This window comes from Halorussus halobius (assembly GCF_004765805.1).
Lineage (GTDB): Archaea > Halobacteriota > Halobacteria > Halobacteriales > Haladaptataceae > Halorussus > Halorussus halobius.
Genome location: NZ_SBIU01000007.1, coordinates 1 through 56322 on the forward strand (window position 1 = coordinate 1; position 56322 = coordinate 56322).

Here is a 56322-nt window from a genome sequence, read left to right on the forward strand (position 1 = left end):
AGGGCGCTCGCGAAGGCGCGAGCGAGAGCGCGCAGTCGGTGCTATCGGTCGTCGACGTCGTCGGAAAACCGCGATGTTAGGGGCATCGCGGTGGCGGCGCACGAGCGCCTTCAGTGGTATCTGGAGGATACCAATGTCAAGTAACAACTCGAGTCGCAAGGTCGTTACGGTGGATGAACAGGCATTCGAACGAACCGAAGACGCCGGCGTCGACGAGGACGGCTTCAAGGTCGTCGACGACAAACCGGAGTTCCGAGCGACGGTTCAGCAGGAAAAGCAGGCGAAGGTGGATTCCAACCACCCAGACGGCATCGTCCAGGACTTCTCGCACCTGCCCCTCGCGCAGGAAGAGAAGATTCGCGCCCGGGAGGCCGAACTGGACCACATCAGCGCCCAGGCGGAACTCGGCACCCAAGACGGGCGGGCGAAGCGAACTCGCAAGGTCGTCACCGAACGGCGACAGCGTAAGCGGGCGGAACGCACCCCGGACCGGACGGATCCGCGAGAGCGTCTCTCCCGGATGGAGCTGGCGAAGGTGAACCAGGAAGCAGACCGGATGGCACAGCGGCTTCGCACCGGTCACAGTCGGGCGGCCGTCTCGCGGGCGCTCGCAAAGCGGGTCGCCAAGGGGCAAGACATCACCAAAGCAGTGTTCGACACGATGGATGCACTCAAGGCGGCCCCCGGCGCCATCTGCCCGATCGAGGACGTCCCGGACGTGCAGACGGATGAGGTGAGCATCGAAGGAGAAGTCGTTCAGCTCTGGGATGCTTCCAGCCGGAAGATCGCTCAAGTGGGCTTGGTCGCGGACGACACCGGGAAAATCAAGTTCACCTCGTGGCGAAAATCGGAGCCTGCCTTCGTCCAAGAAGGGGACACCGTCCGAATGCGGGCGGTTAAGAAGAACTGGTACGAGGGACGATGTTCACTCGCCGTGACCTACGACAGTATGATCGTCTTCCCAGAACGCGACCGCCGCTGGTGGGAGGAGTAGGGGCAACGCCCTTTCTTTTTTCGTGAGTGCCGGACCGGCCCAGGCCCCACCGCCCCACCCACCGCTCCGTGCTCGCTCCCGCTGGTCGCTGCGCGCGCAGCCACAACCTCAAGAACCGAGCTGAGATGTATGTCAGAATTCGGGAATTCGCTAACCGCGTGTATCCGTCCGAAATAAAAAGCAACTACCGCCTAGAGAGGTTTTTAGGCTGACTAGAAACATAGAGGGAATATGGTTAAATCGGGAGACGTGGATCAGCGGTGGCAGGATCTATTGCGTAATCCACGAGAAGAGGTCCATCGTGAAATCAAAAGCTGGCTTGATCTGTCTGATAATGTGGACAAGGCAAACGTAGCAAAAGCGATGCTCGCATTAGCGAATTCTGGTGGGGGTCAGATTTTGATTGGATATGAGGAGGTCGGTGAATCATGGGAACCGGATCCATCTCGACCACATCCGATTGACCACTACGATCAAGATACGATTAATGGGATCGTTGAGAAGTTTGCTGAGCCCCAGTTTCACTGTGAAGTATACCATATTGAACATCCAGAATCTGGTGAAGTCTTTCCAATTATCGATGTACCGGGAGACCATCGGGTGCCGATTCGATCAGACAGTGCTGGCCCTGAAGACCAACACGTTACCTACAACACATATTATATTAGGCGGCCAGGGCCAGAAAGTGCAGCACCGAAGACAGGACGTGAGTGGGACGAATTGATTCGGCGGTGTGTCACTGCCTCACGTGATGATCTGTTAGATCGAATGCGAACCGTACTGACGGGGTTCGAAAAAGGAGCAAGTGAAGAAGAGATTGATCCGCTGGATCAGCTTGCTTCGTGGACTGAGGCTATGCGGGAAGACTGGGAAGCCAACGTGATGGACGAGTACGGAAATATGGATAATTCACCCTATCGTCACGGGTACTGGTCATTTGCTTACAGTCTGGATTCTGAGTTTGATCAGCCATCTCTCTCTGAGTTCTTAGATCTACTACGGGAGGTGAAAGGTCATGAAACGGGGTGGCCGGCGTGGCTGATCAGCGAGGATCAGGTACATCCCCGCGATGAGACAATCGAAGGGTGGTATACCGGCGGAACATTCGATGACCCAGCGCACGCAGACTACTGGCGTGCATCCCCAGACGGGATGCTGTTCTTGCTTCGTGGCTATCAGGAAGACAGCAAAGATGAACTTGAGCCAGGTACAGTTTTGGATTATATTCTCCCAATCTGGCGAGTCGGTGAATGCTTGCTACATGCGAAGCGGTTGGGGCGAGAACTCGGTGAGGAAAACACGTCGGTCACCGTGCAAGCCCGATGGACGGGACTAGAGGGACGAACACTGGGCTCAATTGAAAATCGCCGTGGACTTTTCCCTCCGATTGAAAGAGAATCACATCAAGCGACAGTTACGGCCAGTCAACGCTTCACTGTTCAAGATTTTGAAGACGCTCTACCGGAAGTGGTTGAGACCTTGACCCAACCGCTATACCAGATCTTTGATTTCTACGAGCCGCCATCCGATCTAATCCAGAATGAGCTGGACCGGATGCAAAGCCAGTAACAACGCTACTCTAGATGTTCATCCAATTCCCACGCACCTTCATCATCGTAATAGAAACCGGGATGATATCCGAACTGAGAGTTTGATAATGGTCGGAAAAGCGGTGTGAGTTGGTCACGGATACCGTCTTCATCGGACAGACTGAGAGGTGTGAGGCGCGAGGTGCGGTTAGGTTCAGGAAATGCTTCAACCCGGTCAACCTGCCGATGTTGGTCTATTGTCGCGTTCGTGAGATTTGTCCCACTGAGGATTGCATACACCTTCTCGCTGTGTTCATCAGGAAGGACGTCACGATAGAACTGGAGGACGGTGACGAGACTTAATTCAAGATCCTGTGAACTGACTGCATAGTCACAGTCGTATGAATGACCGGTTGGATAGCAGAGCCCGCTCCCCCGGGCCTCATATATGCCAGTATCATACAGAGTTGCCACTGAACTCAGGTCTTTTCGATTCTCGTAGCGAGCGACAATATGGTTCCATGTCGGATCCGCGTGTTCAAACAGTCTATCGGGCCGAAACGATGGTCGACACGTCGCGGGAACAGGCAGTTCCTCAAGTTCTGTGATATCGACAAGACGCGATCCATCAAGAGCACTTTCAGGAACAATATGGAACAAGAGCTGTGGAATTGCATCCTCTGAATTAAGCATATCGAAGCGCTGAAGGTGGTATTCGCGATATAATGTCGACCGATCAACCGCCGGATATTCACGGTTGAGTTCATGGAGACGCCGAAGATGTGAATCACTCATATGCTCCCCCTCTCACCTTAGATAAATATGTATTCGGTCCCCTGTTGTGGCCTTGAGTGCCGCCCCAGTTCCTGCATAGCCAGTTCATTGGTATAAGAATCAGACTCGGTCGCTGTACGCCATCGGTTCCGAGATATCTGAACCGTCTTGTAGAGGTTTATTCCACCCATAATGGGTGAAGGATTCGCTGTACTGGCGAGTTCCTGAACATGGTGAGAACGATGACTACCAGAGACATCTACGAAACTGGCTTCGACGAAGACGTCCAAACAGAGTCGAGCGCTACCCAGTGTCCAGAGTGTGACGGCCGGGTCACTACGAATGCGGTCGAAACGATCTGCGAGGACTGTGGACTTGTTATCGAGGAACAACGTATCGATCACGGGCCGGAGTGGCGGGCGTACGATGCAGACGAGCGCGAGCGAACAGGCGCACCACTCACTACAGCCCGTCACGATCGAGGCATCTCGACCGAGATCGGCCACGGAACCGACGCACACGGGAACGAACTCTCTGGTCAGAAACGCCGGCAGCTGGCCCGGATGCGACGTGAGCAGACCCGTGGTCGCTGGCGGTCCAAAGCGGAACGGAATCTCGCACACGGGTTGGGCGAGGTACGCCGGCTGGCGAGTGCGCTCGAGCTCTCTGAGTCGATTCGTGACCAGGCGTGCCAGCTCTTCCGGAGCGCTCAGAGCGAGGATCTGCTTCGAGGCAGATCCATCGAAGCCATCGGTGCAGCGAGTATCTACGGTACCTGTCGATGTAACCAACACCCGCTTCTCCTCGAGGATGTCGTCGACGCCGCCCGAGTCGAGTCCGCTCGTGTCACCAACGCCTACCGAACACTGAATCGCGAATTAGAGCTCCCAGCACCACCAATGCGCCCGACGTCGTTCATTCCACGCCTGATCTCGGCGCTGGAGTTAGACCACGACATTCGTCGGCGCGCGAACGAACTCGCAGAACGCGCCGAGGGGACAACCCTCACGAACGGCTGTCAGCCATCGGGCGTCGCGGCCGCCTGTGTCTATCTGGCTGCCCAAGAGCAGGGCGCGTTGATTACCCAATCCACCGTCGCGTCGGCAGCAGAGGTGTCAGTCGTGACGCTCCGAAGCCGGCGAGACGAACTCCAAGCGATCTGAGACGCCTCCGGTAGAGGAATACCTACATACAGGCAGAGAGTCTACAAGGGGGTATGGATCTGGACGAGACTGTCGAGTATCTGTCGACAGAACTCGATATCGAGCGGAGTGAGCACGTTCGCGAGGTCGGTCGAGCGGTCGCCGAGCTCCGTGACTGAATCGGTCTCAGGCGGTCAGATTTATCCCGTCGTCGCCGAATCCGTCCCCGCATTTTCTCACCCCTGAGTTTAAATACCAAACCGGGGGAAACGCGGAGCGAATCGATGACTGACCACAACTCAGACCGAGAGGCGTTCCAACCTGTCGGGGAGGGCGCTCTGGTGCCGGACCCAGCGCTGGATCAGCCAGCAGACGGCCAGCCAAGCCGCCAGCGTGAAGCCTCGCATTCGGGTGGGTATCCGGACGGAACAACCGACACAGACCGATCCTGTGTCTCCTGTGGCGCATCGATCCCGGCGTCGCAACGAAAATGCCGGTTCTGTCTCGAACACGAACTTGACGGCGCGTCGGAGTCGGGTGCTGCGAGTTCCGAGCAGACACTGCGTGGTGTGATCCACTTCCTCGTCGAATCGGGGACGTTCTACGGCGCCGTGGCAAGGGGAGCAGCAGCAGCGACACTTCTCTCGTCAGGTCACGACCAGCCCATCGACGACTGTACGCTCATCTACGATCTCGACGACGAGCCCGCACCCCAGCTAACCGAGCGCTGGCCTACGCTCCCCGCTGCTACTGAGGTGACCGCAGCGGCTGGCGACGCGTTACTAACAGCGGCCCGTGAGCGGACAGCGTGGAACGAGAGGAGCGATCGTTCTCAGACGGAGATTCCACGCGTCTATGACGAGCGTGGCCAGGGAATTCGCGATGAGTCGTCCCTCGAGCACACGCTCGACGACAGCGATCAGCTGTGGATCGTCCCAGCAATCGCTGTGGAAACAGTACCCCGCGAAACGAAATCCTCCAGTACCAGAGCTGAAATCCCGACCGTAACAGCCCTCGAGTGCCAGCACTGTACGAAAGAAACAGAACATCGCTTCAGTACACGCGAGTCGCTCCCTGACGAGACCTGGACGGGCCAACCAATCTGGGAGTGCCAAGTGTGTGGCACAGGTCGCTACGGGCCTGCTCCCGAATAGGGCAGTAGGAATCTCACCGTTTAACCAACAGTCTCCGATGGAGATGGCTTCTGTTGGTTAACACGGTGAGTACCCGCAAGTCCGACGTCAGTCATAGCGGGCGTTCATTCGGCAGGTTCGCAGCGGCCTGTCTCTACAAAGCGGGGCGGGAACAGGGGGTGTGGGTAACGCACCGTGACATCGCCAAGTCCGGAAACGTCACGCCGACCACGGCCTGGACGCATCACCAGAGGTTCGATGAACTCGCTGTCTAGACGGGCCAGGTAGGGAGCGAGGGCGCTCCATTCTTCCAGTGGATCGCATCTAGCGCGGGCGGGAACTGCTGTAGTCGGTCATCGAGGACGGCGAGTGGGTGCGCATCGAGAAACGTCGCCTTGTGCCGATCAACCGGCGTGTCTTCGTGATTGAGTTGGATATGACAGGGCCCAAGGTCCGGATGGTCGGCATCTTGGTGGAATCCGAGCATCAGATTTCGGTCCGGTTCGACCCAGTTTATGCGGTAGTATTCGTGGTCGACGCCGGCGGGGTACCAGAAGCGAATCTCCAGTCGTGCTGTCGCCGCGTCGTACGAGTCACTCAGGAACGTCGTCGGATCGACACCCGCGATGACGTACCGGGGTCGGCGTCGAGACGGGCGATAGCGGACCTCTTCACACCCTGGCTGGTTCGTCAATCGGTCGTGAACGTCGCGGAGGAGGGTCCGCTGTGTATAGCGGTCGCGACCGGCAAGAAAGATCATTCTGTGAGAGAGGAGGGTTAGCTCGTGGCGCGGTCAGCCACGTCGGTCATCTGCTCGCGGGCAGCTTCGACGTCGGAGTAGAGTTCCAGTGCGTGCTTGATGAGGCGGCGATCCTCCTCGTTCTCACGCCAGAACGCGATGACGTCGCGGCGGTCCCGGAGCTCCGCACTTGTGAGGTCGCCGTCGGCGAGCGACTGTTCAAGCTCTTCCCACGTCTCGACGTCGTAGGTCGCCTGCCACTCCTCGATCTCCTCGGTAATCGCGGCCAATTCACTCCGCAGCTCCTCGCGGGTATTTTCCTCGATGAGCGTGCGGATCTCCTCGAAGAGCAGTCGCGTGTAGTCCGGTTGGTAGCGCGTCGTCTCGCCGGCCTCGACGCGACGCAACTGGCCCTGGTCGACGAGGTCCTGAAGTTCCTCGTTGGTCGTGCTCCAGGCGGCGTCGGCCTGCTCGCTGATCCAGTTAACTGAGCGGGGTTCGCGAAGTGACTCGGCGACCGCCCGAATGCGGTCGCGGGCGCTCATCGACTCAGTCCACGATTGGACCCCATCTCGCGAGGATTCGGTCATGGTTGGCACCTCTTGGGACAGTGTTCGCGCCCTACTCCCATATATGTTTGTACTGTCTCGCATAATCAAGAATGCCTTGCGGGCGAAGGCGTCCGGACGTTGAAATGCGATACCGACAGAAGGTATGGCCAACCGATGTACGACCGATATTCTGACGTTGAGGAACTACGGCCGACCGGCGAGGCATCCCACAGCCCGGACACAATGTTGGACGACGGGTGTGAGAGTGACCTCCTGGCGGCAACGCGTCGCGACGAGCACTGGTGGCGACCTGATGCGACGACGACAGTCACGTGGAGTGTCTATCCGCGCCGGCGAGTGGTGAGGCGCTACCGATGAATCAGCAAGTCGAACAGGGCTACTGGATGCATCGTGTACTCAGCAATCTCAGCCGCCTCGACGTCGAGCGGTTGGACGACGCGGATCGAGAGCGAGTCGAGACTGCAAGAGACCTCCTGGAAGAAGTGAGCCTACTCACGGGACCAGAGGACGGGAGCGGACCAGACGCCCCAACAGACGACTGATCGTCATCGCCGTCGACGCCAGGGGCACTTCCAGTGTCGGTTTATCGCCCCCCAAGAGGGGTGCGGGGCTTCCCGCGAGTCCAGACATGGCGACACTACAAGCTGCGACGACGTCAACCGGCGCGATCGTATCGGATCCACAGGCTGTCCGCGAACTCTGTGAGAGCTACTGCTTCGGGACGCTCGACTGGGAGGTCACCGACAAGGGCGAACTCACCATCTGGGGGTACGATGACTTCGAAGTGTACGAGGCGCGGGAGAACGGCCTCCCGGACTACGAGGGCGGCATCGTGACCCACGAATTCTTGCGAGAACTTGCCGACCACCTCGAAGCTGACGAGGAACTCGACATCCAGACAGCGGGGTTCACGAAGTGTCGCTTCCCAGTGCTGGCGAAGCGGTACGTCGTTCGCGACGGCGAAGTCCTCTACGCGGATCTCAGTTCCCCCGAACCAATCGAGGAGTAGCGTTGTTCGTCCCCCGAGAGGGGTGCGGGGCGATCCAGTAGCGGTCGCCCCGTGAGGTGATTGCTCGATGGGCCACCGCGCACTCGTTGCGTACGAACGCACAGACGGACAGTACACGCTCCACTACAGCCATTGGGGCGCAGCGAACCTCAAGCTCAAGCACCGAATTTCGGCTGAGTCGCCGTTCGGTGGCGACGACACCAACTCCAAGTGGGCGAAACAGCTGCTGGCTGAACTGGCCGATGGCCTCGAGGCAGATGCGGTCGACGGCTACCTCGCTGACGAGGATCGACCGTCGACGGTCGTCGAGCCGAAGCCCCGCGCCACCGGGCTCACCCTCGACGAGATCATCGCTGACCATCTCGACTACCTCCACCACGAGGCGTTCTACGTGGTGTCACCGACCTTCGAGGTGACCGCCTACCGGACGCTGTGGTTCGGCCTGCAGTACGATTCAGAGACAATCGACAACGGTGAGACGGTCGGGAACGGGGCGCTCGCGACCGTTCGGTGGCACGACGGCGAGCCGGTCGGCGACGGCCATCTGAAGGGGCAGTTCCGGGCGCTGAAGGACGTCGTCGGCGATATGGTCGACAAGGGGGTGTTCACGCCGTCGACGGCGAGGCAGTACCTCAAGCAGAAACTCGGCGAGTGGGTCGGCGAGCGCCAGGAACTGCGCATCCCTGGTGGTGAATCACCGTCGAAAACTGCGTCAGTCGACCGATTATAACGCCAATCCCTTTCTGAGTCCCCACGAACGTCTGGATATGTCAGATCGGGCTGATGACGAGGTGCGAGTATGGCTCGTCGAACGTACCTACTCCGATGATGAACAGAACCTAATCATCCTCACCTACGCGACACCCGACGGCAAACAGTATTATCGGAAAGAGCGGGCACTCACGTCCTTCACCGATATTCGAGATACGACAGCGGCAGTCGATGCGGGGCCCGGCAATCTCGGCACGGTTGATGACCCCGATCTCCAGGACCAATACGCGGCCGAAGCGCAGCGAATGCAGGAGGTCCACGACCCGAACGACGTGATCTGATGCTCACCAGTAGACGTAGTCCCGTGCCATTGGTTATGTCGGAGGAGGCCGTAGACGGGGTATGCGCGAACTCGTCTTCGCCCTCGAATACGAGCCGGGGTGCAATAGGGTGGCGGATGCCCTTGCCGACTACCCCGACGCCCGTGTCCGCTCGCTTTCGTTGCACGCGACTGCCGACCAACTTTGGCGAGTCGACCATGCCACCGGCACTCCGGACGCACTCGACGCCATCGAGGACGCGTTTCGAAACAGCGACTACTACGCCGACTGTCTCGCCACCGAGGACTGCGGCGCCACCCAGACCACCCGCGTCCTTGACCGCACGGACGACACGCTCGTCCTCTACTCCGACTGGGAGCGAACCCCCACCTGCGCCTCGGTTCCCCACATCGCCCGCGACCATCTCGGGGACGGCGTGCTGTTCGAGACCCGTCATGAGGGCCGCCACTACACGTGGCGACTCATCCACTCGGGCGACGGCGACGTGGCGGCATTCTTCGACTCCCTCGAGGTTGCCGTCGAAGAATGCGCTCAGATGGAGATGCTCCGCACCGCGGACACGACGACAGCAGCTGGAGGAAGCGACGAAACACCGAGCGGATTACCCCCGGCGCAGGAAGCCGCCCTCCAAGCCGCCGTCGAACACGGCTACTACGAGTCGCCCCGCGAGGTCGATGTCGGCGAGTTGGCCGAGCATCTCGACGTGCCTCGGTCAACACTTACCTACCGGCTCCGTCGGGCGGAAGAACATTTGGCGAAGCAACACGTCGCCGGCGAGCGGGTAGCGGAAGAACGGCTGGCATCGCACTGACACCGCGGTTGGAATATTCCAACAAAGACATATCGAACTCCCGCTCCTACCGTGAGGTGATGACAGAGAATTCCGATGTGGATACAGCGGGACCACCGAACGGCGGCGGGCAGCGGGAGTTGACTGCCCGTCTCACGGTCCCCGAGATGGACTGTCCGTCGTGTGCGCAAAAAGTCGACAAGAGCCTCCAGCGCGTCGACGGCGTCGTTGAGGCCACGCTCCAGCCGACCACCGGGACAGCTACCATCAAGTACGATCCGGACCGGACTACCAAAGCCGACGTCGTCGCGGCGATCGAAGCCGCCGGCTATGACGTGATCGGCGGAGCAGACGACGAAACCGACGAGTCTGCCGACGGCGTCGATATCGCGCCACCTTCGGAGGTCTGGACGAGTTCTCGCGCGAAGAAGACGTGGCTCGGCGCAGCGTTCGTCATCCTTGGTCTAGTCTTCGAGTTCCTTCTCACCGGCCAGAACGTCGCGATAGCGAGCATCCTCGACTACCCGCTACACATCGCAGATGTCCTGTTCCTCGGTGCCGTCGCGGCCAGTGGCATCCCGGTCGTCCGCAGCGGGTACTACTCCGCGAAGAACCGAAGCCTCGACATCGACCTCCTGATGGGGACAGCGATCATCGCCGCAACCGGCATCGGCTACTTCGTCGAGGCCGCGACGCTGGCCGTCCTGTTCAGCATCGCCGAACTGCTCGAGGACTATGCGATGGACAGGGCACGGGATTCTCTGCGCGAGCTGATGGAACTCTCGCCCGACGAGGCGACCGTCCGTCGCGATGGTGAGGAAGTGACCGTTTCCGTCGAGGAGGTCGACGTTGGCGAGACCGTCGTCGTCCGCCCTGGCGACAAGATTCCGCTCGACGGGACGGTCATCGAAGGCGAGAGTGCAGTCGACCAGTCGCCGATCACGGGCGAGAGCGTCCCCGTCGACAAGACCACCGGCGACGAGGTGTACGCCGGCGCGATCAACGAAGAGGGGTACCTCGAGGTAGAGGTCACCTCGACCGCTGGCGATTCGACGCTCTCGCGTATTATCGAAATGGTACAGGGCGCACAGGCGAAGAAGACCGAGTCTGAGCAGTTCGTCGACAGCTTCTCCGGCTACTACACACCCCTCGTCGTCGTGCTGGCAATCCTGACCGCCGCTATCCCGCCGCTGGTTATCGCTGATCCGGTGGCGGTGGACCTAGCCGGTTACGGGTTCACCTTCGCGGGCGACTGGCAGACGTGGTTCATCCGTGGGCTCACGCTGCTGGTGATCGCCTGCCCGTGTGCGTTCGTCATCTCCACACCCGTCTCGGTGGTGTCGGGCATCACGAGCGCCGCGAAGAACGGCGTCCTGATCAAGGGCGGAAATTACCTGGAAGCGATGGGCGAGGTCGACGCCGTCGCCGTCGACAAGACCGGGACGCTCACCAAGGGCGAACTCGCCGTCACCGACGTCGTTCCGGTGGGTGACACTACGGAGGACGATCTGCTCCGTCGCGCCGCTGGGCTGGAGCAGCGCAGTGAGCATCCCATTGCTACGGCGATTCTCGCCCGTGCTGAGGAGGCGGGCGTGGGCAACCTGCCCGACCCGACGGGTTTCGAGAGCCTCACTGGGAAGGGCATCCGCGGCGAGATCGGCGGCGAGACGTACTATGCGGGCAAGCCCGCGCTCTTCGAGGAACTGGGCTTCGACCTCGCTCGGGCACGCCGCGAGACGGACGGCGGCGTTATGACGGAAGAGGCGACCGAGGGCGAGAACGGGGCGTTCGCCGAGGATGCCCTCTCCGCGCTGGAGCGGGAGGGCAAGACTGTCGTTATCGTCGGGACGGAGTCGAAACTGCTGGGTGCGATCGCCATCGCCGACGAGGTTCGCCCGGCCTCGAAGCGGGCCGTCGAACGCCTGCACGAGCTGGGCGTCGAGCGCGTGGTGATGCTCACCGGCGACAACGAGGGCACCGCCCGCGCAATCGCCGAGCAGGTCGGGGTCGACGAGTATCGCGCAGAACTCCTGCCCGACGAGAAGGTCGACGCTGTCGAGGAGTTACAGGCAGAGTACGGTGATGTCGCGATGGTCGGTGACGGCATCAACGACGCGCCCGCGCTCGCCACCGCGGAGGTCGGCATCGCGATGGGCGCGGCCGGCACCGACACCGCTCTCGAGACGGCCGATATTGCGTTGATGGGCGACGACGTCGGGAAACTCCCGTACCTGTACGACCTGTCGCATACGGCCAACGGGGTGATCCGGCAGAACATCTGGGCGAGTCTCGGCGTGAAGTTCCTGCTCGCGCTGGGCGTGCCACTGGGGCTGGTCAGCGTTGCGTTGGCGGTCGTTGTCGGTGATATGGGGATGAGCCTCGGTGTCACCGGGAACGCGATGCGGTTGTCGCGAATCGAGCCCGATCGGTTCTCCGACACCTGACTCTGCGGCGGGAAGTGCGGGCAGGACGCTCCTCTTTCGCGACTTTCCTGCGCTCTATCGAGACAATTTGCAGTTTGTCTGGGGCAGTAGAGACTGAGCCCCACCGCAGGCTCTGATTTGATGCCCGAGAATCCAGACGACGATCCACTCCACGATTGCGAGTTAAGTCCCGACGCAGTCCTCGGGACGCGCACCTTCCACGATGTCCTGTTCACTGACGATACCGAGACGCCGGTAAACGTGCTCACCGGCGAGACACCCGCACATTCGCAGGCGACCGTCGAGGAAGCGAAGGCGTTCGCTACGAGTATCGATACGGACACACCACAAATCGCGCTCCCGGCCTCTGTCGAGACGCAGATCGAAACCCAGAGCCAACCCTACACGGCGGCCGCGTTCTTCCACTTCAAGGCGACCGGGTCGCTCGAACTGCACCGTGCCTACCACGCCGCCTACGACTCCGACGCGTTCAGCACCGACTTCGAGGCCGACTACGAGTCGGGCGACCTGACGATCACCGTCGAGCAGACTGCCGATTCCTGAACGCGGTCTCCCGAAGCGAGGTTTTTCGAGCGCCGGCGATGGGTGCCGGCGCACCGAGCAGACAGCGCCGAGCGGCGCCCGGTGAGTCGGCACTCCGAGGTGAACCAGATGCATATGGTCATCTACGCGCTGGTGGAAGCACCGACACAGCACGACGCCCTGGTCGAGGGGAAAGCAGTCTTCGACCGTCTCGTCGGCGCGAATCCCCACGGCTGCGCCGTGTTTGATTACTACGTCACGTTCGATGAAGACGACACGACGGTCGCCGGGAAGGCCCGCTGGGGTGACCTGCCGACGGCGGCCCCCATCAACTCAGAGGAGGGCGGTGAACTGCTCGACCGGGCTTGGAAGGCCACGAAAGAGGAGTTTCAGCGGAATCTCGACCGCGTGAAGGAGGCGCTCGACGAGCTCAGCGACGAGGCGATCATGCGCGACGAGGACCTCGCCCGCCACGCGTTCCACCAGGTCGGCGCGTACGAAGGGCCCTCAATCCCGATGTACGACCAGCACGCCCAGGGGATTCGGCATCGAGGCCAGCTCGACCGAGTCCTCGAGGAAGACGAGGACAGCCAGACGCTCTGGATCGTCCCCGCAGACGTTCATTTCTGACCAACGATGCCACGAATCACCAACTGGTCACGAGAGAGTCGCTCACCAACACTCGCGTATCGAAACACCGAGACTGGAGCGCGAGCTGTTCTACACCGGGCGCCGGATTCATACCGGTACAAGTGGCGCGGAGCGATCCTCGTCGACGGCTACCCGATCTGGTCGCGAGGCTTCGAGACGAAGGAGGCGACAACGTTCCGGGATGCGCTTCGGGAGCGGCCAGCGCCCGAACTGAACTGTCCGGAGTGTCCAAACGACGACGTCCTCGTCGGTGAGAAGACAGCTGATGGAGCGACGGTACAGCGCTGGTACGACTGTCCGGACTGTGGGTACGAAGCCCCCTCGCGCATCGTCTACGGCCCTGAACGCTGAGGACGTACACACGCAGGGTGTTTTTCGGCCGGGGCGGAGAGAGTGACCCGGTCGAACCGGGTCGGTCCAACAATGAGTCTCGAAGTACTCGACCGACACAGCGAGGCACTGTTCGAGTTCCTCTGGTGTCCCGTCTGCGGGCAGGAAGTGTTCACCCACATTCCCTTCGAGGGAGTGTTCTGCAAGAACTGTAACACGCAGGTCGTCCTCCAAGAGTCTCGAGAAGACCGTGGCTACGAGGAGGCTGTGCTCGCGTGCTTCGACACCGACTCAACGTGGAACCTTCACGTCGACGAGAAGCTCCGCCGCGACCTGCCTGACGGCTCGGCACGGGCAAAAATCCTCGGTGCACCGGGTGCCTATGAGATCGACTGGTGGAGTCCAGCACCTGGGGAGGATTGGGAGCCGGTCGAGCGTGGTGAATTCGACGACGTGGAGGAACCAGACGAGGTGTCACATCTCGCGTAGCGGATTGCAATCCCGCTACGACTGTGTGGTGTTGTTTCAGCGCCGGCGATGGGTGCCGGCGCACACGCGCCGGCGAGTACCGATGTCGACACGGAGCCAACTCCGATTCGTCCAACGAGTCGAACAGACCGGTGAGACAGATGGCAGCGCCGACCGCGTCGCGCAGGTGTACCGGCATTCGGACGGGTATCCCGGGAGCGTCCTCCGGGATCTCGCACAACTGAAAGAGCTGCTCGATGCGACCCGCGCAGAGCGTGGCCCGGGCTACACGGCGGCGACCTTCGTGTTCCTCGACAAGCTCTCGACGGTCGACCTCTACCTGGATGGCGACCCAGAGCGAACGATCGACGCGGCTCAGCCAGCGGATCTCCTCGAGCCGTCCAATATGGAGCACCTGGACCAGCCGCTGTTCCTGCTGGGCCACGGCGTCGAGAATCCGGCCGACGGCATCCACGGCGACGAGGAGTACCTCTACGTCGTCGAACTCCCGACGGAGAACCCGTTCGACGAGCCGACCGAGTGGACAGTCAAAGTGAGCGGTCACTCCGCGTTCCCCCGCTGGGACGGCCCGACCGACGAGGCCTTCGAGCAGGCGAGCTGGCAGTTCCACGGGTCGCTCGAGGACGCGCTCGCAGAACTGGTCCGGGACGAAGCAGTCGTCAAGTAAAATCCCAAATCGTATTTATACAGTTAGGGTTTAGAAAGACCCAGATGATTTCGAAGGCCGGACTCGCCGTGCTTGACGCGCTGAGTACCGGCCGTGAAGCAACACCGGCGGAACTCGCGGCCGAAACCGGATATTCACGAGACCATCTGTACGACGTACTCAACGAATTGCTCGCAGCGGGATTGCTCACAGAAACCCGTGGGTCCAGCAATCAGCGTCGTGTCCGCATCGCGGAACATCCAGTTACCGAAGCGTATCGAACGCTGCAGTCGGAGTTCAGCCACGTAGACTGGACGGAACTGCTCTCCCCAGCCACACTCCGCGTGTGTTGGTATCTCGATAGACCACGACACATCGCTGATATCGCAGACCGGCTCGGAATCACTCGACAAGGTGTCCACAGCGCGTTATCACCGCTCAAGCACCGAGCACTACTCTCCAGATCTGATTCGAAGTACGCCCTTCATGACGAAGTCTCGCCGCTGTTGGCGTTCGCCCGGGCTACTGTAGAGCACGAACATCGAGCCCGAGTCCGGGAAATCGCTCCCAGTGCCACGATCGCGTGGTGCGATCCGAAGCGAGCACTCGTTCGCCTGCAGACCGACGAGGATACGGACGCACTCCAAGCAGCTCCGGACTGGGAGATGACCGGACTGGGTCGGTTTACAGCGTATGGTCTACAGTTTTTCCTCGCCGGCGAGCCTCCGTTCTGGTATGCTCCGGACGAAGACCTAACGCCTGCTGAAGTCGTATGCCATACGCTCCTTCTGGATAGCGGATCTAGGCGGGTCAGCTATTCGATGCTGCTGATCGAGGCGGAGGATATCGATCAGGAGACACTCGTCGAGACCGCACAGTGGTACGACCTGGAACCCACTGTGAAAGCGTTGTATCGGCCACTTCAGGGCGACTTCGACAGAACAGATGATCTGCCAGTCATCCTCCCAAAAAAGAACGAATATATGGCACTCAAAGACCAGTACGGAGTCGCGTAACACCAACCACGCAGTCTGGCGGAAAATTGCGATGGGTTAGATGATGCCGCCGATCACGAGTAGTCCGACGACGAGCAGCAGCGTCGCAACCACGCTCCCTCCAGCAAGCAGCTTGTTCTCCATCGCCTTCTCGTGGAGGGGCATCTCGGCGTACTCCTTGCGGAACGCGTCGAGGTTCTCCTCGTCGTAGAAGTACTTCCTCTTCAGCGCGAACCGTTCGGTCACCGCACAGCCGGTACAGACCGGCTCCCCTTCGAGCCGTTCGGTCTTGATGTGGGTGTCGCAGGCGATCGCCCCGCAGTTCGGACAGTAGGTGTACGTCTCGTCAACGCCGCTCGTCTCGCAGTGGACGCACCGATGGATGCCGTCCTCCAGAGTGACCCGTGAGGGGCCAGCAGAATAGTATTCGTACGGATACGAGTACTCCAGTATCTCTGTCGTCTGCCGAACCTCAGGTAGATACACCGGCTCAATCGATTGCACTGAGATGTCCGAGAGATTCGGCTCACACGTCTTGTTGTACGTGACGTTATTGTCGCCGGTGTAGGTCACCGTCGTCGTGTGGTAATCCTGGAGGCGGTCAACAGCCCACTCCTTGTACTCCGTTTGGGTCTGGCCGAACCGTCGTTCGTCGACGTCGTCGAATACCTCGGTAAACTGCCCGGTATCGAGGGGAACCGTCGCGTGGAAATTCTCGGTGACCAGCGTCGCGACTTCGTCGTCGGCCACCTTCGGATGGCCGCGCTCAGCGTGGACAACGAACTGTGTGCGGTCGTTGATCCGGTGGATGACACCGACGGAGGTCTCAAAGACAGCGTTCGTGTCGGCGGTGATCGCAACCACCGGTCGGAACGTCACTTGCGAGTGCGGCACCGGCAGATCCGCAGCCTCGATGTTCTCGATGTCGCGGAACGCCTCCTGGACAGGTGCGTCGACATCCGCCGCCGGGTCGTACGGCCGGAGCGTCTCGTCACAGAGGATCTCGATGCGGCCGTTGTAGAGATCGAGACCGATCTCGTCGGCGATCTCCCGGAGGTCCTCGCCGTCGATCAGCTCGATGGGAAAGGGATCATCGTTCCGCTGGAGCCGATCTGCGTACTCCTCGGCAGGGTTCGTAAATCGACCAGTGGTGGCGACCATCCCGCGCTTTGGACCGTCGAAGTCGAAGGTCGCGATGGCGGAATGGAGCTTCTGGACGACCGGCCGGCCGACCGTCCCGGTGTGCTTACACTCGACGATGATCGCACGCCGGGTGCCGTCGACGACCTCCTCCATGATGACGTCCCGTCCCTCGTCGGCCGTCCGCTCGGCCTGGCGGACGTTCTCGTAGCCGAGGTTGCGGAAGACGTCCTCCATCAAGTCCTCGAACTCGAATCCCGAGAGGTCGTCCAGTACAGCCATCCGAATGTAATTGGATAGTATCTTGCTATAACTAAATACGTTGCCGACGGTGGCGACGAAGTCCCGACGACGTGAGCGCTGGTGTTGTTGTTCGTCCCGCAAGGGGCGCGGGACGACACATTCGTCCCGGGTTACCGATGAGTTCTGAGAGCAACAGCGAGATCGCTCCCGACAACTGGTGGTTGCAACGCCGAACAGAAGACGACCATTTCGTGTTCGCCTACGAGTTCTCGAAATCCGTCCTCTGCCACGTCCAGCAATCCTCGGACTGGCTGGTCCGGGTCGATCGAGCCGATGGGACGATCCTCTTCAGCCAGCACGACCTCCGGTCCCGAGAGGCAGCATTCGCGCTCGCCGAGAGCGTCATGGAGCTCTGTACACTGCTCCATCGGGAGGTCGTCACGGAGCGGAGCCAAGCGCGAAAGCCGATGTACGTCGGGTCCCGACCAACCGGGACCGCGAGTGCGAGCAATCAGGAAGCCGGACGCGGTCCAGACACCGCCCGTCGACCGTTGGACTCCCGTCCCCGTCAGCCCCTAGAACGACCACGAGGTATGGGTCACTGGGAGGGTGGGTTTCGATGACCGGCGGCCGAGCGTACCGCGGTGAACGCTGTATGGGTGGACAGCTGGTGTACACGCCCGATGGCGACGTGCTGGACAAGCACCTCCACGTCCTACGCCGCGCCCCTGGCGGGTTCGACTGGGGACCACAGGCTGACGAGGCCCGCATCGATCAACTCGCGATCGCGCTGCTGGCCGATTCAGCGACGAAGAACATCGCGCTCGACCACTACAAGGAATTCGCGCGGTACCTGCGTGAACAGCTCGAGGGCGACGAGTGGCGACTCCCGACCAGCGACATTTCGGCCGATACCTGGTCGCGAGACATCGACGTGGCTGATGAGACGCCCTCACCGGAGGACGTCGACATCACGGCAGTCGATTTCGACGAGATGACCTTCGCGGTCGAGCGAGCGCTCTGCGAGAAACACGACATTAGCATCCACCAGAGCGTCGACGACCGCCGCGAGGAACTGGAAGACGCCCGCCAGGCAGTCCAATCAGAAACTACCGACTCGGAGGAGTCACAGACCGACACCGGCGGGTTCGAGTTCCCCGCAGCTAGCCAGTAGGGACGGTGAGGGCGTTTCCGGCTCTGTTTGTAGAACCCCCGAGAGGGGTGCGGGGGTCACCACTCCCGCAACGTACCGATGAACGGGAACGCCCGACGCACCACGTCGAACGTAGTCCAGACAGAAGCGCTCGCTAACCGTCGCGACGACTCCGTCGAATACGTCGGCTTTCGCATCGACGGCCAGGCCGTCGTTCTGAATCTCTCCGAACACCAGCGTCTCACCCCGGATCGAAGTCTCGATCTGGTCAACCACAGCCCGACAGGCTTCGAGTGGGGATACGCTGGAAGCGGGCCCGCACAGCTCGCCTGTGGGCTCCTCCTCGACTACTACAACGACGCCCAGATCGCGAGAGAACACTACATTGGGTTCCGGAATTGCGTGATCAGCCAGCTCGAGTGTGACGGCCCGGCGGCGTGCTGGCACCTCACCGGCGAAGAAATCGACGCGGCGATGGCGACGATCGCCGACGACGTCGTCGCCCTTCCCGACGGCGGGGGGCCGTCACCGACACTCCCCGAGAACTGGCGAACGGTCACTCGCCCTGACCGGCGAGTCTTCCAGCGGGCTGATCGCGACCACTACATCGTGCTTGGGGAGGGAACCGACGGCTGGCTGGCCGTCCTCTGTAATCAGGGCGATCGCGCCTATCCGGCACCCCTGGCGAGCCGGACGGTTTCGGACGATGCCGATGTCGAGCAGGCCATCCGGGCCCTGGTCGACGAGAGCAACAACCTCATCGAGCCACCGGAGGGGGAGTGCTGATGGAGACAATTCGGCTGTTACGAGCCACCCACCAGCTGCTCGAACGCGGGGTCGAGGCGCTCGAGAAAATCGGTCGCGAACTGGAGCGGTACAACGACTGGCAAGAGCAGACTGACGGCACCGACTCGTGACTCAGACACGTTCTCCCGGCCAGCGGCGGAGTACCGGGTTCCAGTACACGCGCACTCCCGAGGGGTGCTCGTGTCCCATTCATCGCGACGGCCAGCCGGTCACGGCGCCGCTCGGCCTGCGGTTCGCAGAGCGCGTCCATATCGAATCGATCCCACGGCACGTCGCCGGCGCGATCTACGAAGCCCATCATTCCTATATGGACAGTGTCCCGCGGACGAACCTCGTTCATCACGGGCTCTGTTACCAGGACCAGCTACTGGGTGCGATTACGTGGCGCTATCCACTGATTCGCTCGCTGGACTACGACGGCACGCGATACGAGGGTGACGAGATCGTCGAGGCAGCACGGATCTGCATCGGCGTCGACTTCCCGAATCTCGCCTCCGCCGCCCTCGCCCGGTCGATGGAACGATTCGTGCGTCGGCACGGTCGGCGGCGAGGCGTTCGCCTTCTGCTGACGTTCGTGCGAGCTGACTTCGACGGCTCGATGATTAAAGCGCTCAGAGACAAGGGCTGGCACTGCGCCGGGAAAACGGAACCCGGACAGGCAGGTAACCGGCCCGACAAGCAAATCCGAGAGCGGCCGAAGTGGCGGTTCCTCTGTGAAGTTCCTGATGAGTCTGAGCGGGAACAGTCCTCACTCGGACGGTGGGCTCCGTGACTACGAATGCTCGTCTCGATGAGTTTGCAGCAGAGGAAGACTCGGACAACCAGCCGGAGCGCGATCCATCTGTAGTCGAGCGACTGTTGGACCCGATATCACCGGCCCAGGGGCTGCGACTCATCCCCGGCCAAGGTGACCCGGTGTACCTCCAAAACAGGGGAACTGAACGCTACCTGTTCCGGGATGCCCACGAGCGGTGGTTCATCCTCCAGCCCTCGGCCAAGGAGTCGGTCGACGACTTCGTTCGCTGGGTGTATCTCCCCGACGGCAAACCCGCCGAGATTGCCCGGACAGCGATCCGTCAACGGACGGTTCGCGGCTACCGGTACGTTCAGCGAAGCGGAGCTCCCGAGCCGGTTGGGACGACGGTGACAGCGATGTACGTCAGTGAGCCCTGGCCCGACGATGTCTACGAGTGTGGATCCTGCGGAGCCGAGTTCGAGTCGCCCCATGCTCACGCCCTTCACTGCTGGGAGGACCATCCCTGGGTTCCGAACCCGGAGCAGGTTCGGCTACGCCGCTCCAGCACCGAGTAACGACAGTGCGACAGTTTCCCGACGGTGGTTCGATTAACCAACAGACAGCCGCTTCCTAGGTTAGTGTTGGTTAACGTGGTGTTGTTGTTGCGCCCGGCAGAGGGGCGCAGGGCGCGAGACGATGCAGGCAGCCGTCGATGAGCGTTCCTGCGTCGAGGTGACTACGATGAAAGACCCAGAGTCGAGAACCATCTTCGCAGGCGTCGATGGACGTACCGACACCGAACTACCCGAGTGGTATCGTCAGCGTCACGGCGGCAAAGACACCGTGAGCTTCGCTGAGGCGATCCGCGACCTCCCGCAGGCCGTCGAGACGACCGTGGCGTACCAGAATCCGTACACCGACGAGTGGGTCGAGACGGAGCGGTTCAACGCGCTCGTCGAGCCGAGTCGCGCTCGAGAGCAGGCCCGTGAGGAGGACGCCGAAACGGATTCTTTGTTCCATATTCCGACCGACTCGTACTCGATCATCAACCCGGTCGACGTCTACGGCCCTCTGGAGGAGGTCCTTCGGGAGGAGACTATCGACCGAACGCCGCTGGGTGACGTGATGTTCGGCGAGATTCGTCGCTACCGGGGCGGCGGCGAGGTCCATATGGACATCATGTTCGACGGCCTCGAAGTGCGCCTTCCCGGCCGGTCGGACCCGATCACGATGGGCGTCACGTCGGGCTACGACTTCTTCGGTGAGCACGCCGTCTACGTCGAGGGGTTCGCCCAGGACGGGTACTGTTCAAATACGATGCGTTCGCTCACCGACAAGGAGGTCATCAAACACGTCGGCGACGTGCGGAACTTCCGCACCTGGTGGGAGGAGCTTCTCGCACAGGTCGAACTCGTCGCCGACGACCTATTCGAGTTCATCCGGGACGCCCAGGACATCGACCTCGACTTCTCGGAGCTCCCGTTCACCGTCACGGAGTTTTACAGTCTTCTGGGCTTCCCGGACTACCTGGCCGAGCGCGCTGCGAGTGATGCGGAGGCCAACGCGACCTCCCCCGTCGAGATCGATATGTGGACGCTGCATTCCGGCGCCACGTACGCGCTCACCCACTTCTTCCAAGGCAAGGAGGGTGCGTCGCTGGACGGCTACGTTCGCACGGCCAACGACATCCTGTTCAACCCGGAGGGCACCATCGAGCGCGTCGAACGCGCTTACGAGGAGGAGCTGGAGACAGACGGCGATGACGGGTCGCAGGCGTCGCTCGCCGGCGAGCGCGCGCTCGCGAGCATCGAGCGCATCAGCGACGATCTGCAAGAGAAGGTCAACCAGTTCGAGGAGCGCGAGGACGCGCTTCGTGAGCGGTTCCAAGATGCCATGAGCTGATTGTCGGAGCGGCGTTCACTGATACAATCCTAAAATAGCAGTCTACGTTAGAGATTCCGGTTCCTCGTTATATTCGACTACTAATTCGACATCCTCAGGACCGAATTCATCACGTTCCGCTTCAAGCGTATCAAGAGCGTCTTTAACCGGGAAGAAATCCGGCTTCTCGAGTGCATCTTCTGTCGCCCAGGCGTATCGAATCGTTTGCTCGGAATCAATGAGAAACACGGCACGCTGCGGGACGCGCTCGTGGTTCTCCCATTCATCATAACAGATGTCATATGACTCGGCAACCCGCCCGGAACTATCACTAAGTAACGGGAAATTGAGGCCGTATTCCTCGGCGAATGCTCGATGGGCGTAGACGCTGTCACCAGAAATTGCCCAGACATCGAGAGCGGGCGTTAGCTGAAACCACTCTGCATCGCGAATCGCACACAGTTCGTTTGTACAAATAGGACTGAAATCAAACGGGTAAAATACCAGCAACGCAGCCCGATCATTGGCTGTTGACTCATCCAAGCAGTACCCGGTTTGTTCTCCGTCACGGAGACCCGGAAGAGTAAATGACGGTGCAGACGCTCCCTCGTTTATCATACGACATAGTAGCACACGAAGACAGGATAGTCATTGGGTCAGCACTCCGATCTGAATTGCTCACCACTTGATGTGGGATGAAATTCACTAAAGTCCGTACGTCAGGAGTTCGCCGTCGCCCACTCAAGAAGCGGTTCTAATCTCGAACGAATCTCATCACCCTCGTCAGTTAGCGCGTATTCGACGCGTGGTGGAATTTCGTTGTACTGCGTCCGTGAGACGAGTCCTGCCTCCTCGAACTCGTCGAGTCGTTTCGAGATTGTCGAGGTACTCGCCGTCGGGAGGTGCTCCTCAATCTCCGCGAACCGCAGCGAATCGTGTGCGCCGATGATGCTGACGAGTTGCATCGCGTATTTCCGGCTCAACGTGTCGATGACACCCGTGAGCGGACAGTAGCACGTCCCCTCGACATCGCACGCGGGCGCCGATGACGTAGTGTCTGCCATAGCTTCGTGGCCTCCAACCTACTCCATAGCTTCGGACTCTGGAGTACAAGAACTTCCCGTCGTAAAGTATAGGCACAGATGACTCAGACAGCCGACTACGATCTCGTGATTCTCGGTGGCGGCGCCGCAGCCTTCGCCGCAATCACCGAAGCGAGTCGACGCGATCTCTCGACAGCGATGGTGAATACCGGCTTGCCCATCGGCGGGACGTGCGTGAACGTCGGCTGTGTTCCGAGTAAGCATCTCCTTGCCGTCGCCGAGAGCGGAGCTGCAGCGTCGGAGAACCCCTTCGACGCCGTTCGATACCCCGAGGAGCCGACCGTCGATTGGGCCGCCGCCCTCAACGACACCGACGAACTCGTCGAGCGGTTCCGGCAGGAGAACTACGTCGACGTCGCCGAGCACTTCGAGATCGACATCTACGAGGGGTACGGCCAGCTGGTCGACGATACTACCATCGAGGTCGTCGACGGCGCCGACGAGGGCGCACACATTACTGGGAAGAAGGCCCTCGTCGCGACCGGCAGTTCACCGTGGGCGCCGCCCATCGACGGCCTCTACGACGTCGACTACTACACGAGTGAGACCATCCTCGAGGAGCGCGACCTTCCCGAGAGTATCCTAATGCTCGGTGGGGGATACATCGCGCTGGAGTGGGGACAGATCCTGCACCGTGTCGGCATCGACGTGACGGTTCTCCAGCGCTCCGACCGCGTCCTCTCGGACATGGAAGGCCAACTTGGTCGCGAGATGCAGCGTGCATTCGAGGAGGAGGGCATCGAGGTGATCACCGGCAACGACTTCCAGCGCGTCCGCACGCTAGCAGCCGACGGCGGCGCCGAAGCGATTCAGTCAGGCGTCGCCGTCGAAACGACCATCGACGGAGACGAGCGAACGGTCACCGGCGACGCGCTGTTCGTCGCGACCGGCGTCCAGCCGAATAGCGAGGGCATCGGCCTCGAAACGGTTGGGATCGAAACGAACCCCGACGGGACGATTCGTGTCGACGAGTACTTCCAGACGACGAATCCCGACATCTACGCGGCGGGCGACGTGATCGGCGAGCCCGAACTGGAGACCGTCGCCGCCAAGGAGGGCAATCACGCCGTCAAGAACGCGTTCGGCAACGAGGGCGTCAGCATCGACTACGACGCGGTGCCAGCAGTCGTGTTCACCAGCCCGGAAGTCGCCGCAGTCGGGACGACAGAACGCGAGTATATGGACGAGCACGGCACCTGCTCGTGCCGAACCGTCCAGATGGCGGATGTCCCGCGAGCGAAGGCCGTCGAGAACACGGATGGCCTCGTCCAAGTCGTCAAACACCACGAGACTGACGAGATCGTCGGCGTCCACATGGTCGGCCCCCGTGCCGCCGACATAATTATGGAAGCCACGCTTGCGGTGACGTTCGGCCTCACGGTCGACGACATCATCGACACCGTCCACCCGTTCCCGACGTTCTCCGAGGCGTTCAAACAGGCCTGTCAGGCGTTCCGACGGGACATATCGACGATGAGCTGCTGTATCGAGTGAATCTCACTCCGGGTCGGCCGGCGCAGTACTGCGGAGGAGCATCGTCTTCACACGACCAACCCCATCGAAATCACGGAGCCGATACACGAGTTCCCGCACCCGCGCCGCATCGCCATGACAGAAGACGGTCTCTAAACACCACTCGCCCTGGTGGGTATGGCTCATCGTTTCGATGACGTCCTGAAACTGGTGCTGGGCCGAATGGAGATCGTGAATCACCTCGTGGTGCTGGTAATCGAATGCCAGTACAGCGACGACCTCGCCTGAAACCTCCTCGAGTTGTGAATGTCCCTCGATGTATTCCTGCATCGCTTCACGAATCGCCCGCGAGCGGGAGTCCAACCCCTCAGCCTGCCATGTCTCGTCGAACTCCTCGAGAATGTCCTCAGACACGTTCAAGCTCGTGCGCATACTCCCCAATTGATCCCCTACTGTCTTGACCCCTCGATTATTACGGAATTCACGTTTCAGTCTTAACAACCGCTATACAGCGCAGGGATAGAGGAATATATGAATGCTCCACGGCGAGGCGTTTCCACTGTTGGTCGGCGCGATTGCGCTCGGATTCGTGCACGGCATCGAGCCCGGACACGGATGGCCGGTCGCCGCGAGTTATGCACTCGATCAATCCAATAAGTGGCTCTACGGACTCGCCGCCAGCTCGCTGATCGGCATCGGCCACCTCATTAGCAGTCTGGCGATGGTCGGCGTGTTCTTCTACGCGAAATCCTACTTTCAGCTGACCCAAGTGAACGAGCCGATCTCGATTCTTGGCGGCGTTTCCATCGGCGGTCCAGTCAGCATCGTCGCAGGCGTCTTACTCATCGGACTCGGGATTCGAGAGTACACGCACGGCCATTCTCACCAGCACGAGGACAGCCACGGACACGACCACGATGAGCATACGGAGGAGCAGTCGAGCCACCACAGTCACGGCACGCCACCCACGCACGAACACTCCCCGGATGGGCTCCTTACACGGGTGAAAATTCGGCTTGGAAAAATCGGAGGGCACTCCCACGAGCACGGGACCGATCCGGCTCCTGACGCCGACCGCGGACTCCTCGGAATCGCCTGGTTCGCATTCGTCCTCGGGTTCGCTCACGAAGAAGAATTCGAGATTATCGGCCTCTGTGCCGGTTCGACGTACTGTCTGGAGCTGATGACTGCGTATGCGCTGACGGTCATCGTCGGCATTGTCGGGTTAACGATGCTCCTCATCGCCGGCTATCAGGAGTACGAAGAAACAGTCGAGCGGTATACACCGTACCTGCCGCTGTTCTCAGCGACCGTCCTCATCGTCATGGGACTCGGCTTCATCGCCGGCGTCTTCTGAATCACGCCGAACACTCTCCAGCGTCCCATTCTCAGTAAGGTCAATAAGCGCGCGATTTAGCAGTTCACGGAGGACGAACTCCTCGTAATGCTGTGTTGCACAGTACTCGCACGGCTTCATTTCTCGTGCCACCGCTTCGATGTCGTCGCCGTGCTCCCCATAGAGCGTCTCAACGAGCCCTGCTAATTCGGCTGCCGCGGTTTCCTGCGCCCCAGCGAGCGTCTGCTCAGCGTCCTCTGGTAGGTCATACGAAAAAATCCGCGTGTTCGACTTGTAGTACTTCCGCGTCCCCCCACCAGCTTCTTCGAGCCGGGCAATCTCGACCATCCCCGCATCCTTCAGGACGTTCACGTGGTGGCGCACCGTCGTCTCCGCCTTTTCTTCGCCACGACGATGCAGTTCGTCGTGGATCTCCTCGATCGTCATTTCCTCGGTTGCGAGCATGTCGAGGATCTTCACCCGGACATCGTTCTCCAGTGCCTTCGCTTTCTCCGGGTCCGTCGTCACGACTTCGCGGATCGGCACGTCAGATTCGAGGAGCGCCATTCTTGTGACGACATAGACGGACAACGACAGTAAGAGTAACGCCATTCCAACGACAGTGGTAGTATGATATCGAGACCGCTATAACTCTCGTCATAATGGTTATCCGCGTCGCACGATAACCAACAGGTACGATGGGAACGACACACGACCAATTCAACGTCGGGGGGATGTCCTGCTCGTTCTGTGCCGAGAGCATCAAGAAGGCCTACAGTCGAACCGACGGCGTTGAGGACGTCGACGTGAGTCTCGCCCACGAGGAAGTTCTCGTCGAATACGACGACGACCTGCTGAGCGAGGTCGAGGTAAAGGACACGCTCCGAGACCTCGGGTACACCATCCGCGACCCTGACAAAGCGAAGCGGTACGAGCAACAGCAGGCCGAACTCTCCGACGGCAAGCGTCGCCTCCTCATCACCGGTGGCGCATCCATCGTTATCGCTGCCCTGATGGGATGGATGATTTTCGTGATGGGGCGCTTCGAGTCAACATCTCTCGGGATGGATCTGGTGACTCTGGGGCTGGCACTCGGGACGATGTTCGGGCCCGGCCGCTATATCAAAGAGAAAGCCTTCCAGAGCGTGCGCCGGGGTATCTTCAACCAGCACGTCCTCCTGGAAGCGGGCGCGTTCGCCGGACTCGTGGGTGGACTGCTTGGCCTGTTCGTCTTCCCGAGCTTCCCGACCGTTCACTTCTTCGCCGTCTCCGTGTTCATCACCACCTATCACATCCTTTCGGAGTACACCAGCCTCATCGTCCGCACGCGAGCTTCCCGAGCCGTCCAAGGCCTTCTCGACCTCCAGCCCGACACGGCACGCCGCGTCAGTGATGACGGTGATGTCGAGGAGGTCCCTGTCGACGACCTCGACGTTGGCAATCGCGTCCGCGTCAAGCCCGGCGAAAACATCCCCGTCGACGGCACGGTCGTCGAGGGCGAATCGATGGTCGACGAGTCGGTCGCTACCGGCGAGTCCATTCCCGAAGAGAAGGCCGCCGGCGACGCGGTGATCGGTGGCAGCGTCAACGAGACCGGGACGCTGCTCATCGAAGTAACTGCAACCGGGGAGGACGCGTTCCTAAACCAGGTCGCCCGCGAGATCGAGGAGGCGCGGGCGATGAAGCCCGGCATCATCCAGCTCGCCGACCGCGTGCTCAAGTATTTCGTCCCCGGCGTCTTGACGATCGCCGCGCTCTCGTTCCTCTTTTGGGTGGTCGCACCACTCGCGTGGGGGGCAGCCCCCAACGTCCAGCGCGGGGCGTTCGCAGCCTTGGCGGTTCTCGTCCTCGGCTATCCGTGTGCGCTTGGGATGGCGACACCGCTCGCCCTAATTCGGGGTGGCGGGAAGGCGGCGAACCGCGGCATCCTGATGCGCTCCGGTGACGCCTTCCAGATATTTCCCGACGTCGACCACATCGTGTTGGACAAGACCGGCACCATCACCGTCGGCGAACCCGCCGTCAGTGAAGTCGTCGCGTTCGGTGCCGACGAGGTGGATGTACTCACGACTGCGGCTAGCGCGGAGGCCTTCTCTGAACACCCGCTCGCAGATGCGATCCTCGAGTTCGCCGACGAGCAAGATGTCGAGTACGCTGACCCCGATGATTTCGACTCCGTGACCGGCAAGGGCGTCCGGGCAACCGTGGCCAGCGACGACGTGCTGGTCGGGAAACCGGGATGGCTCAGCGACGAGGGGATCGACCTGTCGAAGGGGAGCGACGACATCGAGCGACTTCAGGGCCACGGCCTCACCGTTGCCGGAGTTGTTCGTGACGGTGACCTACTCGGTCTGATCGGTATCGGTGACGAGGTCAAGAGCGACGCCGCTGCGACCATCCAACGGATGCGAGACGCCGGCATCACGCCCGTGATGATCACTGGAGACAACGAGCGCACCGCAGACGCGGTCGCCGAGGAGGTCAGTATCGACCGCGTCATGGCCGACGTGCTGCCCGACGAGAAACGCGAAGAGATCGGTCGCCTGCAGGACGAGGGTCACCGCGTAGCGATGGTCGGCGACGGCATCAACGACGCTCCCGCACTCACGCAGGCCGACATCGGGATCGCCATCGGCGCCGGGACCGACATCGCCATCGAATCGGCGGACATCGTCCTGATGGGCGACCGGCTTGGTGGCGTGATGGACGCCTACGAGATCGGGAACGAGAGCTACCGGAAGACCCGTCAGAACCTCGCGACGGCCTTCGCGTTCAACGGGGTCGGTGTCGCCGCCGCGACCACGGGGCTCGTTCACCCGGTGTTCGCGATGCTCGCGATGGTGCTGTCCGTCTCGGCCGTCCTCGCCAACAGCTTCGCTGGTCAGCTCCTCTCCGGCGAGGGTGTCAACACCGAGTTCGCCCTCGACGACCGCACCGACGGCGAGCGTGGAGACGGCCGAGTGACAGCCGATTAAGCCACTACGTCGTAGCCAGCTTGTTCGATTGCCGCGTTCACGTCGTCGTCTGAGACTCCATCCTCGAGGACCACGTCGACCGTGTCAGCTTCGTGGTCGGCCTCGATCCGATTCACATCATCGAGGTTTCGCAGGGCGGTCTCCACGTTCTGTTCGCACCCGTTGCAGGACATCCCGGTGACTGAGATCGTCTTTCGCTCCATGCGGGCCTGTAAACACTCGCGGGGAATGACCATTACGGTAACCGTTGTATCGGTTTCATCTCTATTAGAGGTGGACATTATCGTCCGGAGAGTTGTTTGTGTCGGCCCCAAAGGGGTGGAGGCTCTTTGAGATGGGAACCACTGACGACGAAGAGAGCGACGAATTCCCTCCAGAGAAGCGTCTGGAAGCACCGAACACGGGCCTGATCAAGGCAGGGATCGCGACGATTCCCGATATGGAAACCTTGCAAGAGTGTGTAGCCTACGAGAACGCCCACCAAAATCGAACGCAGATTCTGCGCCGGCTCAAGTGGAAAGCTGAAGAGTTGCGTGAGGACGAAGGGTAAGCGCTGTCCTTAACCAACACACTCCGCGTGAGTTTCCCTATTGTTGGTTAATATGCTGTGCCGCGGTTTTTCGGGCCCCTGAATGGGCGCGGGGCGACCAACAGCCGCCTCGCGAGTTCCGTTATGTCCCTCGGTTTGAGTCCAGACTCCAGCACGGCTAGCGACATCGCTGTCGCCAGACAAGCGGACCATGTGGCGTTCCTCCATCGAGCCCCATTCGTCGCCGATTCTCTCGCCCTCGGATTTCTCCCCGGGTTTCGGGAAGACTGTGGGTACCAGACGGACCAGTACCTGAACCTCGAGATTCCTGTCGGGATGCTCGACAACGATTTTCGGGATCCCGATCTGGAGCGGTTCGTCGACCGCTTTTTCGAGTACGAACCACGTGTCGGGGTCATCGGGGACGTCGACGAAATCGACGACGTCGACGCCCACGTCGCTGCTGCTCGTGAAATCCAAGCGAGCTACCCCGAAGCTGAGCTCATCGTCGTTCCGAAGTCGCGGGCGGTGATCGACGCGATACCTGAGAACCTCGTCCTCGGGTATTCACGGGGATACGCCGACCGCCTGGCCCACGATTTCTCCGATCCAGCCGATTGGAGAGGGCGGCGCGTCCACATTCTCGGCGGGAGTCCGCCCAAGCAGCTCGACGCTATTCGACAGTTGACCCGACCGACACTCACTGACGAGCCACCGGCCGATATCGTCGGCGTCGACTGGAACGGGCTGCATCGCGGCGCACAGTTCGGTGAGTTCTGGACGGCCGACGGCTGGGACGACAGCGGTCGCGACGCCGACCACGTCACCGTCCGAAAGACGGTGCGCCACAGCCTCGCTCGGGTCCGTGAGTTCTGGAGGGCGCACGGAATCTGGCCCGAAACGACACCGCAAGACGAGGGGCTCAACGTCGAGTACGAGGGACCGAGCCCTGCCGATCTCGAGGACGCCGCCTGTACCGAGTGCGGGACGAACGTCTGGCGAACCCGCCGCGGCCCGTACGTCGCCGAGTACGATACCGGCGCAATCTGTGGATACTGCAGCTACGAGTGCTACTTCAGCCACCGTCATCGGAACAATCTAGAGGAAATCGCCGGCGATCAGAGCGTCTACCTCCCGCCGGCGTGACTTCGCGACCTGTTTTTCGTGCCCCCAGAGAGGGCGAGGGCTCCTTCGAAAGCTCTCAGAGGTGACTTCCAGTGAGTCAACAACAGAGTCCCGACAACGTCTCGGTCGACGATATTCCCGTCGATATCGACAACACGCAATCAGCGGAGGTCGATCCAGCCGACGTCCCCGACGAAATCGAATCCATCACCCGTGGGCTCGCCGGTGAGCAGCCGCCGACGAATCCCATAGTGGTTCTCAAGGCGGCCCGGTGGTGGTACATTCACGGCAAGGGCGGCACGGATCCCGCCTTCCAGTGGGCCATCGAGTGGGCGCGTCATCTTGCGACCGACACGCCCAGTGACGTCGAGCAGTTCGACGAGTTCCTCGAGTACCTCGTTACGGTCGGCTTTGCAGACGAACGTCACGAGCTCCGCTAACCGACAGAGCGGTTTTTTGGACGCCCCTGAAGGGTGCGGTGCGGTCTGAACAGACGCAGTCGCCGTGAATTCGATTCGGTGATCACGATGTCTACGACCAGAGACTCGTCGGTCTCCTTCGACCAGACCGACACGCGATCAGACGAGATGAACAGTACCATCGAACAGTGGATCGACGACCTTGTCGCCGGCGTCGACGACGCGCAGGCCAGCGAAGAGTTCCAAGAGTGGCTCGATGTCCAGAGTCGTTTCCACGACTACTCCTACCGGAACACGCTCCTCATCAAGCGACAGTGTCCCGAGGCGAGCCGGGTGGCTGGCTACCGGACGTGGCAGGAGGAGTTCGACCGCCACGTCAAGGAGGGTGAGTCGGCCATCTGGATCTGGGCGCCGATCATCACCAAGCAGTGCCCGGAATGCGAGAACTCGCCGAGCTACCACGAGGACAGTGACTGTGAGTACGACGAGACGCCGCCCGAGGAGTGGTCGAAAGGACTGGTTGGATTCAAACCAACGGCAGTCTTCGATGTGTCTCAAACCGAGGGCGAACCGCTCCCCGAGCTGGAAACCGAGGCAGCTGGTGACGCCGACGACCTGGTGCCAGCGCTCCTTGATGCAGCAGCTACGCTCGATATCGACGTCCGTGTCGTCGACGCTGCCGAGTGGGAGCATGGCGACGCGAAAGGCGTCTGCAAACACCGGACTCTCCACGGATGCCAACCCGTCGTCGAAGCGAAAGCCCGCTCAAATCAGGCCGATCTCGCCGTGACGTTGATTCACGAGTACGCCCACGCACTGCTCCATTTCGATGTCGACGACGAACCCGAGCGTGCAAAACGCGAGATCGAAGCCGAAGCCGTTGCGTACATCGTCGGGCGGTATTTCAACCTAGATACGAGCGGATCAGCGTTCTATCTTGCCGCGTGGCAGGACGACGATGCGGAGAGCATTCAGGAGCGACTCGGCCGGATCAGTTCGACCGCGCAGGAGGTCATCGGGACAGTTGTAGACGGCTGAACACCTCCTTCCCGGCTGTTAACCAACGCCGGAGGGTACTATCCCACTCTGTTGGTTAATTCGTTCGGCGTCCGACCCTGCGTGTTTCGATCGGTCTCAAGACATACCCCACCGGCAGTCGATGTTATAGTTCAGAATCGATTCGGCGCTGCTGGTCACGAAGGAACTCAACGACGGCATCGATATCCTGTTCGGGAACCGTTTGCTGTTCGAAGACCCCTTTGAACGCGTCCGCAAAATCTTCCGACGTGAGCCGGTCGAGAACAGTCTCGATGCGACCAGCGAGCTTCTTGGACACCCCGCGATGAAGATGGGTCGCGATCCGGTCGAAATCCGCGTCAGCAGCCAGCACCACCAGATCCCGGGAGTCTGCCTTGCGGCCACTGTGAAGTTTCACGGCAAACAGCAACTCCCGTTCCGGAATCCTGGCTGTTACCGGGCGCCCGGTTCGCAGTTCCTGGGTGACGGAGTGCTGGGCCAGATAGCGATACGACCATTCAGCTTCCGTCTGGCGACAGCCCAGCGCGTCCACCATCGCGTCGAACCGAACCGGATTCCCGATGTCTTTCGTGAATCGAATAGTACGGCCCTCGTAGAGCTCGTTTCGCTCGACGTCGGCCGTTTTCTCGTAGCCGCGGGCGGTGAGAAGGTCGGTGTAGTCGTCGACCGCTTGTGCCGGAATGACGACGTCGACGTCCGTGGTGAAGCGCTGATTGAACGCCGCGATCGCCCACCCACCGACGAGCACGTACGGCAGGTCAGCGTCAATGACTGTCTCCAGGGTGTCCAGCAGCTCGTCTTCGCGTTCGCCGAGGCTCATGCATTGAGACGCGGATCCTCGTGGGACGCGTCGATATCACGGTCGTACTCGTCGGCGATCATCTCCAACGCTGGCTCGTAGTTCACCCGGTACTCCAACATGTGCTCGATTGTCTCGTCCAACGGAATGACCGGATTGCCGTCGACCCACTCGCGAGTGATCTCCCCACTCGTCGGGAACAACACGTACGAGACGGTCGCGTCGTAGTCGCTCGCATCCGGCCGCTCTTCAATCCGGCTCGGAATCCCGAACTCATCAAAGAACGCCGTCCACTGTTCGACGTCCTGATCGGCGACCTGGATGAAGATCGGATAGTCGTCGTGGCCGCGGGCGATCTGATAGCCGCCGTGGGTCCAGACGTAGACGCCGTCGATTTTCGTGTACGCAAAGGGCATCCCGGCGAAGTGCGGAATGACGTAGCCGTCGTCGATCGAGGGGGGAACAGCGCGAGAGATGGCCGCGACGAGATCGTAGTAGCGATCCCTGACAGCGTAATTCTCGATGTAAACGCCGTCCTCACGCCGGATGAAGCCTGCGTCCTCCAACCGCTCGATCCAGTCGTAGACCCACGAGTAGGAGCCGTCGATCTTCTGGGCGATTCGCCGGATCGAGTCACCCGGCCGGGCCGCGACCATGATCTTCGCCGCGGTCTCGTCGACGTACTCCATCATCGCTAGTTATTGGTATCGCATCTAACGGTATTAGTCTTGTCCCCCGTATTCCCTATAAAATTATCTCTATACAGATATACCATTCTTGGCTCCGGTAATCCGATCCGGCTCAGAATTTGAGCGGAGATGAATTAACCAACAGAGGATACGATGGATCGCTATTCGTTGGTTAAGTTTTTCAGCGCCCGCCGAAGGGCGGAGGCGCACTCCTGTCTCCACCGACCTATGACCGACCGATATCTAACGACCGTTCTCGACGAGGCAGAGCGAGTCGCAGAGCACCATGAGCAGGTCGCCCAATCTTCGGACCATCCGGAACACGAGTATCTCAGGTACGCCGTCCTTCGGCTGCTCGAAGGAGAGGCTGACGACACATCGGTGGAAGTACCGCAGGTTGACGGCGTGACTGTCGGCTACGGAGAGGACGACGCGATGTGCAACAGTTGGGACGACGACGTCGAGTGGTGGGAGACGGTTCCGCCGCAGGAGGAGTGTACTCGGTTCCGGGTGTTCTACCCCGACGAGTACGACGCTGTTCCGCGAGTCATCGTCGACGTGATGGCAGCACTCGGGGCGTGGCGTGTCTGGACTGGGAGCGCTGCCGCCTGTGGCTCCTACGACCATCGCGAGCGGCGGGAAGTCCACTATCTGTGGCCGGAGGGCCATCCAGTTGAGGCCCTGCTTGCGGATCGTCTCCAGGATCCCAAGGCTGCGGTTGCTCCAGACGGCGGCCGCACCGGCGACGTACGCGATCGGATGGTCGTCACGGAGCACTCAACCCAGCACGACGACCTCGAGCCGCGAACCAGACGTGCCGTCGACGAATCGATGGCCGTCTCGCTGCTCGAAAAGGGTGGCCGCTATGAGGTCCGATCGGCGTCCGGAAACTGGTATGAAGTCGACGTGATCAGCGAGTCGTGTACGTGTCCAGACTGGCGGAAGCGTACGCCCGAGGGCGGCTGTAAACACCTCCGGCGAGTCGATCAGGAGATCAAGCAGGGGCGGGTCCCACGACCTGATGGGCGTCTCCCCTCGAACTCGTAGGATCGCCCAGCGTTCGAGATCTCCCGAGGCTACTGTAACATCAGACGAAACTCCTTGATGGAGAGTTTCGAGTATTGATACAGCTGCTGGAGAACCGGTGAGAGCCGTTGGTAGCGGCTTAACCAACAAAACTATGCGGTTTGCGCCTTTGTTGGTTAACACAGATCGGCCCATGTCCTACGAGCCACCGACGCCCCCAGCGGACCTCCCCACCGACGTCATCGACACACTCAACGACTATTCACCCGAGCTGCTCCGAGACGTTGCCCACTATGCCGAGGACCTCGCCGAGCATCGCGAGCGCCAGGCCCGCCTTGCCGAAGCGGAGGAGGAAGACGAGATCGACGAGCGACCCGATGACCTCCCCGATGATGTCCCGACGAAGGCGACGATCACGATCAAGGAGATCAACGATAACCGCTACTACTACTGGCAGTGGCGGGAAGGAGATCGCGTCAAATCAAAGTACAAATCCCCAGTAAATCCGGACGAGTAGACGGACTAGTACCTCAGTCGGATGGCCAGTTGTTCGGGGAGACACCCCGTCTGCGAAGTGAAAGACGCAGGGTACGAGAGAAGTCCCGAGTTGATGAGTGAGGATCCGGTCACTGTCGACGAACTCGTCGAGAAAGCCGACGAGTATCTGCACGAAGCCTCACCCACACCGGAAGAATACGAAGCGCTGAAACAGAGTGTTGCGGAGCTCACGCCGATCTTCTCAGCTGAGAATTCGTACTTTGTCCTCGGCAGCTACGGGAAACCCGAAATCCGTCCTCTCCAGCTCGTAAAAGATCGCCTCAACCGACAGCCCGGTGCGTACGCGTTCCTGATGATCGACATTCGAAGCGAGTGGACGAATACCTACCTCAAGTTCCGGCTGCTCGCCGATCATACAGACGTCATCCTGGGCGTCACCGAACACGCCCAGGGCTGCTTCCTCGTCGAGCAGGGCTACTTCACAGCCCTTGAGGAGTACTTCGCGAAGACGCACGTGTTCAAACACGACGTACAATACGATAGATGTGGACGCGATCGACACAAACGTAGCCGTCGAGAGTCCCTACAGTGGAATGCAGACCGCGATCTTCGAGATGCTCAACGATGCTAGGCGTCTCTGCCGGTGGACGACTGAGGACGACCTCGTCGAGTGTACCGAGGCTCTCGTGAGTGATCAGGAATACCCGTAGACAGAGACGAATCGGTTACTCCCACCCCCGACGTTTCTGTCGTTTCTCCACGAAATCCTGTTCACCGATGGCCCAGACAACGAATGAACTCGAACAGGAAGACATCCCCCGTTTTCGAGTAGTAAGTGCGGGGTGAATCCGTGCAAGATTGGGTCTTCGAACCACGAACCCTTACGCGATAAGTAGCCCACTGAAGAGCGATTGCAAATGCTCGTAAATGAAATTTCGTTTAAATGCTGTCAGACACTCCACTATTGCCAGTAAAATCGGAGGACAAGACGCTATTTGATGAAATTGGCAACGGTGGTCCTGATAGTAACTAGTCGGATTGATTAGAACAAGGAAGTTACTGGCAACACCGGAGAGGGTACTGGAGAAACTGGCACTGACGGTTGCGCGGTTACTGGCAAAAGTGGAGAGGGTATTGGCAGTACTGGTGTTGGCGGTTGAGAAGTCACTCCAGAACCCGATGCCGCTTGGCAGTTTCACGAATGTCGTTGAGCTCACCTAGTTCGCTCTCGAGTGCGTCGAGGGCCGACGACAGAGAGACATCAAGCTCGTATTCGTTGTAGTTCCCGCGTCCACTCGACGAGTCGACCAACCGTAAGATCCCGTGGAGGCTCAAATCCGACAGGTGGTCGTGTACTCGCCTGCGTTTCAGTGGTTCACTGCCGTGATTACGAAGAACCTCTCGATAGCGCTCATAGATCAGTTTCGTCCGTTCGGGTGTTTCTCCCTCTGCCGCTAGCTGACAGACAGTCAGCAATACATATTGCCCCTGCCGGGTCAACGAATGCATCCCTTCGACAACCTGTTGTCGTTGGATCTGATGCTCGGCCTCCCGAACGTGGTCTTCGGTGATTTTCGCCTCTCCACCCGCCATCGCGTCGTTCTCGGCGATATCAGCTGCTTTCCGGAGTAACCGTAATGCCTGCCGAGCAGATCCCGAGTCCTGTGCAGAGAATGCTGCGCACAATGGGATTACATCTGATTCGAGGACATCGTCGTAGAGCGCGATATCGGCTCGGTGCTTGAGAATATTCTGCAGTTCAGTCGCGTCGTACGGAGGGAACAAGATTTCCTCTTCGCAGAGAGTGTCCTTGACTTTCGGAGAGAGGTTTTCTCGGAACTTGAAGTCGTTCGAGATGCCGACCACACCGATTTTCACATCGAGATCCAATTGCGAGCGTGCTCGTGGAAGCTCGTACAGAATATCGTCATCCGAGCCGATGTTATCGATCTCGTCCAGAACCACGAGAATAGTCCCACCGATCGACTCAAGGTCGTTGTAGAGTTCGTTGAAGATGCGTTTTTGTTGATACCCGGTTTCGCTCATCGGTTCGCGCGAAGACGAGACTGTGGTGAGAGGGTGAGAAGGAGAGCGAATCTCGTTCACGAGATTGACCGCTACCTGATAGGATGTGGTGCAGCCAGTACAGTTGAGTTCAATAACGTTGAGATCGACGTCGTCGTACTCTCCGGCGGATTCTTGCAGCTCCTCAAGAAGATCGTGCGTAGCAGCTGTCTTCCCGACGCCGGTAACGCCATAGAGAAAGACGTTGTTCGGTTGCCAGCCCTGAATGACGGGACGGAGAGCGGCCGCATATTCGTCGAGTTCTTCGTCCCGCTCCTCGAGTGTCTCTGGCTGGTAATCATCCCGGAGGACGTCTTTGTCTTGGATGATGAACGATTCTCGATTGAATCGGCCCATAGGCGGACTCAAGACGAAGAACCATCATAAAACCATGGGTTCCAGTATCACCACTAACCCACCACTCGAACCAATTATGCCAGTGTCGCATCCACTTATAAAACACACACACTCCACTATTGCCAGTAAACCTTTGCAACAACTGGAGGGGGTCAACGACCCCCTCTCTAATTAGCGATACTCTTAATACATTGTACGTTAAACCATACCCGCACTAACGAAAACTCCACTAGTTGTAGTAGGTTTAGATAACAGTAACTAGACTAGAGACGTGACAGTTTCTGCCCTCCCGTCCATTCTCCCCTCGTTACTGGCAATGGTGGAGTGAGAGAGGTACTTAAACGACGGTATTATTGGCAATACTGGCGACTCTGGTCGCCCTCTCCCTGCTACCATCGTTGCCTGGCCGATATTCCAGTCGAAATCTACCCTTCCCGACACCAGTCGATGATGACCGTGGACCTCTTTCGGTTAACCAACAAATCGTATGTATTAACCGTCTGTTGGTTAACTGCTCATGGCCTATGCTCGATTCGCAGTCGGCACTCAGTACTAGTATCCCGTGATTTCGGCGTTTCGCGATTCCGCAAGGGTTCGCTTGATTGCCGCTCGATCTCACCCAATCGGAGACAGGATATTACTGCATCGGCGACGCAGCTTCCGAACCGACGAGTGAGTACTCCCGGTCCCGGCTCGTGCCTTCCGCATCGACGAGGTTGTACTGGACCATCTTGGAGAGATACGTCCGCACTGTCCGTTTTGTCCGAGGATCGTCGACCTTCTCGGTATAGTGGTCGTGAATCTCGCTCGGCCCGAGTGGCTCGTGATCGCGAACAATGTTGTAAACGACGCGCTGGTGTGGCGTGAGTGAATCGATGCTCTTCTGCTTAATCTGGGCCCGGGCATCCTCGGCGGCGTCCAGGAGAATATTGTCGGTGATGCGCTCGTGGTTCTCGCGATCGGCCTTGCCGGCGGCCGTTCGGAGGATGCCGATTGCGAGGCGGGCGTCGCCGGCGGCCGCGTCGGCGATCCGGTAGAGCTGGTCGTCGGTGATGACGTCCTCGTCGAGCCCCCACTTTGCCCGCGCACTCAGGATGTCGTACAGCTGCTCGTCGTGGTACTTGTCCATCCGGACGTGCTCGCTGGAGCGCAGTCGGCTCACGAGGCGGTCGTCGACGCGGCTGAACAGCTCCTCTTCCTTGTTCGCGATGCAGATGATCGCGAACTGCGGGAGGCTGTGGAGGTCGTAGATGACGCTGGGGTCTTCGAGCTGGTCGACCTCGTCGAGGATGACGACGGTTCGCGGGCCGTCGTGCTGCTGGAGGCGATCAACAAGTTCGTCGTGCGGCGTCGACTGCCGGTGGATGTCGATGGTCGCGCCGAGGTCGTCGAGGATCTGGTAGAGGGTCCGAAATCGGGTGTAGTTACGCCAGCAGTTGACGTAGGTGGCCTCGACGTCGAGCACCTCCTCACGTAGGCGTTCGGTGACGAATTGCGAGATGCACGTCTTGCCGGCGCCGCTGGGTCCAGTGACGATGGCCGTGTCGGCGGGTTCACCGTTCGTAATGGGCTCGAGAACGCTGGAGAGGTGGTTGACCTCGGCATCGCGATGCTCAACTTCCCGAGGGACGAACCCGGCGCGGAGCACGCGAGCATCGCGGATCATTTAGTTTCTGTATAGCTGATTTGGGGTTGAGTATTAAAAGTATAACCGGGTGATTTCCGGAAAGCGGCTGATTGCTTCTCTTTATTTACTTGAACCACTTGCAGTAGTGCGTTTCTTCTATGAGAGTAGCTATTTCCGGAAAGCCACTTGTTCGATATAGAGCGTTCAATGCCACTCTCAAGACGACGAGTCGAATAATCCCAATCTGGATTCAATTTGTGTTAATGATGGCAACCACGATCGAACACCTCTGTGAATGGATCCCTCTGCTCCGTCTAGGATTTACAAACAAAGTCAATAGTACCGTGATAACTTCGACGACATTACAGACAATACCCAAAACTACGGTACTGGACTATACAGCTTCCAGACAGAAGTTTTTGACATCATTAAGACAGCAGCAGAATCTGAACAAAATATTTTAGACGGATTCGGACTTCGTTCACGCTATGAAAAAACTACCTCCTGACAGGATATCGTCGTGGCCATCCACCAAGTAATCTGGTTTTAGGTCCGTGATATCTAACAGACTACCGGAAGCCCAGATTATGTTTCCGGAAGGAATTCTTCGAGTTTGGCGGATTCGCCGGCGTGCCAGCTTTTCCGGGGGCGGACTTTGACCGGGACGATGGTTTCGGCGTCGTCATTCATGGCGTAGGCGTAGCCCGGCTCTTTCGGAATTTGTTGCATATAGTGGCTTATGGTTTGGGCGTCGTGGAGTTCAGAGATCTTGTCTCCGACAGCATCTGAGTCTTGGCCAGCAGTGAGACGGTGGATGATGAGGGTGTCACACTGGGAGAGGATCCTGTTGTCGAGTGCCCCGGGTTGCTGAGTGGCCATGACCAGGGAGAGCCCGGGTCGACGGCCCTGCCGCACCCATTCAACGAGTGGATCTGTGCTGGGCTCGCTATGCCCCGACGGCGCGAACAGGTGTGCTTCGTCGAGGAACAGCCAGACGAGGGGGAAGTTGACCTCAGTGTGTTCGCCTTTGATTTTCTTGACTTCTTCCCGGCTGCGGTCGAAGCTCCGCTTGTTGTACATTTTCTTGACAAGGATGCCGGTGAGCATAGTGCGGACGTTCCACGGCAGGGCACCGGCACCGGAGAGGTCAAGGACAACGAATTCGCCGCCTTCGACGATCTCCTCGATCTTGGAGCCCGAGGAGCTGAAAATCCCCCAGTTCTTTGCTTTCTCAAGGCGGCGATGAAGCGCATCCTTGATGTTGGCTGATTCAGGAGATGCTTCGACCTTGTCGAGCAGGTCCATGATGCTGTAGTACTGGCCGAAGTCCTCCTCTGCCTCTTCGATGACTTGGGAGAGCAAGCCGGCCTGTGCCTGGGTTTCGTCGATATCGAGCAGGTACAGCCAGTCCTCGACGGAGAGTTCGGACGGGTAGAGTTCGAAGCCTTCGTGGAAGTACTGCTGGATCTCTTCGTACTGTTCTTCGAGCCCGGCAGGATAGTAGACCTTGACCGGGTACTCAGAAGGTGACAGATCCCAGTCCTCGAGCAGGTCCGTATCTGGGGTCTGGACCTGGAGACTCCAGTAGATGCCCATCGCGTCGATAACCAAGCCGTTCAGGTTCGACTTGACCTGTGTGGGCAGGGTCATCAGTTCCTCCATCATCACCCCGAGCGTGTGGGATTTCCCGGAGCCGCGTTTGCCGCAGACGGTGACCATGTGCGGCTCGTTGAGGTCCAAGCGAACTGGTTCACCCAGCTCGTTGTCGCTGTCGAACCTGCGGCCGAGATAGGCGGACAGTTCCTCCTTGTCGCCGCCGATGATCATGATTGACTCCCCATAAGTTCAGCTTTCACACGAATCTTCAGCAGCGACTGCTTTAGTTCCTCGGCAGTCTCCGAGTCGCTGTCCAATCTAGCGATCACCTGTTCAAAGGCGTCATCGTCGAGTTCGGTGAACTTGGAGTCGATACCGTCCTCGGCAGCGTTTTCGACCACTTCGATATCGATGTCGCTGTCGTACTTCCTGACGGTGTCTTCGAACTCGTCTTCGCCGAACGCCTCTTCCTCAAGGTTGTCCCGTGCTCGCTCCCACTGACGCCAGTATTCACCGTACTGTTCATGGTCGAACTGTTCCGGCGAGCTTTCCAGCTCCGATTTGCAGTCGTCGAGGGCGTTGTCCCCGTGGCGGAGCCAGCTGGACTCGCCGGGAATCCGGTCACGGAACTCCTCCAGTTCGTCCTGCGCGTCGTCGACCTTGTCCTGTTCCTCTTCGATCGCGTCCTCCAATTCTCCCCTGACTAGGTCAAGGTCAGTGTTGAGGTCGTCCAAGTCGTCATCAGCATCGTAGGTGTCGACCTGGGGAACGATGCTCTTCCGGCTACGCTGCAGCATGTTGAAGAGCCGGTTCAGCTGGATATTGTCTTCAAGGTAGCCGTCCAGGTCATCGGCGATGTCCGCGTCTTCGATGTTGCGTTCAACCTGGCGGGATTCCCAGAACTCCTCGACGGTGGTGATACAATCGATTTCGAGTCCCTCTGATTGGAGGTCGGGGTCGAGGTCGAACCATTCGACCTTCGTCACCAAGTCATCCAACTGCTCCTGTTTCTCAAGGACGGTGGCCGCCTGTTTGACCTGGGTGACGAGGTGGTCGAGGTCGTCGAGGATGAGGTAGCGGAGTTCGGCATCGATCGATCCAAGCGGTCGGATCGTGGTCGCGTACGTCGCCACAGCCGTGTCAGCAAACACATCGTTGGCACCGATCTCACGGAGTGATTCGTTCACACCCTGGTAGTCGAACTCCCAGTCAGCATCGACCTCGTCCTGAAGCTCATCGAGCCGGGTTGCATCGGCATCGTCGACACTGTCGTACTTTGATTTCAGATCCTCGACCGGTTCACTGTCCGGGTCATCCTGCTTGGCCTGGTCCAGGATCGCGATCTCGATGGCCCGGCCAATCTGCTGGCGGGTCTGTTCGCGCTGGGTTTCGATCCGGACGTTGGCAGGAATGATGGTGGTCTCGGCGTCGTCCTCGAAGACCCAGCTATAGTTGTCCCAGTACTGGCCGAGGACCAGCAAGAGGTAGACCATCGCCTTGGTGACGTTTTCGACCTCGGCCGTGCCGAAGATGAGTTCGAGGATCTCATCGAAGTCGAGGCCGTCCTCGTCGAGCTGTGATTCGATTTTGTCTAAGATCGGGCTGTAACTGCTGAACTGGGGGACAAGGCGGAAATCGCCATCGTCCTGTTCCTGGATGAAGGATTCGTTGTCGGCGAAGGAGCTGACGATGGAACGGAATTCGTCGCCGGATTCCCGTGTGCGGCTGACTCGTCCGAAGGAACGGACGTCGATGCGTGGGTGGTTGGCGTTGCTGTGGATGAGTTCGCCTTCCTGTTCGAGGTGTTTGATTCCGTAGACGAGGTTGAGGTAGTTCTTCCCGGCGTAGGCCCCGTTGAACCCGAGCTTGGTTCGTGGATAGTCGTCGGCGATGTTGGTAACGTTGCTGTCGACCGTCGTGATGATGGAGAAACTGATCCGTTCCGCTGTCCGGGCAGTGATATCGTTGTGGATGTCCTCCCCTGCCAGTTCCGCCAGGGACAGTTTGAGGAACATCACGTAGGCCTGGTACAGATCGAACCGGGGGAATTTGTCCTGGATCGCCTCGATCAGGTCGTAGTAGTCGCTGTCCTCGTCGAAGTGGGCCTCGATTTCTTGGTTGAGGCTTGCTTGGATCTCGTCGGTGATGTTCGAAGCACGGCCGTTCCGTTCAGTGACGTAGAATCGCGCCGGGAGATCGCCGTCCGGATCTCGGCCGAGCCGGATAACGATGTGGAGTGCCTCGTCATCAACTTCCACCTGGAGCTGTTCCGGCAGCGAGTCAGGTGCAAGTGTGAGATAGACGTTCGACGTGTAGTTGAGGTCGTCGGTCTCGAACTCCAGGTACTGGTCGTTCTGGTTCTCGAACGACGTGTCTGGGAAGCACTGCTCCTGCATCGTCTCCCAGAGCTGGATCAAGTTCTTCTCCTCTAAACCGAGGTCGTTGACCGTTTCGCCGACCTGGTCGGCGAGGGAAAGTTCATCCTCACCGGCTGCGGTACCTGTCAGTTCGTTCGGGTTGAATTCGAGACGGTCGCCTTCCTGTTCGAAGTAGTCAGGACCGTTGGCAGCTTGCGTAATCAGATCAGCCGCTTCACTTTCCTCGATCTGTAGCTCGATGCCGTCCGCAATAACGGTGATCTCGTCGGCGGTGAAGTAGACTGGACGTTCTTCGCGTTGGAGGATCCCGACTTTGGCGATTTGGCGGAGAACACGGCGTTGGATCCCGGTAGCATCGTTGTAGTCTGCTTCGATGGTGGTCTCGATGCTGCCCTCCCCGGGGAGTTCGTCGAGGTTTACGCGTTCGACCTGGCCACGTAGCTGTTCGCGGACCTGGTCGCCGTGTTGATAGAGGAAGTCGAGGTCGATGCGTCCGTCGCCGTCCCAGTGGTCGAGGAAGGCGATGAGGATGCGTTTGTAGTCGCGGAAGGCACGGACGACGGTCTCGCCCTGTGTCTCGTCCTCGAACTTCTGGACGATGCTGAGTGCGAAGTTGAGGGTGTCATCGGTGAACGGGTAGACGTAGCCGTCGTCACCGATGTCGGTCGCAGCGAGTGTGTCGTGCCAGTCCTGGGTCTCCCCGTCGCGGTCGGCGAGGAGAGGGATGACGTAGAGCCGGTAGAGTTTGGCGAAGAGCTCCTTCGTTTCGTCTTCGGAGAGGTCGATGTTGTAGCTGACACTCTCAGTGATCCGGTCGATGAGGTCGCGCTCCGCACTGAACCGGTCCTTAAGCTCGTCGAGGGAGAGTGTATTGGCGAAGAGGATGTAGGGCGGTGTATCGAGATCCTCGAACCCGGAGACGGCGTTCCGGATCATCTTCTGGATGATCGCTTTAAGCCGGTAGGTGCCCCCGGGGTCGACGCCCTGGCGGAACAGTTGCTCGAACTCGTCGATGTAGAGTGCAGGGTAGCGGCCTTCGCGGTCGTGGTAGTAGGTCGTGAACCAGGTGATCGGCTTGTGGGCGTCACCAGCAGTCAGTGATTTGGTGACGCGGGCGATGTCCTCCAGGGAGTCCGGGTCTTCGAAGAGGTCGATAAGGTGTTCACGTTGGCTGGGCGGGAGTGACTCATCCAAGTCCTCCATCGTGAGATCGTCCAGCTTCCGGTCATTGAATATCGCCTTCAGGTCATCCCTGCCGACGTTCTCACTCTGGGTGACCAGGGATTCGAAGAGGGCGTGCAGGAAGTCGGTTGGAGTATCGTTTTGCTCTAGGCTGACTGTGATACAGTCGAGCGGTGTCTCGCCGTAGTGGAGCTGGCTGAATTCGTGGCCGCCGAGCTCTTGGTCTGCCTGGCACAGCGCGGCGATGTTCTCCATCATCACGGTTTTGCCGGACCCGTACGCTCCGTGCAGGATGACGCCGGGGCTATCCTTGTTGTCGAGGCCGTCGTGGACACCGTGCAGGATATCTGCGCGTTTCTCGGTGAGGATGAAGTGGGTTCCTTCTTCGAGGAACGCCTCGAAGGCAGGGAGGTCTTTTTCCACGGCTAGTCGTTCGCATTCACGTCGGACGCGTTTGATGGTTTGCCGGTCGAGGATGTTGACAACATCCTCTTTGGCTTCCTCGACTGTCATGTGTTGATCCGGTATTTGATGAGGTTGTGTTTTAGGTCGTTTGTCTGTTCAACGATGTAGATTCTGGTATCGAGCACGTTGTGCTCTGTAATCCGGGCAGGGTTCGACATCAGGATGATTTTGTCGCCGCTGCCGTCATCACGGTCTCGCGGGCGGAGAAATTCGGTGCTGTAGGCTGTGTCAGGTGTACGGCGCTGGCATTCATTGATAAATTCGAAGACGGTGTCGAATTCGCTATGGACATCACTGACCGCGACGATGGCGATATCGTTGCCTGGACGGTCGAGATGATCCAATACGTTGCGGACGATGCTCATTTTCAGGTAGTGACCAGTTCAATGACGGTCTTGCCTTCGTAGCGGTCAGTTGCCACCCGATTCTGGTCCTGAAGTTCTTGTATGATGTCATCGACTTGTTCGTCGCCCCACTTGAAATCCAATGTCAGGAGTTGTTCCAGTTCGGCGAGATCCATCCGGTTACCATGTTCCGCGATGATATCTTCGACAATATCCTCGTCGTCACCCTGGAGATAGGTGTACTGCGCTGGATTTATCTCCCACCGGCCGTCGTCCTTGACGACGATCTCGAAATCCTTGAGGAAGCAGGCAATCGCTCCTGCTGTGACTTTGTTCTGGATCCACGTGTAGATCGTTTCCTCTAGATCGCTGCCCATATCGTAATTGCCTGCCTGTACTTTCTGCTCGATTTGCTGTAGGACATCGTAGAAATGGGTGAAGTTGGTCCGTGACTTTCGTTCCAAGAGCTGGAAGGCGGCGACACGGAAGTCGGGTGCAGTGAGGAGTTCTTTCCCATCCTCGGTCAGTTCTACGTGTCCGTCGGCTTCTTTGATGATCTCGATCGAGCAGTTTTGATCTTGGAACGTGAACTTGAACCACTCATCGATCGATTTGAACAGTTTGGAGTCTCTGTCGCGGTTGATTGCTTCCATTTCATCGCGTAGTTCGTCCTTCGTTAACTGGCCGCGGAACTGGACGATCTGTGCGAGCTTTTCGATTCCTTTGAGCAGATCCTGGTTTCCAACTCGGGGGATGGATTCGTATGTTCTAGGCATGGTGTGAGATCACGCTCCTTGGAAGGTGAGGCGCAGGGCAGCCATTTCGCTAAGCGAGGTGCCGCCGTGATAGCCGTGGTCGTGGCCGCTCCGGTTCTTGATGTCGTACCGGGAGACGAGGCCGACGTCTGGTAGTGTGAAGATGCCGTCCCCGCGTGGCTGGTAGCTGTCGATACTGTCGAACTGGTTGAGGTCCGTTACCGGGTCCTCGTTGTTGGTGCTGCCGAAGGCGAACTTTGAGCCGGACTGCAGGTAGTCGACCTTGTCGATGATCGCCCGTAGTTCCTCGTCGCTGACATCGGCGGCGTCCTCTTCGGTTAGCATGTCACGGACCTGGTCGACCGGTGGGTCGGTGTCGTCGGTGGCGACTGTCAGGTAGTGGTTGTCGCTGCGATTCGTGAACTCTGCGTTTCGAAAGTTCACTTCGTAGGCTTGGTCAAGCGTGATGGAGTCCGTGAGCATCTGTTGGGTGAATTCATATTCAGGGTGTTCGTCTAGGATCATCTCCATTTCGTACCGGGTGAGTTTCCCGTGGTCGGAGGTGATGTTGATCTCGGCAGTCTCGTCGATTGCCGTGTCAACCGTGTCCTGAATGTCTGCGAGGAGGTCCGTAAGGAAGGTGCCGAGTGTCCGGTAGTAGTTCTCGAACTCGGCGAAGGCGAGTGTTTCATGCAGGTATTGGTCGAAGTCTTCGAGGTAGAGCACGATATTTGATTTCTGTGCCTCTCGGGCTTCCGGTGAGGGATCGAACTCATCGCCTTCGAGGACACGACGGCGTTCGTCCAACGTTGCTTCGAGTTCGTCAACGAACCCTTCACGGACTGCGTCAAGGTGGTCGGTTTCGATCGTGGTGTCTGAACTGAGTCTGATGTCAGCGATTTCGTCGGCTACACGGGTGATGCCGGACTCGTTGAGCTGTGGTCGCTGGATGAGGTGGAAGCTGTTCTCCGTCTGCTGGTCGATGAATCCGTAGTCGGTGTCCGGGTTGCGGTGTTTGAGATTGTAGATGCGGTTGTCGTGGCGGGGTTCCCAGCTGTAGATCCCTGTTTCTTCCGCGGGTAGTCCGGTGAAGATGGTTGAAATAGCAGATGGAGTGTAGGAGGGGATGTTTGAGAAGACGAGATCGATCTCGTCGGGTTCGGGGTCGAAGAAACCGAACTGGTTGAGCAAGAGGTAGTCGGTGTAGCCAAAGCTGTCGATGATGACGGTGATCGTAACGCTGTCGTCGTGTTGCGGTGAGAGCAGGTCGGAGAGATGGAGCCAGTCGTCGTCGGTGACAATGTCTCGGTACTGGGTGACGACTTCGGAGCAGAACTCGTCGTATTTGTCGATCAGTTCCTGCCGCAGCAGGGGTGAGACATCGTTGTCTTCCCGTGTGTCCACAAGGTAGGAGGTCCACTGCTCCAGGAAGGTGGGCAGGGTGGCGAGGTTGACGTCAAGTTCTCTGATGGTCTCCGCTTGGTCTTCGAATTCACGTTCACGCCGTTCCTGCTTCCGAGCCTGATTGAGGACGGTCAGGTAACGGGAGGTGAGGAGGTCGTCGCGGTCGTTGTCGAAGGCGACCCGGACGAACTGTTGGAGGATCGATGACCAGCGTTCTTCGGGAAATGCGGCGTTGACGAAGCGAGGATGCTTGATGAGGGCGACTTCGGCAAGGTGATCAAGCAGGGTATCGACTTTGTCGACGGTTTGGACTGCTTGGTCCGAGCTGTAGTCCTCGATCTGCTGACTGTCGCTGGAGAGCTGATCACGAGCTGTGTTGACAAGGTCAGCAAAGTCGGTTTCGTCGATGTTGTCGAACAGAATACCGAAGTGCTTTGACAGGGTTTCGGCAGCTACTGCCGGCTCCTGAATATTGAGCGTACTGCCATCTTCCGTGATGCGCTGGTAGGCGTCCTGGATGGTGTCGATGGTGGGTCGGTCCAGTTCCATGTCAGCGAGCTCGGGCAGTGTTGCGGTGAACAGGCGTCGCTGGGCAAGCCATTTCACGACGAGACGGCGAAACAGATGCTGGATATCGGGGTCGAGTTGTTGGATCTCTGCTGCGACCCCGTATTTCGGCTCGTTTTTGGCGAAGCGGTCACCGTAGGCTGCGAGCAGCTGTGTGATATAGACGTTCTGTTGTGCTGTTGTGTCGAGCCTGTCGAAGAGGTCTGTGTTTGGTATGCCGATGCCGTTGAGGAAGAACTCGCGGATGGGTGTTGGGACTGCTGTCAGGTTATCGTAGGGAATGTAGAAGTCGTCGAGTTGCTCATCAGTACTTGTCTGGATCTGTGTCGGTGCCAGCTCTGTTCCGGTCGCGGCAGCAGTGAAGACACGGAGCGTGTATTCGGCAAGGTCGTCGATGGTGCTTGGGCGTGGTTCTGCGCCCGCGCCACGTTCGAAGGCATCATGGATCGTCCGGGTCGGGTCTTCGAGCTCGACGCGTTCGAAGTTGACGAACTCGGTGCCGGGAATATCCAGGTAGTTGTCGACAAGTGACCGGGGACAGAAGAAGACGACTGTCGCCTCTCCGTCCTGCTCGACGAGGTACTCGATCCCGGTATAGACCGTTTCCCGGAACTCCCACTCGTCAACCGGCATGGGGAGGACCCGGACCTCGTCGCTGTCCACGATCGCGTTGAGGACTCGTTTGTCGAACGGGACAGGGATATCGGTCGGCACGTAGAGAAGCTTTCCTTTCTTGCTTGTAATTGCCTCGCTGGTGGCGGTAAGCCGCTCGAACGAGGTAAAATCGAAGGAATCCTCGAGATTTTGTTCCAGCTCCGTTTTCATCTATCTGGGACGTTCGCAACCACCCCACTTAATGCTTCCAACGTGACTCGTTCGAAGCTGGCAACCCGCTGGCTTCACTGAAAAGAGCGAGAACCTTTTTTGACGGGGACATCCACGCCGCTGTGACATAGATCGGTTTCTGGTTAGTGTCGACGGCTATTTCAACGGTGTCTGATCCATCACTCTCAACAGTAACGAGACACCTAGAGAATTCGAATTGGATGTATCCTTCCGTTTCCTTGCCTGCGATCAGCTCGTCAAGTGCATCTGAATCCACAACATCGATCAGTTGGTCTGGCTAATTTTGTCAGAATTCCCAAAGGGCATACCAATAGTCTTCAATTCGAGCGCGCCAAGGGTGTTCCCAGTATCGGGGGTCATCAGGCTTGTCTGAGTCCTCCAATTTCCGGAGCTCTTTAAAGCTATCCGGTGCCTGTTCTTTGATCTCATCCCATGCCTCCGCGAAGTCAGGACGACTAAGATTCGTTTCGATGCCTGCTCGCCAGTTTTCCCACGTTGACTTACTGACGCGTCCTTCCTGCCGTAGGAACACTTGCTCGTTTGAGAGATCGATATATCGGTAATAATCCTTGAGTTCGCCCTCGTAGCCGTCAGGATCGGATTCACTGAGCAAGGCATCAACCGGGATCTCGTAGATGACGTCCCGGTATTGGTCAGTGAGGTGATCTTCAAATTCCGTACTGAACTGTTTCTTGCGTTGCCACAGCTGATAGGCTAACACCAGAACGGAGAGCGGTGTTGCGATAGAAACAAGCAGATCAACTGGAAGAGGCATGAGTGCTTGGACCCTCTATAGCATGAGCTAGACAGACCATATTTAATAGTCTCATGACTTGCCAAAGTCAGCTCAACATCCCTTAGATCCGTTGGGGCTCCTCTGGGCACACCTTTAGGCACCATCGTTTGCAAGGATTGCGACGAAGTCCTGTACAAGAACCCGGGCTACGGCGTGCTCGAAGCCGTCTAAACCGGCAAGTTCACCAAAACTAACCGATAGTTACGACTCGCTGTAGACCGGTCGCTCGGCATACTTGATTGGGTCCTCGACACCAGCTTCCTGGAATGCTTTGAGCCGGTAAGCACAGGCGTCACAGGTACCGCAAGCCGGAGCTTCCTCCCGGTAACAGCTCCACGTCAACTCGTATGGCACATCCAGATCGAGGCCACGCTCCGCAATCTTGGTCTTGCTCCAGTCGACGAACGGCGCGACCAACTCAATCGTGGTCGCCGGTTTCGTTCCAACTTCAATGACCTGGTGGAATGCGTCGAAGAACTCCGGTCGACAGTCCGGGTAGCCGGAATAGTCCTCACTGTGCGCACCGATGAAGATCGCCTCGCAGTCGTTGGCCTCAGCGTACGACGTTGCCATCGACAGCAGGTTCGCATTGCGAAACGGAACGTAGCTGGACGGTATCTCGTCGCTGTCGAGATCCACCTCCTCGACGTCAATGCTATCGTCGGTGAGACTGGAGGCTCCAATCCGGGCAAGGTGGTCGGTCTCGATATGGAGGAAGTCCGTTACATCCATGCAGTCGGCCAGCTGCTGGGCGCACTCCGACTCTTTGTCCGCTGTCTCTTGGCCGTAGGTAGTGTGGAGGAAGTACAGGTCGTACCCTCTGTTTTTCGCCTCGAACGCTGCGGTCGCACTATCCATACCGCCCGATACAAGCACAACAGCACTGCCTTCGTCGTCTGTATGGTCAGTCATCGTTCTGGTTAGGTCTCTGGTGCGTCGTTCCAGAGGTCGACGTGGAGCCGCGGCGTATACTGATATCCGTGCTCCATCGCCACTTTAGCAGTCAGTTCACGCGTCTCCGCCAACCGCTCCCGCGTCGCTCCTTCCGGCATCAACAACACGTCCGAATCCCTAATCGTCGTCGCAGCAGCGTCCCGCAGTCGCTTGACCAGTTGGTTGATTTCCGCCATGTCGTCACGGCCAGTGACAACGAACTTCAGCTGGAACTCGTAAGTTTCGACGAGCTGGCACAGCACGTCGATGTCGATCCGGCGGTTCTCATGTCGGTCAGCCCACTCACCGTCGCCCTGTGGATCCTTCCCTGCGGTTGGGGTACTGTTCGCCAGCTTCGGGCTGATACTTGCAAGGTCAATCGCGGTATCGCGGTAGATTGTGCCGTTCGTCTCGACGGTCGTGTGGAGGCCGGCAGCACTGAGCCGGTCCAGTAACTCGGCCGTCTCCTGATGGAGCAACGGTTCGCCACCGGTGACGACGACGTGCTCAGCTTCGTCGTAGTCGGTGACACGGTCGATGATAGTGCCGATGTCGAGCCAAGCATGGGTCGGTTCCCAGCTAGTATGGTAGGAGTCACAGAACCAACACCGGAGGTTACACCCGCTGGTTCGGACGAAAACGCTCGGCATCCCGGCGAGTTTGCCCTCTCCCTGTAGCGAGTAGAACAACTCGTTTACCGGCAATCCCTCTTCGGCTCCCGTCTCTTCTGCTTCGTCATTGACCGTTGCGGTGTCCGAGCTAACTGGCATCGGTCTATAACCGCTCTCCAGCAGCAAGCTCACCGGTCTCCCGGACCTCAACTACGATGTCACTGACCGATTCCGGTAACGCATCCTCCAATCGCCGTTCGAGGACGAGTCCCATGACTTCAGCTGTCGGTGGCTGGTCAAGGACGACGACGGCGTCGCCGTCGCGGCTGCCCTCGAATGCCTCGATCAATGGGTCGCCCCGTTCAACGAGGAACCGGTGATCCCAGTTAGATAATACTTCAGTAATATCTCCTTTGTCGACGACCCATCCTTCCTCGGTCAGGGTACCGGTCACCGCGACACTGATCGCGTAGTTATGGCCGTGGGGACGGCTACACTTGCCGTCGTGGTGCAGAATTCGGTGGCCTGCGCTGATCCGTATTGGCCGATCACGTCCGACATGGAGGGTCCGTTCTGTCTCTGTAAGATCCTGTGAGGAGATAGTTGGTTCGTCTAGTGCGCGTTGAGGCATATCGACGTATTACTTGGGGCATACTTAAGCTTGGGTCACTCACCGAAAGGACCGAAGGCCATCTTCGATTTGGTTGTATTTTTGATGGTCTCTGGAGCGAGAGGTTAATTGAGGTGTCGCATAGAGGTACTACACAGGTTATTTGATGTCTGCATTCAGTACTCTTACAAAGGCCAGGTACGGTCGGCGAGGCGAGATAGAGACGCCCGTCGGCCAAATTCAGACACCTGCGCTTCTCCCTGTTGCGAACCTTATCGGAGGGACCACACCAGAATCAGGCGGCATCTGGCGGTACACGCGTCGCCACCTCTTCCAGAGTGACACCGTCCAGGGACTCATGTTCCAGACGATGACCTTCTTGGATTACAACCTTACCTCGGACAACCTGGCGGAGTGGCGGAAGAAGCCGTTGAAGCAGCACTTTGAGGAGAGTGATGCCGAGCCAGGGTTCACGCAGCCATTGTTTGTCGACTCCGGCGGGTTCAAGCTGATGAACTCAACGACGTTTGGACAGCCGCCGGAAGAGGGTGGGAGCGAGAACGACTGGGGTATCTACACGAACCCAGAGAGCATCCTGAAGCTACAGCTGGATTATGGCGCGGACATCGTCGCCACATTAGACTTCCCGATTCCCCAGAACCTAAACAAGGAGGAAGCCACCGAGCGAATGGAGCGGAGCATCGACAACGCAGTCGAATGTCTACAGCTGCTCAATGACGACGAGAAGCTTGAGGAGTGGGGTGTCGAAAAAACACCGTCCGTTTACGTAGCGATTCACGGCCACAGCTACGAGGACGTCAATTGGTACGTAAGCAAATTTCTGGACCGGGCTGAGGAACTTGATGAAGCGTTCGAGGGCTTTGCGCTTGGATCACTAGTCCCGCTCAGCAACTCGCCGGATGTCCTCGTTGACATCGTCCAAGGTGCAAGGGATGCGATACCTGAGGAACGGTACGACGATATTGCGCTCCACGTCTTCGGAATCAGCGGCCGGCTCTGTCCCCTGCTCTCCCTTCTCGGTGTCGATACGTTCGACTCCTCGAACTACCTGAAAGCAGCTCGCAACAAGAGCTTCATTCATCCGGAGACGTGGCAGCGGACCAAGTTGAGCGACTGGGACGAGGAGGACTGTGATTGTCAGGCGTGTCAGGACATCTACTTCGACGATATGCGCCACGCTTTATTGGAGTCCGATGTCAGCTACAAACGTATCGAAGGCGAACACGGGAAGCACTACAAGAGCGAGTATTACGCACAGATAGCGCACCACAACTTCGAGTTGTACAGCCGCCAGATGCAGGAGGTACGGGCTGCCATCGAAGACGACGAACTGCTTGAACTCGTGGCGGAGTTCGCTCAGGGAAAGAACATCGTCGAGAAGGGGTTGAAGCGAGCGCAGCTTCACAACCCGGAGCTCCGCGAACAGTTGGCCGATAATGGCTACGAGGAACTCGTTGCGGGCCCGGACGCCGAAACGTTCCAGACCAAGCTCTCTGGCTTCGTCGAAGGTGTTGAAGACACGACACGGGAGAAACGGACCATCTCGTTGAAGCACGGTCCCAACGATTTCAACATCCTCCAGCAAAACGGTCACCAGCCGCCAAGCAAGGCAGATGTCCTGCTGATTCTGCCGTGCAGCCAGGAGAAACCCTACTCCGATTCTCGGACACAGCAGGCGGTACTCTCTCCGCTTGAGGAACACCGGGACCGGTTCCACAAGATATCCGTCTCAGGGCTGTACGGCCCTGTGCCAGAGGAGTTCGAGGAGGCGGACCCGGTGATGAGTTACGAGTATGTTCTCACAACTGCGGACGACGACCAAGTCGAACTCGTTGCGAACCGGCTCGCCCAGTACCTGGACCGATTCGGTGAACAGTTCGACCACATCTTGGCCTATACGACGAGCAAAGCATATCGCCGTGCTATCAACGAGGCATTCACCCGGTATGGTCGCGGTGAGATATACCCGTCTGACCCGCGAGCCCTCCAACTGACCGAGCATTTCCGCGGCGAAAACATCAACGAACTCGTCGGGTATTTTGACAGTATCGACGGGTAGCGTGCGTCGGGAACGCGTTGAACCGCTGGAGACCGCCGGGGCGAATCTCTACTCAGTCGATAGTTTGATTAGGTCTCGGTCTGCTCCCTTGATCAAGGACAAGTATGTCGTCTCTACTCATTCAGTCATGCTCAGCAACCAAGCAAGACGTCGAAAAACCGGTGCAGGCACTCGATTTGTACGATGGATACTTCTTCAGGATCATCAAGAAAGCAGTGCGCGCGGGCCGGTTCCAACCCGGACTTGACATCATAATTATATCAGCAAAACATGGTGTCGTCGAACCTGACGACGAAATTAGGTATTATGATCAACGGATGGACACAGAACGAGCCAAGGAACTGAACGATGCCGTCATCGATGCTATCGCGGACAAGGTGGCCAAGGAAGGCTACGAGAAGGTATGGGTCAACCTGGGGAAGGACTATCTCCCGGCTGTCGACGGACTTGAGTCTGCTGTCGATGTTCCGGTCGGTTATATCGAGGGTTGTGGTATCGGGATGAAAGGCAAGCGGCTGAAACACCTAGTATCCAGCAGCCGATCCATTCCGGTGCACGGTGACTGATAATATGGTGTCGTTTGATATCGTTGCTGAGGCTGGCGAGGCACGACGTGGCCAGCTCCAGATTAACGACCGCACTCTGGAGACGCCACACCTGTTCCCCGTCATCAACTTCTACGGCGGCGGCAACGAAGGCGCTCTATTCGGTGGCGGCGTCCACCGTACAGTCAAGGAATTCCTCGCTCATGACAACGAAGTCACCGGTGGTGAAGACTACAGCGACCTCTTCCGGGGTGTGATGACGTCGATATCCTCCCTCGCCGATTACGGTATTCGAGAAAAGAAACTGAACTGGTATCTGGATAACGAGATCCGCGAGTGGGACTGTTTCAGCGACTATGACGGGATGATCTTCGCTGACTCCGGCGGCTACAAAATCCTGAAGCAGGGTGGCCTAGAAGGCCAGGACTTTGAGAAGGACATTGACCAGGACAAGGCGCTGGATATACAGCTGGCTCTAGGACCAGACATCGTGGTCAACCTTGATCACCCTATCCATCCTGATGACGAATTCGAAGAGCGGATCGAAAAGATGGAGCAGACAGCTGCCAACGCTGCCCGGTTCGCAGAACGCCGTGATGAGGTTGACGGGGCCTGCTATCTCACGGTACACGGCTATTATGAAGCGATGCTCGAACGATCCTTCGACCTCATCGAAGACGAACTCGCAGAACCAATCCCCGAAGTGTTCGATGGGATTGCTTTGGGTAGCCTCGTCCCGCGGAAAGACAACGTTGAGGTTCTCGTCGAAGCAGTATCCGACTGTAAGAGGGAGATGCAACAGCGAGGGTATGACAATCTTCCTCTACACGTATTAGGAATCTCAGGAAACGCAATGCCGCTACTCGTTGCTGTAGGGGCCGATACCTTCGATTCTGCCTCCTACCTACACCAAGCGATCAACGGGAAGTACTGCGTCAACCTGTTCGAGACGGTCCCGGTTGACGAGGCAGACTTCGATGCCTGTGATTGCCGCATCTGTAACGACGATTTCCACCGGGCACGGATGCGGAACGAGATGGACGACCTGTACCAGAAGGACATTCTCGGTTCAGTGGCGGCGCACAACTTGGCAGTTCAGCAACGGGAGCTCCGGGAGTTCCGCCAGTTAATCGCTGAAGGAGACGAAGAAAAGGTCGCTGAATACCTTGAAGAGGCTGTGAAGGACCAGAAGGGTTTCCGCAAGTTCGTCTACCAGCTGATCAACGAACGGATGAACCCGTACTTCGAGAATACAGACACAACCTATGCATAAGACACCACAAGTCAACGAGGTCAACGAGTTCATCGAAATAGCAAGCGACTTCGAAGACCCGTTGGAGGTCATCAGAGAAGCACTATCGAATTCCTATGACGCAGACGCGACGCAGGTCGACATCAAGATCGAGCAGGATGACGAGGGACGGAATACATTGGTCATCAAAGACGACGGCCACGGGATGGACGAAGACGACCTGTCGTCGTTCTTCGACCTGGGGAACTCGAACAAGGACGACGCCATCGGGTACAAGGGTCACGGCACCAAGATCTACTACAAGAGCGACAAGATACGCGTCGAGACCGTCAAGGACGGGACGCGGATCGAATCGGTGATGGACCAGCCGTGGGCGAAACTGAACAACCGCGAACTCCCCACGTACTCGGTCGACACGACGGACGTCGAGGAGCCGTCACGCACACGGATCGAGGTCCACGGCTTCCGGGCTGGCCAGGGCTTTGACCCACAGCAGCTCACATACAACAAGATTGAGCATTACATCAAGTGGAAGACAATCGGTGGGTCGACGGCCTGGTACTTCAACGACGACTTCCACGAGATGGAGATTACCGTCGAGCTCTCACCCTCGATCGACGATACCCGGGACCCGATCAAGACCGATAACCGGTTGAAATTTCCTGCCGAAAATCTGGATCCGGACGGCGAGTTCGTCGCGGAAGAGATGTGCAAGCACTACCCGCCACGGGAGCTGACCGTCACACTCGATGACGGCTGTGAATTGACAATCGAGGTTGTCGGGATGGTCGGTGGGAAGGAAGCCCGGAATAAGCTGCCGACCTACGGGAAGCACTCCGCCCAGTTCGGTATTTGGCTGGCGAAAGACCACATCAAGGTTGAACGGTATAATGACGCTATCGGTGCGGACAACGAGTTCTTCCACTTCTTCTTTATTGCCAACTGTCAGGATCTGGAGCTCTCCGCCAATCGGGAGAAGATCCGGAACAAATCCGGGGACGTCTACCAAGCCATCACGGATGAGTTGGACCGGTACATGACCAAGGTGTGTCAGGAGTCGTGGTACCGGAACTACATCGAACGCCGCAAGGTCGAGGACAAGAAACGCAGTATCCGGTCACAGGAAAGT

The 56322-nt window shown here is 58.9% G+C and carries 59 protein-coding genes and 2 pseudogenes (1 of these 61 only partly in view); 37 read left to right on the forward strand and 24 right to left on the reverse strand.

The window, feature by feature from the left end:
- Positions 1–133 precede the first annotated feature (133 nt).
- Positions 134–994: a hypothetical protein gene (locus EPL03_RS17290; RefSeq protein WP_004594516.1), complete on the forward strand. Its 861-nt coding sequence runs from the start codon at positions 134–136 to the stop codon at positions 992–994.
- Positions 995–1225: 231 nt separating this feature from the next.
- The gene (locus EPL03_RS17295) at positions 1226–2563 is read left to right on the forward strand and encodes an AlbA family DNA-binding domain-containing protein (RefSeq protein ID WP_011222445.1); all 1338 of its coding nucleotides are present in this window, start codon (positions 1226–1228) and stop codon (positions 2561–2563) included.
- Between the two features lie 5 nt (positions 2564–2568).
- Here the strand turns inward: EPL03_RS17295 and EPL03_RS17300 are convergent, their stop codons facing one another.
- Positions 2569–3318 (reverse strand): hypothetical protein, encoded by a 750-nt coding sequence (locus EPL03_RS17300; protein WP_011222446.1) that lies wholly within the window; start codon positions 3316–3318, stop codon positions 2569–2571.
- A gap of 221 nt (positions 3319–3539) precedes the next feature.
- On the opposite strand from EPL03_RS17300, the gene EPL03_RS17305 reads away from it, so the two are divergent.
- The 3 genes and pseudogenes from EPL03_RS17305 to EPL03_RS20520 form a co-directional block, all read left to right on the forward strand.
- Positions 3540–4460 carry a transcription initiation factor IIB gene (locus tag EPL03_RS17305; protein ID WP_049938512.1) on the forward strand — a complete coding sequence of 307 codons (921 nt, stop codon included), beginning with the start codon at positions 3540–3542 and terminating at the stop codon, positions 4458–4460.
- A 263-nt stretch (positions 4461–4723) separates the two neighbouring features.
- Positions 4724–5593, forward strand: coding sequence for a biosurfactant protein 1 (locus EPL03_RS17310; RefSeq protein ID WP_011222448.1), 870 nt, complete (start codon positions 4724–4726; stop codon positions 5591–5593).
- 93 nt (positions 5594–5686) lie between these two features.
- Positions 5687–5847: pseudogene (locus tag EPL03_RS20520) on the forward strand (transcription initiation factor IIB family protein); the annotation flags it as partial.
- Here EPL03_RS20520 and EPL03_RS20760 read toward each other — a convergent pair.
- Both EPL03_RS20760 and EPL03_RS17325 read right to left on the reverse strand, forming a co-directional pair.
- Complete coding sequence (locus tag EPL03_RS20760) at positions 5844–6332, reverse strand: hypothetical protein (RefSeq protein ID WP_011222449.1); 489 nt, start codon at positions 6330–6332, stop codon at positions 5844–5846. The pseudogene EPL03_RS20520 and the gene EPL03_RS20760 sit on opposite strands and share 4 nt — an antisense overlap.
- 17 nt (positions 6333–6349) lie before the next feature.
- On the reverse strand, positions 6350–6901 hold the full coding sequence (locus EPL03_RS17325; protein ID WP_049938513.1) for a DUF7342 family protein: 552 nt from the start codon (positions 6899–6901) through the stop codon (positions 6350–6352).
- A 335-nt stretch (positions 6902–7236) separates the two neighbouring features.
- Here EPL03_RS17325 and EPL03_RS17330 point away from each other — a divergent pair, with 335 nt between their 5' ends.
- From EPL03_RS17330 to EPL03_RS17385, 12 genes are all read left to right on the forward strand, one after another.
- A complete protein-coding gene (locus EPL03_RS17330) occupies positions 7237–7425 on the forward strand; it encodes a hypothetical protein (protein ID WP_004594506.1) in 189 nt (62 codons plus the stop codon).
- 86 nt (positions 7426–7511) lie between these two features.
- Positions 7512–7892, forward strand: coding sequence for a hypothetical protein (locus EPL03_RS17335; RefSeq protein WP_004594505.1), 381 nt, complete (start codon positions 7512–7514; stop codon positions 7890–7892).
- A 67-nt stretch (positions 7893–7959) separates the two neighbouring features.
- Positions 7960–8622: a DUF6735 family protein gene (locus EPL03_RS17340; RefSeq protein ID WP_004594504.1), complete on the forward strand. Its 663-nt coding sequence runs from the start codon at positions 7960–7962 to the stop codon at positions 8620–8622.
- Between the two features lie 37 nt (positions 8623–8659).
- Positions 8660–8944, forward strand: coding sequence for a hypothetical protein (locus EPL03_RS17345; RefSeq protein WP_004594503.1), 285 nt, complete (start codon positions 8660–8662; stop codon positions 8942–8944).
- A 61-nt stretch (positions 8945–9005) separates the two neighbouring features.
- Positions 9006–9755, forward strand: coding sequence for a helix-turn-helix domain-containing protein (locus EPL03_RS17350; protein ID WP_004594502.1), 750 nt, complete (start codon positions 9006–9008; stop codon positions 9753–9755).
- A 59-nt stretch (positions 9756–9814) separates the two neighbouring features.
- Positions 9815–12178: a heavy metal translocating P-type ATPase gene (locus EPL03_RS17355; protein WP_011222451.1), complete on the forward strand. Its 2364-nt coding sequence runs from the start codon at positions 9815–9817 to the stop codon at positions 12176–12178.
- A 120-nt stretch (positions 12179–12298) separates the two neighbouring features.
- Entirely contained in the window at positions 12299–12721 is a 423-nt protein-coding gene (locus EPL03_RS17360; RefSeq protein WP_011222452.1) for a hypothetical protein, read from the forward strand.
- Positions 12722–12829: 108 nt separating this feature from the next.
- Positions 12830–13330, forward strand: a complete 501-nt coding sequence (locus EPL03_RS17365; RefSeq protein WP_011222453.1) for a PX domain-containing protein — start codon at positions 12830–12832, stop codon at positions 13328–13330.
- 6 nt (positions 13331–13336) lie between these two features.
- Positions 13337–13702 carry a DUF7568 family protein gene (locus EPL03_RS17370; protein ID WP_011222454.1) on the forward strand — a complete coding sequence of 122 codons (366 nt, stop codon included), beginning with the start codon at positions 13337–13339 and terminating at the stop codon, positions 13700–13702.
- Between the two features lie 72 nt (positions 13703–13774).
- Positions 13775–14170, forward strand: a complete 396-nt coding sequence (locus EPL03_RS17375) for a DUF7567 family protein (RefSeq protein WP_011222455.1) — start codon at positions 13775–13777, stop codon at positions 14168–14170.
- Between the two features lie 82 nt (positions 14171–14252).
- Entirely contained in the window at positions 14253–14837 is a 585-nt protein-coding gene (locus tag EPL03_RS17380; protein ID WP_011222456.1) for a hypothetical protein, read from the forward strand.
- Positions 14838–14881: 44 nt separating this feature from the next.
- Complete coding sequence (locus EPL03_RS17385; RefSeq protein WP_011222457.1) at positions 14882–15832, forward strand: hypothetical protein; 951 nt, start codon at positions 14882–14884, stop codon at positions 15830–15832.
- A gap of 36 nt (positions 15833–15868) precedes the next feature.
- Here EPL03_RS17385 and EPL03_RS17390 read toward each other — a convergent pair whose 3' ends face one another.
- Positions 15869–17233, reverse strand: coding sequence for a restriction endonuclease (locus tag EPL03_RS17390; protein WP_135807367.1), 1365 nt, complete (start codon positions 17231–17233; stop codon positions 15869–15871).
- Positions 17234–17364: 131 nt separating this feature from the next.
- Positions 17365–17622 carry a hypothetical protein gene (locus tag EPL03_RS20370; RefSeq protein WP_210425035.1) on the reverse strand — a complete coding sequence of 86 codons (258 nt, stop codon included), beginning with the start codon at positions 17620–17622 and terminating at the stop codon, positions 17365–17367.
- Positions 17623–17813: 191 nt separating this feature from the next.
- On the opposite strand from EPL03_RS20370, the gene EPL03_RS17400 reads away from it, so the two are divergent.
- The 6 genes from EPL03_RS17400 (at position 17814) to EPL03_RS17420 (ending at position 21792) form a co-directional block, all read left to right on the forward strand.
- A complete protein-coding gene (locus EPL03_RS17400) occupies positions 17814–18368 on the forward strand; it encodes a DUF6166 domain-containing protein (protein ID WP_135807369.1) in 555 nt (184 codons plus the stop codon).
- Between the two features lie 78 nt (positions 18369–18446).
- On the forward strand, positions 18447–19133 hold the full coding sequence (locus tag EPL03_RS17405) for a DUF6166 domain-containing protein (RefSeq protein WP_103992924.1): 687 nt from the start codon (positions 18447–18449) through the stop codon (positions 19131–19133).
- Entirely contained in the window at positions 19133–19264 is a 132-nt protein-coding gene (locus EPL03_RS20670; RefSeq protein WP_280178011.1) for a hypothetical protein, read from the forward strand. Before EPL03_RS17405 ends, EPL03_RS20670 begins: the two co-directional genes overlap by 1 nt.
- Positions 19261–19926, forward strand: a complete 666-nt coding sequence (locus EPL03_RS17410) for a hypothetical protein (RefSeq protein WP_103992925.1) — start codon at positions 19261–19263, stop codon at positions 19924–19926. The genes EPL03_RS20670 and EPL03_RS17410 overlap by 4 nt, the downstream gene beginning before the upstream one ends.
- The gene (locus EPL03_RS17415; RefSeq protein WP_200820959.1) at positions 19923–20465 is read left to right on the forward strand and encodes a hypothetical protein; all 543 of its coding nucleotides are present in this window, start codon (positions 19923–19925) and stop codon (positions 20463–20465) included. The genes EPL03_RS17410 and EPL03_RS17415 overlap by 4 nt, the downstream gene beginning before the upstream one ends.
- A 166-nt stretch (positions 20466–20631) precedes the next feature.
- The gene (locus EPL03_RS17420; RefSeq protein WP_240728576.1) at positions 20632–21792 is read left to right on the forward strand and encodes a hypothetical protein; all 1161 of its coding nucleotides are present in this window, start codon (positions 20632–20634) and stop codon (positions 21790–21792) included.
- Between the two features lie 42 nt (positions 21793–21834).
- On the opposite strand, the gene EPL03_RS17425 is transcribed toward EPL03_RS17420, so the two are convergent.
- The gene (locus EPL03_RS17425) at positions 21835–22389 is read right to left on the reverse strand and encodes a peroxiredoxin (protein WP_089649945.1); all 555 of its coding nucleotides are present in this window, start codon (positions 22387–22389) and stop codon (positions 21835–21837) included.
- A 101-nt stretch (positions 22390–22490) separates the two neighbouring features.
- Positions 22491–22835, reverse strand: a complete 345-nt coding sequence (locus EPL03_RS17430) for a winged helix-turn-helix transcriptional regulator (RefSeq protein ID WP_089649946.1) — start codon at positions 22833–22835, stop codon at positions 22491–22493.
- A gap of 78 nt (positions 22836–22913) precedes the next feature.
- Between EPL03_RS17430 and merA the strand changes: the two genes are divergently transcribed.
- Positions 22914–24368, forward strand: a complete 1455-nt coding sequence (merA, locus tag EPL03_RS17435) for a mercury(II) reductase (protein ID WP_103992927.1) — start codon at positions 22914–22916, stop codon at positions 24366–24368.
- A gap of 3 nt (positions 24369–24371) precedes the next feature.
- Here merA and EPL03_RS17440 read toward each other — a convergent pair whose 3' ends face one another.
- Entirely contained in the window at positions 24372–24779 is a 408-nt protein-coding gene (locus EPL03_RS17440) for a CopG family ribbon-helix-helix protein (RefSeq protein ID WP_011222470.1), read from the reverse strand.
- Positions 24780–24882: 103 nt separating this feature from the next.
- Here EPL03_RS17440 and EPL03_RS17445 point away from each other — a divergent pair, with 103 nt between their 5' ends.
- Positions 24883–25704, forward strand: coding sequence for a sulfite exporter TauE/SafE family protein (locus EPL03_RS17445; protein WP_103992928.1), 822 nt, complete (start codon positions 24883–24885; stop codon positions 25702–25704).
- On the opposite strand, the gene EPL03_RS17450 is transcribed toward EPL03_RS17445, so the two are convergent.
- A complete protein-coding gene (locus tag EPL03_RS17450) occupies positions 25651–26250 on the reverse strand; it encodes an ArsR/SmtB family transcription factor (protein WP_103993006.1) in 600 nt (199 codons plus the stop codon). The two genes, EPL03_RS17445 and EPL03_RS17450, sit on opposite strands and share 54 nt — an antisense overlap.
- A gap of 131 nt (positions 26251–26381) precedes the next feature.
- Between EPL03_RS17450 and EPL03_RS17455 the strand changes: the two genes are divergently transcribed.
- Entirely contained in the window at positions 26382–28658 is a 2277-nt protein-coding gene (locus EPL03_RS17455) for a heavy metal translocating P-type ATPase (protein ID WP_135830602.1), read from the forward strand.
- Here the strand turns inward: EPL03_RS17455 and EPL03_RS17460 are convergent.
- Positions 28655–28861 carry a heavy-metal-associated domain-containing protein gene (locus EPL03_RS17460; RefSeq protein WP_049938502.1) on the reverse strand — a complete coding sequence of 69 codons (207 nt, stop codon included), beginning with the start codon at positions 28859–28861 and terminating at the stop codon, positions 28655–28657. The genes EPL03_RS17455 and EPL03_RS17460 overlap by 4 nt on opposite strands.
- A 131-nt stretch (positions 28862–28992) precedes the next feature.
- Between EPL03_RS17460 and EPL03_RS17465 the strand changes: the two genes are divergently transcribed.
- The 4 genes from EPL03_RS17465 (at position 28993) to EPL03_RS17480 (ending at position 31769) form a co-directional block, all read left to right on the forward strand.
- Positions 28993–29208 (forward strand): hypothetical protein, encoded by a 216-nt coding sequence (locus EPL03_RS17465; RefSeq protein WP_089649990.1) that lies wholly within the window; start codon positions 28993–28995, stop codon positions 29206–29208.
- Between the two features lie 123 nt (positions 29209–29331).
- On the forward strand, positions 29332–30333 hold the full coding sequence (locus EPL03_RS17470) for a DUF6610 family protein (RefSeq protein ID WP_011222476.1): 1002 nt from the start codon (positions 29332–29334) through the stop codon (positions 30331–30333).
- Positions 30334–30404: 71 nt separating this feature from the next.
- Complete coding sequence (locus EPL03_RS17475) at positions 30405–30752, forward strand: hypothetical protein (RefSeq protein WP_089649951.1); 348 nt, start codon at positions 30405–30407, stop codon at positions 30750–30752.
- An 87-nt stretch (positions 30753–30839) separates the two neighbouring features.
- On the forward strand, positions 30840–31769 hold the full coding sequence (locus EPL03_RS17480; protein ID WP_135830603.1) for an ArdC-like ssDNA-binding domain-containing protein: 930 nt from the start codon (positions 30840–30842) through the stop codon (positions 31767–31769).
- 124 nt (positions 31770–31893) lie between these two features.
- Here EPL03_RS17480 and EPL03_RS17485 read toward each other — a convergent pair whose 3' ends face one another.
- Together EPL03_RS17485 and EPL03_RS17490 are read right to left on the reverse strand one after the other, a co-directional pair.
- The gene (locus tag EPL03_RS17485) at positions 31894–32589 is read right to left on the reverse strand and encodes a nucleotidyltransferase domain-containing protein (RefSeq protein ID WP_103992930.1); all 696 of its coding nucleotides are present in this window, start codon (positions 32587–32589) and stop codon (positions 31894–31896) included.
- Positions 32586–33257 (reverse strand): helix-turn-helix domain-containing protein, encoded by a 672-nt coding sequence (locus tag EPL03_RS17490; RefSeq protein WP_049909607.1) that lies wholly within the window; start codon positions 33255–33257, stop codon positions 32586–32588. The genes EPL03_RS17485 and EPL03_RS17490 overlap by 4 nt, the downstream gene beginning before the upstream one ends.
- 228 nt (positions 33258–33485) lie before the next feature.
- On the opposite strand from EPL03_RS17490, the gene EPL03_RS17495 reads away from it, so the two are divergent.
- The 3 genes and pseudogenes from EPL03_RS17495 to EPL03_RS17505 all read left to right on the forward strand — a co-directional run bounded on the left by EPL03_RS17495 (position 33486) and on the right by EPL03_RS17505 (position 35491).
- Positions 33486–34304: a hypothetical protein gene (locus EPL03_RS17495; protein WP_103992931.1), complete on the forward strand. Its 819-nt coding sequence runs from the start codon at positions 33486–33488 to the stop codon at positions 34302–34304.
- Between the two features lie 172 nt (positions 34305–34476).
- Positions 34477–34800 carry a hypothetical protein gene (locus EPL03_RS17500; RefSeq protein WP_004594473.1) on the forward strand — a complete coding sequence of 108 codons (324 nt, stop codon included), beginning with the start codon at positions 34477–34479 and terminating at the stop codon, positions 34798–34800.
- Positions 34801–34893: 93 nt separating this feature from the next.
- Positions 34894–35491, forward strand: a pseudogene (locus tag EPL03_RS17505) (hypothetical protein).
- Between the two features lie 454 nt (positions 35492–35945).
- Here EPL03_RS17505 and EPL03_RS17510 read toward each other — a convergent pair.
- From EPL03_RS17510 to EPL03_RS17565, 12 genes are all read right to left on the reverse strand, one after another.
- Positions 35946–37202 carry an orc1/cdc6 family replication initiation protein gene (locus EPL03_RS17510; protein ID WP_004594472.1) on the reverse strand — a complete coding sequence of 419 codons (1257 nt, stop codon included), beginning with the start codon at positions 37200–37202 and terminating at the stop codon, positions 35946–35948.
- A gap of 637 nt (positions 37203–37839) precedes the next feature.
- A complete protein-coding gene (locus EPL03_RS17520) occupies positions 37840–38868 on the reverse strand; it encodes a Cdc6/Cdc18 family protein (RefSeq protein ID WP_135830605.1) in 1029 nt (342 codons plus the stop codon).
- Between the two features lie 546 nt (positions 38869–39414).
- On the reverse strand, positions 39415–40656 hold the full coding sequence (locus EPL03_RS17525; RefSeq protein WP_135830606.1) for an ATP-binding protein: 1242 nt from the start codon (positions 40654–40656) through the stop codon (positions 39415–39417).
- Positions 40653–44498 carry a hypothetical protein gene (locus EPL03_RS17530; protein ID WP_135830607.1) on the reverse strand — a complete coding sequence of 1282 codons (3846 nt, stop codon included), beginning with the start codon at positions 44496–44498 and terminating at the stop codon, positions 40653–40655. The genes EPL03_RS17525 and EPL03_RS17530 overlap by 4 nt, the downstream gene beginning before the upstream one ends.
- A complete protein-coding gene (locus EPL03_RS17535) occupies positions 44495–44815 on the reverse strand; it encodes a hypothetical protein (RefSeq protein ID WP_135830608.1) in 321 nt (106 codons plus the stop codon). The genes EPL03_RS17530 and EPL03_RS17535 overlap by 4 nt, the downstream gene beginning before the upstream one ends.
- A 2-nt stretch (positions 44816–44817) precedes the next feature.
- On the reverse strand, positions 44818–45570 hold the full coding sequence (locus EPL03_RS17540; protein ID WP_135830609.1) for a hypothetical protein: 753 nt from the start codon (positions 45568–45570) through the stop codon (positions 44818–44820).
- A gap of 9 nt (positions 45571–45579) precedes the next feature.
- Positions 45580–48345 (reverse strand): alkaline phosphatase family protein, encoded by a 2766-nt coding sequence (locus tag EPL03_RS17545; protein ID WP_135830610.1) that lies wholly within the window; start codon positions 48343–48345, stop codon positions 45580–45582.
- Positions 48346–48373: 28 nt separating this feature from the next.
- Entirely contained in the window at positions 48374–48634 is a 261-nt protein-coding gene (locus EPL03_RS20765; protein ID WP_368277099.1) for a HalOD1 output domain-containing protein, read from the reverse strand.
- An 18-nt stretch (positions 48635–48652) separates the two neighbouring features.
- A complete protein-coding gene (locus EPL03_RS17550; protein WP_135830611.1) occupies positions 48653–49141 on the reverse strand; it encodes a hypothetical protein in 489 nt (162 codons plus the stop codon).
- 222 nt (positions 49142–49363) lie between these two features.
- Positions 49364–50074, reverse strand: coding sequence for a 7-cyano-7-deazaguanine synthase QueC (gene queC / locus EPL03_RS17555; RefSeq protein ID WP_135830612.1), 711 nt, complete (start codon positions 50072–50074; stop codon positions 49364–49366).
- Positions 50075–50082: 8 nt separating this feature from the next.
- On the reverse strand, positions 50083–50865 hold the full coding sequence (locus EPL03_RS17560; protein WP_135830622.1) for a 7-carboxy-7-deazaguanine synthase QueE: 783 nt from the start codon (positions 50863–50865) through the stop codon (positions 50083–50085).
- A 4-nt stretch (positions 50866–50869) separates the two neighbouring features.
- Complete coding sequence (locus EPL03_RS17565; RefSeq protein ID WP_135830613.1) at positions 50870–51337, reverse strand: 6-pyruvoyl trahydropterin synthase family protein; 468 nt, start codon at positions 51335–51337, stop codon at positions 50870–50872.
- 145 nt (positions 51338–51482) lie between these two features.
- On the opposite strand from EPL03_RS17565, the gene EPL03_RS17570 reads away from it, so the two are divergent.
- The 4 genes from EPL03_RS17570 to EPL03_RS17585 all read left to right on the forward strand — a co-directional run.
- On the forward strand, positions 51483–53396 hold the full coding sequence (locus EPL03_RS17570; RefSeq protein ID WP_168216304.1) for a tRNA-guanine transglycosylase: 1914 nt from the start codon (positions 51483–51485) through the stop codon (positions 53394–53396).
- Between the two features lie 104 nt (positions 53397–53500).
- Positions 53501–53962 (forward strand): DUF6884 domain-containing protein, encoded by a 462-nt coding sequence (locus tag EPL03_RS17575; RefSeq protein WP_135830614.1) that lies wholly within the window; start codon positions 53501–53503, stop codon positions 53960–53962.
- Positions 53955–55214, forward strand: coding sequence for a tRNA-guanine transglycosylase (locus EPL03_RS17580; RefSeq protein ID WP_135830615.1), 1260 nt, complete (start codon positions 53955–53957; stop codon positions 55212–55214). Before EPL03_RS17575 ends, EPL03_RS17580 begins: the two co-directional genes overlap by 8 nt.
- Positions 55207–56322 carry the 5' portion of an ATP-binding protein gene (locus EPL03_RS17585; RefSeq protein WP_135830616.1) on the forward strand. The gene runs 417 nt beyond the window's last position, so only the first 1116 of its 1533 coding nucleotides appear in the window; its start codon is at positions 55207–55209; its stop codon lies beyond the right edge, outside the window. Before EPL03_RS17580 ends, EPL03_RS17585 begins: the two co-directional genes overlap by 8 nt.

Excerpts from the sequence above, each read along its gene's own strand:
- EPL03_RS17290 (WP_004594516.1), top strand. The coding sequence starts at position 134 with ATGTCAAGTAACAACTCGAGTCGCAAGGTCGTTACGGTGGATGAACAG.
- EPL03_RS17295 (WP_011222445.1), top strand. The coding sequence starts at position 1,226 with ATGGTTAAATCGGGAGACGTGGATCAGCGGTGGCAGGATCTATTGCGT.
- EPL03_RS17300 (WP_011222446.1), bottom strand. The coding sequence starts at position 3,318 with ATGAGTGATTCACATCTTCGGCGTCTCCATGAACTCAACCGTGAATAT.
- EPL03_RS17305 (WP_049938512.1), top strand. The coding sequence starts at position 3,540 with ATGACTACCAGAGACATCTACGAAACTGGCTTCGACGAAGACGTCCAA.
- EPL03_RS17310 (WP_011222448.1), top strand. The coding sequence starts at position 4,724 with ATGACTGACCACAACTCAGACCGAGAGGCGTTCCAACCTGTCGGGGAG.
- EPL03_RS20760 (WP_011222449.1), bottom strand. The coding sequence starts at position 6,332 with ATGATCTTTCTTGCCGGTCGCGACCGCTATACACAGCGGACCCTCCTC.
- EPL03_RS17325 (WP_049938513.1), bottom strand. The coding sequence starts at position 6,901 with ATGACCGAATCCTCGCGAGATGGGGTCCAATCGTGGACTGAGTCGATG.
- EPL03_RS17330 (WP_004594506.1), top strand. The coding sequence starts at position 7,237 with ATGAATCAGCAAGTCGAACAGGGCTACTGGATGCATCGTGTACTCAGC.
- EPL03_RS17335 (WP_004594505.1), top strand. The coding sequence starts at position 7,512 with ATGGCGACACTACAAGCTGCGACGACGTCAACCGGCGCGATCGTATCG.
- EPL03_RS17340 (WP_004594504.1), top strand. The coding sequence starts at position 7,960 with ATGGGCCACCGCGCACTCGTTGCGTACGAACGCACAGACGGACAGTAC.
- EPL03_RS17345 (WP_004594503.1), top strand. The coding sequence starts at position 8,660 with ATGTCAGATCGGGCTGATGACGAGGTGCGAGTATGGCTCGTCGAACGT.
- EPL03_RS17350 (WP_004594502.1), top strand. The coding sequence starts at position 9,006 with ATGCGCGAACTCGTCTTCGCCCTCGAATACGAGCCGGGGTGCAATAGG.
- EPL03_RS17355 (WP_011222451.1), top strand. The coding sequence starts at position 9,815 with ATGACAGAGAATTCCGATGTGGATACAGCGGGACCACCGAACGGCGGC.
- EPL03_RS17360 (WP_011222452.1), top strand. The coding sequence starts at position 12,299 with ATGCCCGAGAATCCAGACGACGATCCACTCCACGATTGCGAGTTAAGT.
- EPL03_RS17365 (WP_011222453.1), top strand. The coding sequence starts at position 12,830 with ATGCATATGGTCATCTACGCGCTGGTGGAAGCACCGACACAGCACGAC.
- EPL03_RS17370 (WP_011222454.1), top strand. The coding sequence starts at position 13,337 with ATGCCACGAATCACCAACTGGTCACGAGAGAGTCGCTCACCAACACTC.
- EPL03_RS17375 (WP_011222455.1), top strand. The coding sequence starts at position 13,775 with ATGAGTCTCGAAGTACTCGACCGACACAGCGAGGCACTGTTCGAGTTC.
- EPL03_RS17380 (WP_011222456.1), top strand. The coding sequence starts at position 14,253 with ATGTCGACACGGAGCCAACTCCGATTCGTCCAACGAGTCGAACAGACC.
- EPL03_RS17385 (WP_011222457.1), top strand. The coding sequence starts at position 14,882 with ATGATTTCGAAGGCCGGACTCGCCGTGCTTGACGCGCTGAGTACCGGC.
- EPL03_RS17390 (WP_135807367.1), bottom strand. The coding sequence starts at position 17,233 with ATGGCTGTACTGGACGACCTCTCGGGATTCGAGTTCGAGGACTTGATG.
- EPL03_RS20370 (WP_210425035.1), bottom strand. The coding sequence starts at position 17,622 with ATGGAGCAGTGTACAGAGCTCCATGACGCTCTCGGCGAGCGCGAATGC.
- EPL03_RS17400 (WP_135807369.1), top strand. The coding sequence starts at position 17,814 with ATGACCGGCGGCCGAGCGTACCGCGGTGAACGCTGTATGGGTGGACAG.
- EPL03_RS17405 (WP_103992924.1), top strand. The coding sequence starts at position 18,447 with ATGAACGGGAACGCCCGACGCACCACGTCGAACGTAGTCCAGACAGAA.
- EPL03_RS20670 (WP_280178011.1), top strand. The coding sequence starts at position 19,133 with ATGGAGACAATTCGGCTGTTACGAGCCACCCACCAGCTGCTCGAACGC.
- EPL03_RS17420 (WP_240728576.1), top strand. The coding sequence starts at position 20,632 with ATGAAAGACCCAGAGTCGAGAACCATCTTCGCAGGCGTCGATGGACGT.
- EPL03_RS17425 (WP_089649945.1), bottom strand. The coding sequence starts at position 22,389 with ATGATAAACGAGGGAGCGTCTGCACCGTCATTTACTCTTCCGGGTCTC.
- EPL03_RS17430 (WP_089649946.1), bottom strand. The coding sequence starts at position 22,835 with ATGGCAGACACTACGTCATCGGCGCCCGCGTGCGATGTCGAGGGGACG.
- merA (WP_103992927.1), top strand. The coding sequence starts at position 22,914 with ATGACTCAGACAGCCGACTACGATCTCGTGATTCTCGGTGGCGGCGCC.
- EPL03_RS17440 (WP_011222470.1), bottom strand. The coding sequence starts at position 24,779 with ATGCGCACGAGCTTGAACGTGTCTGAGGACATTCTCGAGGAGTTCGAC.
- EPL03_RS17445 (WP_103992928.1), top strand. The coding sequence starts at position 24,883 with ATGCTCCACGGCGAGGCGTTTCCACTGTTGGTCGGCGCGATTGCGCTC.
- EPL03_RS17450 (WP_103993006.1), bottom strand. The coding sequence starts at position 26,250 with ATGGCGCTCCTCGAATCTGACGTGCCGATCCGCGAAGTCGTGACGACG.
- EPL03_RS17455 (WP_135830602.1), top strand. The coding sequence starts at position 26,382 with ATGGGAACGACACACGACCAATTCAACGTCGGGGGGATGTCCTGCTCG.
- EPL03_RS17460 (WP_049938502.1), bottom strand. The coding sequence starts at position 28,861 with ATGGAGCGAAAGACGATCTCAGTCACCGGGATGTCCTGCAACGGGTGC.
- EPL03_RS17465 (WP_089649990.1), top strand. The coding sequence starts at position 28,993 with ATGGGAACCACTGACGACGAAGAGAGCGACGAATTCCCTCCAGAGAAG.
- EPL03_RS17470 (WP_011222476.1), top strand. The coding sequence starts at position 29,332 with ATGTCCCTCGGTTTGAGTCCAGACTCCAGCACGGCTAGCGACATCGCT.
- EPL03_RS17480 (WP_135830603.1), top strand. The coding sequence starts at position 30,840 with ATGTCTACGACCAGAGACTCGTCGGTCTCCTTCGACCAGACCGACACG.
- EPL03_RS17485 (WP_103992930.1), bottom strand. The coding sequence starts at position 32,589 with ATGAGCCTCGGCGAACGCGAAGACGAGCTGCTGGACACCCTGGAGACA.
- EPL03_RS17490 (WP_049909607.1), bottom strand. The coding sequence starts at position 33,257 with ATGGAGTACGTCGACGAGACCGCGGCGAAGATCATGGTCGCGGCCCGG.
- EPL03_RS17495 (WP_103992931.1), top strand. The coding sequence starts at position 33,486 with ATGACCGACCGATATCTAACGACCGTTCTCGACGAGGCAGAGCGAGTC.
- EPL03_RS17500 (WP_004594473.1), top strand. The coding sequence starts at position 34,477 with ATGTCCTACGAGCCACCGACGCCCCCAGCGGACCTCCCCACCGACGTC.
- EPL03_RS17510 (WP_004594472.1), bottom strand. The coding sequence starts at position 37,202 with ATGGGCCGATTCAATCGAGAATCGTTCATCATCCAAGACAAAGACGTC.
- EPL03_RS17520 (WP_135830605.1), bottom strand. The coding sequence starts at position 38,868 with ATGATCCGCGATGCTCGCGTGCTCCGCGCCGGGTTCGTCCCTCGGGAA.
- EPL03_RS17525 (WP_135830606.1), bottom strand. The coding sequence starts at position 40,656 with ATGATCATCGGCGGCGACAAGGAGGAACTGTCCGCCTATCTCGGCCGC.
- EPL03_RS17530 (WP_135830607.1), bottom strand. The coding sequence starts at position 44,498 with ATGACAGTCGAGGAAGCCAAAGAGGATGTTGTCAACATCCTCGACCGG.
- EPL03_RS17535 (WP_135830608.1), bottom strand. The coding sequence starts at position 44,815 with ATGAGCATCGTCCGCAACGTATTGGATCATCTCGACCGTCCAGGCAAC.
- EPL03_RS17540 (WP_135830609.1), bottom strand. The coding sequence starts at position 45,570 with ATGCCTAGAACATACGAATCCATCCCCCGAGTTGGAAACCAGGATCTG.
- EPL03_RS17545 (WP_135830610.1), bottom strand. The coding sequence starts at position 48,345 with ATGAAAACGGAGCTGGAACAAAATCTCGAGGATTCCTTCGATTTTACC.
- EPL03_RS17550 (WP_135830611.1), bottom strand. The coding sequence starts at position 49,141 with ATGCCTCTTCCAGTTGATCTGCTTGTTTCTATCGCAACACCGCTCTCC.
- queC (WP_135830612.1), bottom strand. The coding sequence starts at position 50,074 with ATGACTGACCATACAGACGACGAAGGCAGTGCTGTTGTGCTTGTATCG.
- EPL03_RS17560 (WP_135830622.1), bottom strand. The coding sequence starts at position 50,865 with ATGCCAGTTAGCTCGGACACCGCAACGGTCAATGACGAAGCAGAAGAG.
- EPL03_RS17565 (WP_135830613.1), bottom strand. The coding sequence starts at position 51,337 with ATGCCTCAACGCGCACTAGACGAACCAACTATCTCCTCACAGGATCTT.
- EPL03_RS17570 (WP_168216304.1), top strand. The coding sequence starts at position 51,483 with ATGTCTGCATTCAGTACTCTTACAAAGGCCAGGTACGGTCGGCGAGGC.
- EPL03_RS17575 (WP_135830614.1), top strand. The coding sequence starts at position 53,501 with ATGTCGTCTCTACTCATTCAGTCATGCTCAGCAACCAAGCAAGACGTC.